The 45,387-nt window shown below is 43.4% G+C and carries 47 protein-coding genes and 3 pseudogenes; 42 read left to right on the top strand and 8 right to left on the bottom strand.

Annotation, left to right across the window (positions count from 1 at the left end; all coding sequences use genetic code 11):
- The 11 genes from AB5Z12_RS14005 to AB5Z12_RS14055 all read left to right on the top strand — a co-directional run.
- Positions 1–895: PASTA domain-containing protein (locus AB5Z12_RS14005; RefSeq protein WP_368368687.1), on the top strand; the 895-nt coding region annotated here is incomplete at its 5' end.
- Between the two features lie 3 nt (positions 896–898).
- Positions 899–1,777 (top strand): ribosome small subunit-dependent GTPase A, encoded by an 879-nt coding sequence (gene rsgA / locus AB5Z12_RS14010; protein WP_173770971.1) that lies wholly within the window; start codon positions 899–901, stop codon positions 1,775–1,777.
- Between the two features lie 4 nt (positions 1,778–1,781).
- Positions 1,782–2,453, top strand: coding sequence for a ribulose-phosphate 3-epimerase (rpe, locus tag AB5Z12_RS14015; RefSeq protein ID WP_118578194.1), 672 nt, complete (start codon positions 1,782–1,784; stop codon positions 2,451–2,453).
- Complete coding sequence (locus AB5Z12_RS14020; RefSeq protein WP_368368688.1) at positions 2,450–3,139, top strand: thiamine diphosphokinase; 690 nt, start codon at positions 2,450–2,452, stop codon at positions 3,137–3,139. The genes rpe and AB5Z12_RS14020 overlap by 4 nt, the downstream gene beginning before the upstream one ends.
- 247 nt (positions 3,140–3,386) lie before the next feature.
- The gene (gene ychF, locus AB5Z12_RS14025; protein ID WP_021926448.1) at positions 3,387–4,484 is read left to right on the top strand and encodes a redox-regulated ATPase YchF; all 1,098 of its coding nucleotides are present in this window, start codon (positions 3,387–3,389) and stop codon (positions 4,482–4,484) included.
- Between the two features lie 29 nt (positions 4,485–4,513).
- Entirely contained in the window at positions 4,514–5,872 is a 1,359-nt protein-coding gene (lgt, locus tag AB5Z12_RS14030; protein ID WP_173770970.1) for a prolipoprotein diacylglyceryl transferase, read from the top strand.
- A gap of 392 nt (positions 5,873–6,264) precedes the next feature.
- Entirely contained in the window at positions 6,265–6,696 is a 432-nt protein-coding gene (mraZ, locus tag AB5Z12_RS14035; RefSeq protein WP_118578197.1) for a division/cell wall cluster transcriptional repressor MraZ, read from the top strand.
- Between the two features lie 36 nt (positions 6,697–6,732).
- A complete protein-coding gene (gene rsmH / locus AB5Z12_RS14040; protein WP_148461134.1) occupies positions 6,733–7,668 on the top strand; it encodes a 16S rRNA (cytosine(1402)-N(4))-methyltransferase RsmH in 936 nt (311 codons plus the stop codon).
- A gap of 14 nt (positions 7,669–7,682) precedes the next feature.
- Positions 7,683–8,243 (top strand): septum formation initiator family protein, encoded by a 561-nt coding sequence (locus AB5Z12_RS14045; RefSeq protein ID WP_118578198.1) that lies wholly within the window; start codon positions 7,683–7,685, stop codon positions 8,241–8,243.
- Positions 8,244–8,359: 116 nt separating this feature from the next.
- Positions 8,360–10,516: a peptidoglycan D,D-transpeptidase FtsI family protein gene (locus tag AB5Z12_RS14050; RefSeq protein WP_368368689.1), complete on the top strand. Its 2,157-nt coding sequence runs from the start codon at positions 8,360–8,362 to the stop codon at positions 10,514–10,516.
- Positions 10,517–10,644: 128 nt separating this feature from the next.
- Complete coding sequence (locus AB5Z12_RS14055) at positions 10,645–12,357, top strand: peptidoglycan D,D-transpeptidase FtsI family protein (protein ID WP_368356763.1); 1,713 nt, start codon at positions 10,645–10,647, stop codon at positions 12,355–12,357.
- Here AB5Z12_RS14055 and AB5Z12_RS14060 read toward each other — a convergent pair.
- Positions 12,291–12,476 (bottom strand): DUF6783 domain-containing protein, encoded by a 186-nt coding sequence (locus AB5Z12_RS14060; protein WP_313719214.1) that lies wholly within the window; start codon positions 12,474–12,476, stop codon positions 12,291–12,293. The two genes, AB5Z12_RS14055 and AB5Z12_RS14060, sit on opposite strands and share 67 nt — an antisense overlap.
- Here AB5Z12_RS14060 and AB5Z12_RS14065 point away from each other — a divergent pair.
- The 3 genes and pseudogenes from AB5Z12_RS14065 to murD all read left to right on the top strand — a co-directional run.
- A pseudogene (locus AB5Z12_RS14065) lies at positions 12,414–12,593 on the top strand (DUF6783 domain-containing protein); the annotation flags it as partial. The gene AB5Z12_RS14060 and the pseudogene AB5Z12_RS14065 sit on opposite strands and share 63 nt — an antisense overlap.
- Before the next feature lie 208 nt (positions 12,594–12,801).
- Positions 12,802–13,758, top strand: a complete 957-nt coding sequence (gene mraY / locus AB5Z12_RS14070; RefSeq protein WP_148461137.1) for a phospho-N-acetylmuramoyl-pentapeptide-transferase — start codon at positions 12,802–12,804, stop codon at positions 13,756–13,758.
- A 63-nt stretch (positions 13,759–13,821) separates the two neighbouring features.
- Positions 13,822–15,177 (top strand): UDP-N-acetylmuramoyl-L-alanine--D-glutamate ligase, encoded by a 1,356-nt coding sequence (murD, locus tag AB5Z12_RS14075; RefSeq protein WP_148461138.1) that lies wholly within the window; start codon positions 13,822–13,824, stop codon positions 15,175–15,177.
- Here the strand turns inward: murD and AB5Z12_RS14080 are convergent.
- Positions 15,091–15,324 (bottom strand): DUF6783 domain-containing protein, encoded by a 234-nt coding sequence (locus AB5Z12_RS14080; RefSeq protein WP_347708922.1) that lies wholly within the window; start codon positions 15,322–15,324, stop codon positions 15,091–15,093. The genes murD and AB5Z12_RS14080 overlap by 87 nt on opposite strands.
- Here AB5Z12_RS14080 and AB5Z12_RS14085 point away from each other — a divergent pair.
- The 6 genes from AB5Z12_RS14085 to ftsZ all read left to right on the top strand — a co-directional run bounded on the left by AB5Z12_RS14085 (position 15,241) and on the right by ftsZ (position 20,335).
- Positions 15,241–15,423 carry a DUF6783 domain-containing protein gene (locus AB5Z12_RS14085; protein WP_368356764.1) on the top strand — a complete coding sequence of 61 codons (183 nt, stop codon included), beginning with the start codon at positions 15,241–15,243 and terminating at the stop codon, positions 15,421–15,423. The two genes, AB5Z12_RS14080 and AB5Z12_RS14085, sit on opposite strands and share 84 nt — an antisense overlap.
- Positions 15,420–16,502 carry an FtsW/RodA/SpoVE family cell cycle protein gene (locus AB5Z12_RS14090; protein ID WP_118578202.1) on the top strand — a complete coding sequence of 361 codons (1,083 nt, stop codon included), beginning with the start codon at positions 15,420–15,422 and terminating at the stop codon, positions 16,500–16,502. Before AB5Z12_RS14085 ends, AB5Z12_RS14090 begins: the two co-directional genes overlap by 4 nt.
- Before the next feature lie 58 nt (positions 16,503–16,560).
- Positions 16,561–17,829, top strand: coding sequence for a UDP-N-acetylglucosamine 1-carboxyvinyltransferase (gene murA, locus AB5Z12_RS14095; protein WP_148461139.1), 1,269 nt, complete (start codon positions 16,561–16,563; stop codon positions 17,827–17,829).
- Between the two features lie 6 nt (positions 17,830–17,835).
- On the top strand, positions 17,836–18,942 hold the full coding sequence (locus AB5Z12_RS14100) for a cell division protein FtsQ/DivIB (RefSeq protein WP_226836529.1): 1,107 nt from the start codon (positions 17,836–17,838) through the stop codon (positions 18,940–18,942).
- Positions 18,929–19,045, top strand: a complete 117-nt coding sequence (locus AB5Z12_RS14105) for a DUF6783 domain-containing protein (RefSeq protein ID WP_368356765.1) — start codon at positions 18,929–18,931, stop codon at positions 19,043–19,045. The genes AB5Z12_RS14100 and AB5Z12_RS14105 overlap by 14 nt, the downstream gene beginning before the upstream one ends.
- A gap of 126 nt (positions 19,046–19,171) precedes the next feature.
- The gene (gene ftsZ / locus AB5Z12_RS14110; RefSeq protein WP_330382736.1) at positions 19,172–20,335 is read left to right on the top strand and encodes a cell division protein FtsZ; all 1,164 of its coding nucleotides are present in this window, start codon (positions 19,172–19,174) and stop codon (positions 20,333–20,335) included.
- A gap of 137 nt (positions 20,336–20,472) precedes the next feature.
- On the opposite strand, the gene AB5Z12_RS14115 is transcribed toward ftsZ, so the two are convergent.
- Positions 20,473–20,793 (bottom strand): DUF1540 domain-containing protein, encoded by a 321-nt coding sequence (locus AB5Z12_RS14115; RefSeq protein ID WP_148461140.1) that lies wholly within the window; start codon positions 20,791–20,793, stop codon positions 20,473–20,475.
- A gap of 474 nt (positions 20,794–21,267) precedes the next feature.
- Here AB5Z12_RS14115 and infC point away from each other — a divergent pair, with 474 nt between their 5' ends.
- From infC to AB5Z12_RS14175, 12 genes are all read left to right on the top strand, one after another.
- Complete coding sequence (infC, locus tag AB5Z12_RS14120) at positions 21,268–21,762, top strand: translation initiation factor IF-3 (protein WP_118578206.1); 495 nt, start codon at positions 21,268–21,270, stop codon at positions 21,760–21,762.
- A gap of 88 nt (positions 21,763–21,850) precedes the next feature.
- A complete protein-coding gene (rpmI, locus tag AB5Z12_RS14125) occupies positions 21,851–22,048 on the top strand; it encodes a 50S ribosomal protein L35 (RefSeq protein ID WP_117850817.1) in 198 nt (65 codons plus the stop codon).
- A gap of 40 nt (positions 22,049–22,088) precedes the next feature.
- Positions 22,089–22,445 (top strand): 50S ribosomal protein L20, encoded by a 357-nt coding sequence (rplT, locus tag AB5Z12_RS14130; RefSeq protein WP_117850812.1) that lies wholly within the window; start codon positions 22,089–22,091, stop codon positions 22,443–22,445.
- 351 nt (positions 22,446–22,796) lie between these two features.
- The gene (locus tag AB5Z12_RS14135; RefSeq protein WP_255610517.1) at positions 22,797–22,925 is read left to right on the top strand and encodes a hypothetical protein; all 129 of its coding nucleotides are present in this window, start codon (positions 22,797–22,799) and stop codon (positions 22,923–22,925) included.
- A gap of 48 nt (positions 22,926–22,973) precedes the next feature.
- Positions 22,974–24,134, top strand: coding sequence for an ABC transporter substrate-binding protein (locus AB5Z12_RS14140; protein WP_118578207.1), 1,161 nt, complete (start codon positions 22,974–22,976; stop codon positions 24,132–24,134).
- Positions 24,135–24,525: 391 nt separating this feature from the next.
- Positions 24,526–25,410: a branched-chain amino acid ABC transporter permease gene (locus tag AB5Z12_RS14145; RefSeq protein WP_118578208.1), complete on the top strand. Its 885-nt coding sequence runs from the start codon at positions 24,526–24,528 to the stop codon at positions 25,408–25,410.
- 10 nt (positions 25,411–25,420) lie between these two features.
- Positions 25,421–26,494: a branched-chain amino acid ABC transporter permease gene (locus AB5Z12_RS14150; RefSeq protein ID WP_173716612.1), complete on the top strand. Its 1,074-nt coding sequence runs from the start codon at positions 25,421–25,423 to the stop codon at positions 26,492–26,494.
- Positions 26,495–26,496: 2 nt separating this feature from the next.
- Positions 26,497–27,255: an ABC transporter ATP-binding protein gene (locus AB5Z12_RS14155; RefSeq protein ID WP_118578209.1), complete on the top strand. Its 759-nt coding sequence runs from the start codon at positions 26,497–26,499 to the stop codon at positions 27,253–27,255.
- Between the two features lie 13 nt (positions 27,256–27,268).
- Entirely contained in the window at positions 27,269–27,979 is a 711-nt protein-coding gene (locus tag AB5Z12_RS14160) for an ABC transporter ATP-binding protein (protein WP_118578210.1), read from the top strand.
- Between the two features lie 218 nt (positions 27,980–28,197).
- Positions 28,198–28,815: an AAA family ATPase gene (locus tag AB5Z12_RS14165; protein WP_118578211.1), complete on the top strand. Its 618-nt coding sequence runs from the start codon at positions 28,198–28,200 to the stop codon at positions 28,813–28,815.
- A 275-nt stretch (positions 28,816–29,090) separates the two neighbouring features.
- Entirely contained in the window at positions 29,091–29,903 is an 813-nt protein-coding gene (locus AB5Z12_RS14170; RefSeq protein ID WP_368356766.1) for a polysaccharide deacetylase family protein, read from the top strand.
- Positions 29,904–30,190: 287 nt separating this feature from the next.
- Complete coding sequence (locus AB5Z12_RS14175) at positions 30,191–31,513, top strand: replication-associated recombination protein A (RefSeq protein ID WP_173734854.1); 1,323 nt, start codon at positions 30,191–30,193, stop codon at positions 31,511–31,513.
- 127 nt (positions 31,514–31,640) lie between these two features.
- Here AB5Z12_RS14175 and AB5Z12_RS14180 read toward each other — a convergent pair whose 3' ends face one another.
- Both AB5Z12_RS14180 and AB5Z12_RS14185 read right to left on the bottom strand, forming a co-directional pair.
- The gene (locus AB5Z12_RS14180) at positions 31,641–32,153 is read right to left on the bottom strand and encodes a DUF4364 family protein (protein ID WP_148461144.1); all 513 of its coding nucleotides are present in this window, start codon (positions 32,151–32,153) and stop codon (positions 31,641–31,643) included.
- 168 nt (positions 32,154–32,321) lie between these two features.
- A pseudogene (locus AB5Z12_RS14185) lies at positions 32,322–32,372 on the bottom strand (hypothetical protein); the annotation flags it as partial.
- Here AB5Z12_RS14185 and AB5Z12_RS14190 point away from each other — a divergent pair.
- Positions 32,349–32,456 (top strand): annotated as a pseudogene (locus AB5Z12_RS14190) (DUF6783 domain-containing protein); the annotation flags it as partial. The pseudogenes AB5Z12_RS14185 and AB5Z12_RS14190 overlap by 24 nt on opposite strands.
- Here AB5Z12_RS14190 and AB5Z12_RS14195 read toward each other — a convergent pair.
- Positions 32,429–33,361, bottom strand: a complete 933-nt coding sequence (locus AB5Z12_RS14195) for a TIGR01212 family radical SAM protein (protein WP_179988325.1) — start codon at positions 33,359–33,361, stop codon at positions 32,429–32,431. The pseudogene AB5Z12_RS14190 and the gene AB5Z12_RS14195 overlap by 28 nt on opposite strands.
- Positions 33,358–34,053, bottom strand: coding sequence for a YesL family protein (locus tag AB5Z12_RS14200; RefSeq protein ID WP_118578213.1), 696 nt, complete (start codon positions 34,051–34,053; stop codon positions 33,358–33,360). Before AB5Z12_RS14200 ends, AB5Z12_RS14195 begins: the two co-directional genes overlap by 4 nt.
- A 227-nt stretch (positions 34,054–34,280) precedes the next feature.
- Between AB5Z12_RS14200 and AB5Z12_RS14205 the strand changes: the two genes are divergently transcribed.
- Positions 34,281–34,607 (top strand): YerC/YecD family TrpR-related protein, encoded by a 327-nt coding sequence (locus AB5Z12_RS14205; protein ID WP_118578214.1) that lies wholly within the window; start codon positions 34,281–34,283, stop codon positions 34,605–34,607.
- Positions 34,608–34,699: 92 nt separating this feature from the next.
- Here the strand turns inward: AB5Z12_RS14205 and AB5Z12_RS14210 are convergent, their stop codons facing one another.
- Positions 34,700–35,326 (bottom strand): DUF1836 domain-containing protein, encoded by a 627-nt coding sequence (locus tag AB5Z12_RS14210; RefSeq protein ID WP_118578215.1) that lies wholly within the window; start codon positions 35,324–35,326, stop codon positions 34,700–34,702.
- A 204-nt stretch (positions 35,327–35,530) separates the two neighbouring features.
- Here AB5Z12_RS14210 and AB5Z12_RS14215 point away from each other — a divergent pair, with 204 nt between their 5' ends.
- From AB5Z12_RS14215 to AB5Z12_RS14250, 8 genes are all read left to right on the top strand, one after another.
- Positions 35,531–35,719: a DUF6783 domain-containing protein gene (locus tag AB5Z12_RS14215; RefSeq protein WP_118578216.1), complete on the top strand. Its 189-nt coding sequence runs from the start codon at positions 35,531–35,533 to the stop codon at positions 35,717–35,719.
- Positions 35,720–37,951: a DNA helicase PcrA gene (gene pcrA, locus AB5Z12_RS14220; RefSeq protein WP_118578217.1), complete on the top strand. Its 2,232-nt coding sequence runs from the start codon at positions 35,720–35,722 to the stop codon at positions 37,949–37,951.
- A 115-nt stretch (positions 37,952–38,066) separates the two neighbouring features.
- Positions 38,067–38,297 carry a hypothetical protein gene (locus tag AB5Z12_RS14225; protein ID WP_173716615.1) on the top strand — a complete coding sequence of 77 codons (231 nt, stop codon included), beginning with the start codon at positions 38,067–38,069 and terminating at the stop codon, positions 38,295–38,297.
- A gap of 389 nt (positions 38,298–38,686) precedes the next feature.
- On the top strand, positions 38,687–40,051 hold the full coding sequence (gene rlmD / locus AB5Z12_RS14230) for a 23S rRNA (uracil(1939)-C(5))-methyltransferase RlmD (protein ID WP_368356767.1): 1,365 nt from the start codon (positions 38,687–38,689) through the stop codon (positions 40,049–40,051).
- A 256-nt stretch (positions 40,052–40,307) separates the two neighbouring features.
- Positions 40,308–41,078 (top strand): hypothetical protein, encoded by a 771-nt coding sequence (locus tag AB5Z12_RS14235; RefSeq protein WP_148461148.1) that lies wholly within the window; start codon positions 40,308–40,310, stop codon positions 41,076–41,078.
- A 14-nt stretch (positions 41,079–41,092) separates the two neighbouring features.
- Positions 41,093–42,886 (top strand): DUF262 domain-containing protein, encoded by a 1,794-nt coding sequence (locus AB5Z12_RS14240; RefSeq protein ID WP_368356768.1) that lies wholly within the window; start codon positions 41,093–41,095, stop codon positions 42,884–42,886.
- A 26-nt stretch (positions 42,887–42,912) separates the two neighbouring features.
- Positions 42,913–43,956, top strand: a complete 1,044-nt coding sequence (locus AB5Z12_RS14245; RefSeq protein ID WP_148461150.1) for a virulence RhuM family protein — start codon at positions 42,913–42,915, stop codon at positions 43,954–43,956.
- Between the two features lie 669 nt (positions 43,957–44,625).
- On the top strand, positions 44,626–45,066 hold the full coding sequence (locus AB5Z12_RS14250; RefSeq protein ID WP_148461151.1) for a GNAT family N-acetyltransferase: 441 nt from the start codon (positions 44,626–44,628) through the stop codon (positions 45,064–45,066).
- Positions 45,067–45,387 lie beyond the last annotated feature (321 nt).

The raw sequence follows: 45,387 nt of genomic DNA on the forward strand, positions 1-45,387 counted from the left end.
GACCTACAAAGGTGAAGAGGCTTCCACACAGGAAAAAGGCAAGATTTCTTCACAGGATCCTGTACAGGGAACAAAGGTAGCTAAAAATTCAACTGTTAACTATTATTTAAGTAAAGGTTCTGAGTCCGTTACCCTTACAGATATGTTCGGTCAGAATGGCGCTTTGGCGCAGGAAACTCTGGAAAGCCAGGGCTTAACGGTTCAGATCAATAAGATTTACCCGGATGAAAGTCAGTCTTCTATGGTAGACATTGGATGTGTCCTTGATACTGAGCCTGCAGCAGGAACTACTGTCAAGGCAGGCGATACAGTTACTCTTACCATCAGCCGTGGTATTAATTATGGTGACAGTGTACAGGTGCCAGATGTAACCGGAATGGAGAAGAATGATGCAATTGCCAAGCTTGGCAAATTCATTAATATTAATGTGGAAATGCAGATGAGCACAGACGTTGCAGAGGGAACTGTTATCTCTCAGGATCCTATAGGATATACAGATGACAACCCGGTATATGCAGATCCGGATAACGATACGATCACTCTTATTGTAAGCAGTGGAAGTCAGGATACTTCTTCACAGAATACTGAGGATCAGAGTTCCTCTGATACTACTGCAGCAGTAGCAAATGGCGAAGTATGGAAATGTACACAGAAACTGAAGACGCCTATCGGATATAATGGAGGTCTGATCAGACTGGAGCTTGTTCAGAATGTAGGCGGCGCTCCAAAAGCAAGCTCTGTGGTAGAAGGACAGCAGCTTACTTTCCCATATCAGCTGGATATTACAGGTGCACCAGGAGTTGCTGAGGGTACTTTATATCTGTCTGAGCAGCAATCTGATGGAAGCTATCAGGAACTTGGCCATTATCCTCTTACTTTTGAGAAGGTTGAGTAATCCATGCAGGGAAAGATCATTAAAGGAATTGCAGGCTTCTATTATATCTATGCGGAAGACGGCAATGTTTACGAATGTAAAGCAAAAGGAATTTTTCGAAAGGATAATTTCAAGCCTCTGGTAGGTGATAATGTGGAGATTACCGTTTTGGATGAGGAGGAGAAGGAAGGCAGTGTAACTTCCATTCTTCCCCGCCGCAATTCACTTATCCGTCCTGCTGTTGCCAACGTAGATCAGGCATTTTTGATTTTTGCCATGGAGAATCCAAAGCCTAACTTTCTTCTTCTGGACCGCTTTCTGATTATGATGAAGCAGCAGGAAATTCCTGCAGTTATCTGCTTCAATAAGAAAGATGTGGGAGAGAAGGAAGAAATGGAAAAGCTTTACGAAATCTACACTGGATGTGGATATCGTGTAGTGCTTTCCAGTACCTATGAGGGAGAGGGAATGGACGAGATCCATGAGATACTGAAGGGAAAAACAACAGTAGTTGCAGGACCTTCCGGTGTGGGGAAATCTTCCATTACCAACTGTATGCAGGGTGAAGTGCAGATGGAGACTGGTGAGATCAGCAAAAAACTGAAGCGCGGCAAGCATACCACCAGACATTCCCAGGTAATCCCGGTGGAAAAGAATACTTTCCTGGTGGATACTCCGGGATTTTCTTCTTTGTATCTTACCGATATGAAGGAAGAGGAGCTTCGGGATTACTTCCCGGAATTTGTAATGTATGAGCCGCAATGCCGGTTTCAGGGGTGTATGCACATTCATGAACCGGGCTGTGCAGTGAAGAAAGCTCTGTCTGAAGGTAAAATTAGTCAGCAGCGGTATGACAACTATCTGGCTTTATATGAGGAATTAAAAGAGAAAAGGAGATACTAAAACTATGTATCAGCTATGCCCTTCCATTTTATCAGCGGATTTTAACCGTCTGGGCGAACAGATTAAAATTCTTGAAAACGAAGGAGTTGAATGGCTCCATATTGATGTTATGGATGGAGATTTTGTACCGAGCATTTCCTTTGGTATGCCGGTGATCAAATCCATCCGTAAAGAATCCAAGATGTTTTTTGATGTTCATCTTATGGTGACAGAGCCGGAAAGATACATTCAGGATTTTGTAAATTGTGGTGCGGATTCCATCACCGTTCATGCTGAGGCATGTGAGGATCTGGAACGTACTATAGAGCGTATCAAGGATGCAGGAGTGAAAGTTGGTGTTTCCATCAAGCCTGCAACTCCGGTAAATGATATCAGCCATATGCTTGAGGATGTGGATATGGTTTTGGTAATGACTGTTCAGCCTGGCTTTGGCGGACAGAAATATATGGACGAGTGTACAGAGAAGATTCAGGAACTGAGAGAACTGATCGACAAAGAGAATCTGAATGTGGATATTGAGGTTGACGGTGGAATCAATGAAGGTACCATAGAGACTGTTATGAAAGCTGGTGCCAATATCTTTGTTGCCGGATCCTGGGTATTCGGCGGTGATATTGCCCAGAATGTCCGCCATATTCAGAAACAGATCGAAGAGATTGGTGACAGGATTGAGTGAGAGATAGAATGATAGATACAGTAATCGTAAGCGGGGGCATGATCCAGAAAGATTTTGCCCTCGATTTTATAAGAAAAATAGAAGAAGAGCGAAAAGGCAAGAAGCTGCTTTTGCTGGCGGCTGACAGAGGACTGGATTTCTTTCTGGAAACAGGTCTTGTCCCGGATATTGTGGACGGTGATTTTGACAGTTTATCAGGTGCTGGAAAGGCATATCTGGAGAGTCTTGACCATACAGAAATTGTCAGACTGAATCCTGAAAAGGATGATACAGATACCCAGTCTACTTTAAATCTGGCAATAAGAAGAGGGGCAAAGAATATTCTTATTCTTGGCGCAACTGGTGGAAGACTAGATCATTTTATTGGAAACATGGGACTTTTGGGATATGGCAGACAAAAGGGTGTCAATGTGATCCTGGCAGATGCTCAGAATTACATCTGTCTTGTGGAAAATGGCTATATTATTCGAAAAGACAGTCAGTTCGGAAAATATATTTCTTTTTTCGCAGCCGGTGAAACGGTTGAAGGTCTTACTTTGAAGGGGTTTAAATACCCATTGGATCATTACCGCCTTACTACAGATAACTGTGGCCGCACCGTTAGCAACGAGATCCAGGAAGAAAAGGCCAAGGTACTCTACGAAAAAGGCAGTCTTCTTATGATCATGTCCAGAGATTTGAAATAAATGATGTATTACAAAAGAGAAACACTTCATATTCAATTGGAAATATGAGGTGTTTTTTCAAATTTATCAGATTGTCCAGAGCTTTTGTCTTGATGGAAAGAGTTGGGTATGCTAAAATAAAAAGATGTATAGAGAAGACAATATGGGGCCGGAAATATATCATATTTTTATTGTTTGTGGTATAATAGCAAAAGAATGGCGTAAAGAAATGTCAAACGCCTCTAAAAATAAGGAGAAATAGGATAAAATGAAATTAGGTATCGTTGGACTTCCAAATGTAGGAAAAAGTACACTTTTTAATTCCCTGACAAAGGCTGGTGCAGAATCTGCGAACTATCCCTTCTGTACCATTGACCCGAATGTGGGAGTTGTTACTGTGCCGGATGAAAGACTTGCACTGCTTGGTGATTTTTATCATTCCAAGAAAGTGACACCGGCCGTTATAGAATTTGTTGACATTGCAGGACTTGTAAAGGGCGCTTCTAAGGGAGAAGGTCTTGGAAACCAGTTCCTTGCAAACATCCGTGAAGTTGATGCAATCGTTCATGTAGTACGCTGTTTTGAGGATACCAATGTAATTCACGTAGATGGAAGCATTGACCCGATCCGTGATATTGAGACTATCAACCTGGAGCTTATTTTCTCTGATCTTGAGATCCTGGAGAGAAGAATTGCAAAGGTTACCAAGACTGCCCGTATGGACAAAGAAGCTGCTAAAGAGCTTGATTTCCTTCAGAAGATCAAGAAATGGCTGGAAGACGGCAAAATGGCCATCACTATGGAACTGGAGAATGAGGATGAGGAAGCATGGATGGGAACATACAATCTGCTCACTCAGAAACCGGTTATTTACGCTGCAAATGTTGCAGAAGACGATCTTGCAAATGATGGTGCTGACAATGCGCATGTACAGGCTGTAAGAAAATATGCTGCAGAGCAGAACAGTGAGATTTTCGTAATCTGTGCTCAGATCGAGGAAGAGATTTCCGAACTGGATGAGGATGAGAGAAAAATGTTCCTGGAGGATCTTGGACTCAAGGAATCAGGACTTGAGAAGCTGGTTAAGGCAAGTTATCATCTCCTTGGACTTATGAGCTTCCTGACCTCCGGAGAAGATGAGACCAGAGCATGGACCATCAAGATTGGAACCAAGGCTCCGCAGGCAGCAGGTAAGATTCATTCTGATTTTGAGCGTGGATTCATTAAGGCTGAGGTGGTAAACTATCAGGATCTTCTTGACTGTGGCTCCTATGCAGGCGCAAGAGAAAAAGGTCTTGTAAGAATGGAAGGTAAGGATTACGTAGTACAGGATGGCGATGTGATCTTATTCCGTTTCAATGTCTGATAAGTAATAGAAACAGAGGGATAGCATAAATGTCAATTCAGTTTCCGAATCTGGGAATAAACCTGGGTTATGTGGGGAAATCCATTCAAATATTTGGATTTGAGATTACATTTTTTGGCCTTGTAATAGCTCTGGGAATGCTTCTGGGAATGGGATTTGTGATTCTGGAAGCGAAGCGCTGCGGCGAGAATAAAGACGATTATCTGGAAATGATGATCATATCCCTGCTTCTGGGGGTGGTCGGATCCAGAATGCTTTATGTTTTATGTTCCTGGAATCTTTATAAGGGCAATATTATTGAGATCTTTAATGTGAGAAATGGCGGACTTACATTCTACGGCGGTCTGTTTGGAGGAATGCTGGGAGCAGCCATTTACTGCGGCGCGCGCAGAAAATCTTTTATGCAGATGGCAGATACTGCCAGCATGGGAATCGTTATTGCGCAGATAATAGGAAGGTGGGGAGATTTCTTTAACAGGGAATCTTTCGGTGAGTATACCAACAGCATATTTGCAATGCAGCTCCCTTTATCTGCTGTGCGTTCCAGCGAAGTGACATCTGCAATGAGGGAAAACCTGGAGACAATAGGTGGAACTTCTTATATTCAAGTACATCCGGTTTTCTTATACGAGAGTCTTTGGTGTCTGCTTTTGTTTCTCCTGATGCTTGTGTGGAAGCGCAAAAAACATTTCCACGGAGAAGTATTTCTGAAATATCTGGCAGGATATGGTCTCGGACGATTTTGCATAGAACTTCTTCGAACAGACAAGCTTATGATTCCGGGAACTTCTGTTGGAATTTCCCAGCTGATCTCAGCAGCAATGTTTGTAATCTGTGCTATGATCGCAGTTGTGGAAGAAACCATGGCGAAAAAGAGGGCGGCAAGGCGCAGACGCAGGAGAGAACAGGACTATGAAGCGCAGGAAAGAGCAGCCAGAGAAGCTGAAGCAGAAGAATACAGAGACCGGCTCAGACTGGAGAGAGCTTTTGCAGATGGAGATGCCGCAGGTGTTCGGGAAGTCTATAACGGAACAGCATCTGCTTATGAACATGATTCCGAAGAATCAGAAGAAACTTCGTCTGTGGAGAAAGAGCATCCGGAAGAAAATCTTCAGGATGAAGAGAACACAGAGAAAATCGTGGAAGAGGAAAATTCAGCTGCTGAGGATTTCTATGAGGAGGACTCAGAGAAAGATACAGAAGAAGTTTCTGAGGAGGAAGCCTTTCCAGAAGCTTCCGGTACAGAAAATCATGTGGAAGAAAATGCCAGGATTTCTGAAGAAGAAACTGTTGCTGCGAAGGGTCCGACAGCTTCAGAAGAAGATGAATGGTTGTATAGCCAGCCGCGCAGATTTGCGAAAAAACCTGCCCATGAGCAGGAAGATTGATCATATGATTGTCAGATACCTGAATCTGGACTAAACAAAACGTTATTTTGGTGGGAGCGAATCCCACTGAAGTGGCGTTTTTTTGTGTGTAATAGGTAATTTCGCTGGAATTTCCGGCAATATAAAAAGTCCTGCAGGGCAGGATTTATTTGTATAAAAAAATTTTTTGACTGCATTTTCACTGTTTGTAAGGACTTTGTAACAGAATTATGTAATAGATTTCATAATTTCCCACTTGTAATTTAGGGGCAAATGGGTTAGAATGGGTTCATAAGTGGTAGGAAGTGGAGAAAAGTGGTGACAAATGGGGACGAAGTGGCAGAACTTCCATTTGTTTCCCGTCATGAGATACGAGGGGGAGACTCGTATTTCACGAGAGTAGGTGAGTTTTTATGTTCATGGGCGAGTACAATCACACAATCGACGCGAAGGGGCGTTTGATCATCCCGGCGAAATTTCGGGAACCTTTAGGTGAGGAATTTGTTCTTACCAGAGGACTTGATGGTTGTCTTTATATTTATCCTATGGATGAATGGGAAGCCTTTGAAGAGAAACTCCGTGCATTACCACTTACAAATAAAGACGCTAGAGCCTTTTCGCGCTTCTTTGTTGCAGGTGCAACAACATGTGAACTGGACAAGCAGGGGAGAATTCTCGTACCACAGACGTTACGTGAGTTCGCTGGTCTGGAGAAAGATGTTATTCTGGCTGGAAACTTAAGCAGAGTAGAAGTCTGGAGCAAGGAGAAATGGAGCGAGAATTGCAATTATGACGATATGGACAGCATTGCTGCCGACATGGAGAACATGGGAATCGTCATCTGAGCATAAAATAAGCGAGAAATCCAACAGGAGACGGAAATGGAATTTAAACACAAATCTGTATTACTGGACGAGACCGTTGGCGGGCTGAATATTAAGCCGGATGGAATCTATGTGGATGGCACTTTGGGCGGCGCAGGACATGCCATTGAGGTATGCAGGAAACTTTCTGCCAAGGGGAGATTTATTGGTATAGATCAAGACCAGGATGCGATAATTGCTGCGAGTGAACGGCTTGCCGCCTTTGACCAGGTGACAATCATTCGCAGCAATTATTGTTACATGGTACAGGAGCTTGCCGCAAGGGGAATTCACAAGGTTGATGGTATTGTTCTGGATTTGGGAGTATCCTCCTATCAGCTGGACAATGAGGAACGTGGATTTACCTATCGGGTAGATGCACCTCTTGACATGCGCATGGATCAGAGACAGACACAGACTGCCAGTGACATTGTTAACGGTTATGAAGAAAGAGAACTGTATCGCATTATCCGCGATTACGGTGAAGATAAATTTGCGAAAAATATCGCGAAACATATAGTAGCAGCAAGACAGCAGAGCCCCATTATGACAACGGGTCAGCTTACACAGATCATCCGGGAATCCATACCTATGAAGATACAGGCAGCAGGAGGTCATCCGGCTAAGCGTACGTTCCAGGCAATCAGAATTGAGCTGAATAAGGAACTGGATGTTCTTCGTGATTCACTTGATGGGATGATTGATCTTCTGGATGATGGCGGAAGGCTTTGCATTATTACGTTCCATTCACTGGAAGACAGAATTGTAAAAACAATTTTTCGAAAAAATGAGAACCCGTGTACCTGTCCACCGGATTTTCCGGTATGTGTGTGCGGAAAGAAATCCAAGGGGAGAGTTATCACAAGGAAGCCAATTCTTCCAAGTGATGAAGAAATGGAAGAAAACCCGCGTTCTAAGAGTGCTAAGCTTAGAATTTTTGAAAAAAAAGTTTAAAAGAAGGGTAAAAAATGGCGGAGACAGGCAGACATACGAATACTGTGTCAGGTAAAAGACGTCCACAAAATGTGTATGTTGATGGCAACACTGTCCGAAAAGTCCAGGAAGTTCCTGAGCGGAGAGAGTACCGTCAGCCAGAGCATTCTGTTCGTAAAAATAAGGCAAAACCAGAGCTGACCACACCAGAGCAGCAGGTCCGGGGGAACAAGCCGCTTAGTAAGGCAGCCAGGAGAAACCGTGCGAAAGCCAATAATATGAACCGTAATTTTGCCATATTTCTGGCTGCACTTGGTATCCTTATTGTGTTTTGCAGTATTAATTATCTGAAACTGAAAACAGAATGCACCAGTAAAAGAAGCCAGCTGGCCACTCTTGAATCCCAACTGGCCGAGCTGAAAGAAGACAACGATGCATATGAGAGCCAGGTGACTTCAAGTGTTGACCTTGAAAGAATCCGGAAAATCGCCATCGGACGTCTGGGCATGAAATATCCAAGCAACCAGCAGACAGAAACCTATGCGACTGAAGGCGGCAGCTACGTAAGACAGTATCAGGACGTGACCGGGAAGTAATGGGAATGAAGGCAGGTGTTTGATTGACTACTCTGAGAAGAAAAACAAAAAGAAAACCTATAAAAAAAATAAATCACAGTATGAAAAAAAAGCTGTCAATACTGCTCTTTTGCGTATTGGGAGCTTTAATCGTTTTATTGGGAGTTATCACTTATATTAATTTTCAAAGTGGTGACAAGTATAAGAAACAGGTGCTGAGTCAGGCTCAGCAAAAATACCAGAATCGTACAATGCCAGCGAAACGAGGGACAATCTATGATCGAAATGGCAACATTCTGGCAACGAGCAACAAGGTGTATAATGTTGTACTGGACTGTAAAGCTGTGAATTCAGATGAGGATTATCTGGATCCTACCGTGAATGCTCTGGTTACCATATTTGGTCTTGATGAAGGCGAACTCCGTACCAGGCTTACTTCTGATAAGACCAAGGAGAGTCAGTATCAGATCGTGAAAAAGCAGGTATCCATGGATGATAAGAAAGCATTCGAGGATTACTGCAGCATACCAGATGATACGGAAATGACCAGGGAAGAAATTCAGGAGAAAAACAATATCCAGGGTGTATGGTTTGAAGAAGATTATCTGAGAGTCTATCCATATAATGAGCTGGCCTGTGATACGCTGGGATTTACTTTTTCCCGAGATACTGCGGACTATGGAATTGAGGGCTACTACAATAGCAGCCTGACAGGAATTGATGGCCGACAGTACGGATATTTCAGTGATGATTCTAACGTGGAGCAAACCATTATCGAAGCTTCTGACGGAAACAGTCTGGAGCTTAGCCTTGATCTTGGAACACAGCAGATTGTGGAAAAATGGGTAAATGCCTTTAAGGAATCTACTGGCGCCAAAAATATAGGAGTGATCGTGGAAGACCCTTCAAGTGGTGAAATCCTTGCCATGGATGGGGGCGACCGATATGATCTTAATGATCCACGTAATCTGTCTTCCTTATATTCAGCAGATGAGATTGCTGCTATGAACGACAGTGAGACCATGGATGCTCTAAGCGCCATGTGGAATAACTTTTGTGTAACCGACATTTACGAACCTGGTTCCGTTGTGAAGCCCATTGTTATGGCAGCTGCTCTGGAACAGGGAAAAATATCCACCAGTGATACCTTCTATTGTGATGGTTACCAGAATTTTGGTGTGCCAGGAAATATGACCACCATCAAATGTGCAAATATTTACGGACACGGAATGGAAACCCTTGCGGAAGTAATCGCAAACTCCTGTAACGATGCCATGATGCAGATTGGTGCAAAGATGGGAGTTGAAAATTTTCTGAAAGCACAGAGTACTTTCAATTTCGGAAGCCGGACAGGAATCGATCTTCCAAATGAGGGATATGGTATTATGCATACTGTTGATACCATGCATGAGACAGAGCTTGCGTGTTCTGCATTTGGTCAGGGATTCAGCTGCACTATGATTCAGGAAATCAATGCAATGTGTTCGGTCATCAATGGCGGCTACTATTATCAGCCACATCTTGTGACAAAAGTTAAAGACGCCAGCGGTGCAACTGTGAAGACAATCAGTCCGCTTCTTCAGAAGCAGACCATTTCTTCCAGCATTTCCGCTGATATCAGAAGCTATATGCAGGCCAGTGTAGAGCAGGGTACCAGTATGACGTCAAAGGTACAGGGTTACAGCTCAGGCGGTAAAACAGGAACTGCGGAGAAATTCCCCCGTGGAAATGGTAAATACGTGGTTTCCTTTATAGGATTTGCCCCGGTTGATGACCCGCAGGTTCTGATCTATGTGGTAATTGACGAGCCAAATGTAGAGGATCAGGCCAGCAGTATTTATCCACAGTATGTGGCACAGGCAATTCTTTCCGAGCTTCTGCCATATATGAATATTCAGCCCGATCAGTCTACAGACGGAACTGTTCCGGAGACAGAGCTTTGGGAGAAATTTAATGGTCATGTAAATACTATATCTGACAGTCAGATTGATGAAAATGGAAATCTGGTGGATGAAGAGGGCAACCTCATTGACTGGGATGGCAATCGGATTGACGAAAATGGTTACCTGCTGAATAGTGACGGAAGTTATCAGATCAATGCAAACGGAGAGTATATAAAATCTGCTAACCTTGATGGAATCAGCGATTCCTACACTGGTTCAGCCGGGGAAACTCTGCCGGAGGCTGTTTCTGATACCAATGTTCCGGGACCTCCGGAAGATAACACGGATCCCATTGAGGATAACAATATGGAGAGTGAAGGCCTGACTAACGAGGAAGCCGGACTGGATTAGAAATACTGTCCATAGGTGGCATAGTATTGGCAGGAAATAAAAAACAGACTGTTCACCATAATACAACACATACCTCCATCTGAAATTATCATATATTAGTTATGATGATTTCAGATGGGGATTTTTTTATGAAAAAAACTATGACCTTTCACAGGAAAAAAATATGGATGGTTTTTCTTGTATGTGCACTTATGCTTCTGGGACTTGTGGGAAGGCTTGTTTACCTGATTGGGGTTCGGTCGGATTACTATTACCAGAAAGCAGAAGAACTTCATGAAAGAGAACGAGTCATTAAGGCTGCAAGAGGACAGATACTGGATGCAAAAGGGAGGATTCTGGCAGATAATAAAACTGTATGTACTATTTCCGTTATTCACAGTCAGATTAAGGAACCACAGAAGGTTATTGAGGTCTTGTCAAAAGAGTTGGAAATAGATACTGACACAGTGCGTAAAAAAGTTGAAAAAATATCTTCAATTGAACGAATTAAGACAAATGTGGAAAAATCTGTGGGAGATGTGATACGTGGGTATGAACTGGATGGTGTGAAAGTGGATGAGGATTATAAGCGGTATTATCCTTACGGATCTCTGGCTTCCAAGGTTCTGGGATTTACAGGCGGTGACAATCAGGGGATAATTGGCCTGGAAGTGAAATATGAGGAAGTTTTAAAGGGACAGGCGGGAAAAATCCTGACCACAACAGATGCCAGAGGCGTGGAAATCGACCAGATCGGAGAAAGCAGGGAAGATCCGGTGGCAGGGGAAAATCTGAAAATCAGTCTGGATGTGGATCTGCAGCAGTATGCGCAGCAGGCGGCCCTGAAAGTAATGGAAGAAAAACAGGCTGCGCGTGTTTCCATACTTCTTATGAATCCGCAGAACGGAGAAATTTATGTATGTGTTAATGTGCCGGAATTTGATCTGAACGATCCTTTTACATTGAATACGGACGTGGACACTTCAGGACTGAATGAACAGGAAAAACAGGATCTTCTGAACCAGATGTGGAGAAATCCCTGCCTGAACGATACATATGAGCCCGGTTCTACCTTTAAGATCATTACCATGTCTGCAGGTCTGGAGGCTGGCGTGGTTTCCGTAAATGACAGATTTTTCTGTCCGGGGTATAAGCTGGTGGATGACAGGCGGATTCACTGTGCAAGGAGAACAGGACACGGTTCCCAGAGCTTTGTGGAAGGTGCCCAGAATTCCTGCAATCCGGTTTTTATTGAAGTGGGTCTGAGACTTGGGGTGGAAAACTATTATCATTATTTCAAGGAGTTTGGACTTTTGAAGAAGACAGGTGTAGATCTGCCGGGAGAGGCTGGAACGATCATGCATAAAATGGAAAATATGGGGAATGTGGAGCTGGCAACAGTTGCTTTTGGCCAGTCTTTTCAGATTACGCCAATTCAGCTGGCGACCACAGTCAGTTCTCTGATCAATGGGGGGAGGCGGATCACACCTCATTTTGGGGTATCCGTTCTGAGCTCAGATGGTACCAGTGGAAGAAAGCTGGAATATCCGGTGGAAACGGGGATTATTTCGGAAAAAACATCAGAGACAGTAAGAGGAATTCTGGAGAAAGTAGTGTCAGAAGGTTCCGGAAGAAATGCCCGGATCGAGGGATGCACAGTAGGGGGCAAGACGGCTACTTCCCAGACTTTGCCAAGAAGTGCAAACCGGTATATTTCTTCCTTTCTTGGTTTTATGCCTGCGGAAGATCCACAGATCCTGGGGCTTTGCATTATACATGACCCGCAGGGCGTGTATTACGGAGGAACCATTGCGGCACCTGTGATAAAGAATATTTTTGAGGCGGTGCTAGAGCGTGTTTGAAAAATCATTCCCGCAATCTGCACGCCCCACTTTGTGGGAGATTTCACCCGAATTCGGTTGCCGTAGCCCGCTACGGCGCCCTCATCCGGGCAAAATCTCCCACAAATTGTGACGCACATCTTGCAGAAAGCCTTTTTCAAACACGCTCTAAATCAGAAAAAAGAAAGATAAGCTTCGGTGATCGGTCAGGCTGTGAGCAAGGAGAAGTATGTTACCGGTCACGAAGTAAGCAGTAAACAATGTGGGGATATTATCTTGCAAAAACCAAGCTATGGGTTGATAAATAAGGGGAAAAGCTTTATACTATAAGATGCTTTAAAAAGTTTAGAGCGTGTTTGAAAATGGTTTCTGCAAGATGTGTGTCACAATTTGAGGAAGATTGCGGAATGCTTTTTTAAACAGACTCTGGAACGAAAAAAACGAAAGAATTAAAGAGGTGTGAGGATGGAATTTCATATTGTGATCCCGGTACTGATTTCCTTCGCAATCAGTGCAGTATTAGGACCTGTTATTATTCCTTTTCTGCGTAAGCTGAAAATGGGACAGACAGAGAGAACAGAGGGCGTACAGTCGCATCTGAAAAAGGCCGGAACCCCGACTATGGGCGGCGTGATCTTTCTGATATCCACGATTATTACTTCATTGTTTTATGTAAAAGATTATCCCAAGATTATCCCGGTTCTGTTCCTGACTCTGGGATTCGGACTGATCGGTTTTCTGGATGATTATCTGAAGGTAGTCCTTAGAAGATCTGACGGACTTCTTCCATGGCAGAAATTTCTGCTTCAGGTAGTGGTAACAGGTATTTTTACTTTCTACCTGCTGCGGTATACAGATGTGTCTCTGACCATGCGTATTCCATTCTGGGGGGGACATTATCTGAATCTTGGCTGGCTGGCTGTACCGGTGCTGTTCTTTGCAGTGATCGGAACTGTAAATGGCGTAAACTTTACTGACGGTGTAGATGGTCTTGCTACCAGCGTTACCCTGATCGTAGCCGTATTTTTCACGGTTGTATCCATTGGAACCCAGTCAGGTATCGAGCCTGTCACCTGTGCTGTTATCGGCGGACTGATGGGATTTTTACTTTATAATGTATACCCGGCAAGTGTGTTCATGGGAGATACAGGATCTCTGGCGCTTGGTGGATTTGTGGCAGGTGTGGCTTATATGCTGCAGATGCCTCTGTTTATACTGATCGTGGGACTGATCTATCTGGTTGAGGTATTGTCCGTTATGATCCAGGTAACCTATTTCAAAGCAACACATGGCAAACGTATTTTCAAAATGGCGCCTATCCATCATCATTTTGAGCTTTGCGGATGGTCAGAAGCCAGAGTAGTTGCAGTGTTTACTATTGTGACTGCAATTATGTGCCTGATCGGACTTTTAGCCCTGTAAGAGCTGCCTGAAAAGGGAGAATTCCGGGGCATCCATTGCAAGGCATTAAGGAGGAAATAAATCATGGAATTAAAAGGAAAAAAAGTTCTGGTTTTCGGAGCCGGAAAAAGCGGTATCGGCGCAGCTGATCTTCTGAATGCAGTTGGTGCCTGCCCGGTTCTCTACGATGGAAAAGCAGATCTGGATAAAGAAAGCGTATTACATAAAATCAGTGGAAATTATGAACTTCCCATCTATGCAGGAGAGCTGCCGAAAGAAGTTCAGGAAAGCCTGGACCTTGTGGTATTAAGTCCTGGAGTTCCCACAGATCTTCCAATTGTAAAAGGTTTTTATGATCAGGGACTTCCTGTGTGGGGCGAGGTTGAACTGGCTTATCAGACTGGAAAGGGTGAAGTTCTTGCAATTACCGGAACAAACGGAAAAACTACAACAACAGCCCTTCTTGGGAAAATCATGTCAGATGCACGCCCATCTGTATTTGTTGTTGGAAATATTGGAACTCCGTATACTTCCAAGTCACTGGAGATGACAGATGAGACGGTCACGGTTGCAGAGATCAGCAGCTTCCAGCTTGAGACTATCTGGAAATTTGCTCCAAGGGTAAGCGCCATTTTGAATATCACAGAGGATCATCTGAACCGTCATCATACAATGGCTGAGTATATCCGCGTGAAAGAGCTGATCACAAGCAACCAGGGTCCGGAGGATGTATGTGTGCTGAATTATGAGGATGAAATCCTTCGTGAATTTGGCAAAAGCATTGTGCCAAAGGCTGTATATTTTTCCAGTGCAAGAGAACTTGAACAGGGTATTTTCCTGAGAGGAGACCAGATTATTCTTCGTACAGAGAAAGAGGAGATTCCGGTTGTGAGAACAGGGGAACTGAAGCTTCTTGGTACGCACAATTTTGAGAATGTAATGGCAGCAGTGGCCATGGCTTACTACGCAGGTGTTGATATGGATAGCATCCGTAGGAGTATCTGTGAGTTTACAGCCGTGGAGCACAGAATTGAGTATGTAACTGAGAAAAACGGTGTGGCATATTATAACGATTCAAAGGGAACCAACCCGGATGCGGCTATTAAGGGAATCCAGGCAATGAACCGTCCGACTCTTCTGATCGGCGGCGGATATGATAAGGAATCCAGCTATGATGAGTGGATCCAGGCATTTGACGGCAAAGTAAGGTATCTGGTACTTATTGGTCAGACGAAAGAGAAAATTAAGGCTGCGGCTGAGAAGAATGGCTTTCATGATGTTATTCTCTGTGAGGATCTGAAAGAAGCTGTGCAGGTGTGTGCGGATAAGGCAAACGCCGGGGACGCGGTCCTTTTATCTCCTGCATGCGCAAGCTGGGGTCAGTTTGACAATTATGAGCAGAGAGGCCAGATGTTTAAGGAGTATGTGAGAGCACTGTAATATACCGCAAATTGCAGCGTACATCTTGAAGAAAGCCTTTTGGAGGCATGCTCTGGAGCTTGTTTGAAAAATCATTCCTGTAATCTGCACGTTCCGTTTTGCAGTATATTTCACTCGAACTCGGTTGTCGTAGCCATAGAATGTGATTGGCGGCAGGTACAGAAACTTATGATTTATTTCATAGAATACCCGGATCTGGCATATGCTTTAACCAAGGCATGGGACGTCAGGAGCAGATCTCTATGATCCGGGAGCGAAAGAAAGAAACGAAAACAGACACGGTCTTACTGATCCTTGTGCTGCTTCTGGCAGTATTCGGACTGGTCATGCTGTTTTCCATCAGTGAATATAATGGCAGAGTACGTTTCGGCGACTCTGCCTATTATTTTAAAAAGCAGCTTTTTGCAACAGCTCTGGGCCTTATGACCATGTACATAGTAGCAGAGACAGATTACAGATTCTTTGTTCGGCTGGCACCGGCTGCTTATCTCTTATCTATGGGACTTTCTACAGCAGTTTTATTTGTAGGACAGGAAATCAATGGCTCCAGAAGGTGGCTGAATTTTGGACCGTTGTCTTTTCAGCCTTCGGAATTTGCAAAAGCAGCAGTGATCCTTTTTCTCACCTGGCAGATCCAGGGAAGCAAAAAGACTACAGCTGGCTTCTGGTTTATGTGCAGGACAATGCTGACACTTCTTCCAATTGTAGGACTGGTAGGCTCCAATAACCTAAGTACGGCAATCATAATCCTTGGAATCGGTGTAATCCTGATTTTTATATCAGATCCGGGATATGCCAGATTTGTTGGAATGGGAGTGACTGGTGCAGCAGTGATCGCAGTGTTTCTGGCAGCAGAGAGCTACCGTCTGGAAAGGCTTGCCATATGGCGGAATCCGGAGAAGTATGAAAAGGGTTTTCAGACCATTCAGGGACTTTATGCTATTGGAAGCGGCGGGCTTTTCGGAAGAGGATTTGGCAGCAGCCTGCAGAAACTGGGATTTGTGCCGGAAGCCCAGAATGATATGATCTTTTCCATTATCTGCGAAGAACTGGGACTGACCGGAGCTTTTTTTCTCATTGGCATATTTGGGCTTCTTATGTGGAGACTGATGGTGATTGCCCTTCACTGCCGGGAACTGCAGGGAACACTTTTATGCGTTGGCATTATGAGCCATATGGCCATTCAGGTGATCCTGAATATTGCGGTGGTGACAAACACCATTCCAAATACAGGAATCACGCTTCCCTTTATCAGCTATGGCGGAACCTCAGTGGTGTTTCTTCTGGGCGAGATGGGGCTGGCTTTGAGCGTAAGCAGAAAATGAAATTTTATCACCAGTCAGAAATATTCGCATACAATAAAAGGTAAGAGGCCCTTTAGGAGTGAATGGCTTGAATGACCGGATTTACATTGAGGGAGGACACCAGCTGAAGGGAAGTATTCGGATACAGGGCTCAAAAAATGCAGCGCTTCCTATGATGGCGGCGTCTCTTTTACATCGGGGAGTCAGTGTGCTCAAAGGCTGTCCGCGGATCGCGGATGTTTTTTGTATGGAGGAAATTCTTCAGAAGCTTGGGGCAGTGACCTGGTGGGAAGACCATGATCTGTATATGGACTGCGAAAATGCCGGTAAATGGTCAGTTCCTTTTGAATTTACAGGGAGGATGAGGTCTTCCGTGATTCTTCTTGGAGCGCTTCTCGCAAGAAATGGGAAAGGAAGCCTTGGCTATCCAGGTGGGTGCGTGATCGGGAAAAGACCTATTGATATGCATCTTTTTGTGCTTCGGAAGCTTGGCGCAGTGGTCACAGAGGAACAGGGAGTTTTGATGGCAGAAGCACCTCATCTGCAAGGGGCATTGGTTTCTTTTTCAAAAAGAAGTGTGGGAGCTACCCAGCAGGGCATTTTAGGAGCCGTGCTTGCAGAGGGAGAGACTGTATTGGAAAATTGTGCCTGTGAGCCGGAAATACAGTGGCTTTGCAGGTATATGCGTTCCATGGGAGCAAAAATACAGGGGGATGGAACTTCTGAAATAAGAATCCAGGGAGTTAAAAGCCTAAGTGCCGGGTGCATTCAGGTGCCGCCAGACCGCATTGTGTCAGGAACCTATATCTGTGCGGCAGCTATAACCAGAAGCCAGATCGTTCTGGAAAACCCTCCGGAAGGAGAACTGAAGGCCTTTCTGGAAGTATATAGGAAAATGGGTGGACAATATAAAGGTAACAGTGGTAAACTATTAGTCAATGGAAAAAATGTTCAAAGCCCTGTTAAACTGCTGGAAACGGGTGTTTATCCAGGATTTCCAACAGATCTGCAGTCTCCCGTAATGGCAGTTCTTTCCACCATAGAGGGGGAAAGCTGCATTCGTGAAATGGTTTTCGAAGACCGTTATAAAGCAGCTGACCAGTTGCGGAAAATGGGAGCCAGGATCCGCGTACAGGGAAATGAGGCTGTAATCTGCGGTGTAAAGACTTTACATGGAGCAGCTGTGCAGGCACAGGAATTAAGAGGCGGTGCAGCCCTGATCCTGGCAGCACTTGGGGCCAAGGGAGTTACCGCACTGGAAGGATATTCTTTTGTACAGCGTGGGTATGAGCATATTTGCCAGGATCTTAATGCGTTGGGAGCAGCAGTAAAAAGGATACAGGAATAACAATATATGAAATCACTGAAAATGAAGCTGATCTATAGAAAACATAAGAAAGCGATTCTGGGTACCCTGGGGGCAGTTCTGCTGGCAGGACTTGTCTTTTTCTTTTCCTATTTTCATGTGACAAAGGTGGAGGTAATGGGAACCTCCCGTTACACGGATGAACAGGTGAAGGAGATGGCTTTGCAGGGGGCTTTTACGGATAATTCCGTTCTTGCAGTTTTGCTCCATTCCAGGGTGGACGTAGAGGGTGTGCCTTTTGTGGAAGGCTTTCATATTACCAGGCTTTCTCATAACAGTATCTGCATCAGTGTCCGGGAAAAGAAGGCGGTAGGCTGCATTCCTTATCTGGACAGTTATATTTATTTTGACAGAAACGGTATTTTTATTGAAAGTTCTCATACAAGGGATGAACTGGTGCCTTTTTTTGACGGCATTGAAGTAAGCCATGTGATCGAAGGGGAGAAGCTTCCAATTAAAGGAAACTCGGTGCTTACCACTGCGGTGGCGCTGTCAACTATTTTCCAGAAGAACGATGCCATACCGGATCATATTGAATTTGACACCAGTTATCAGATTACCTTGACTTATGGAGATATCCGGGTGATGCTGGGAAAGGACGAGTATCTTGAGGACAAGATGACACGTGTCAACGCAATTTTGCCCAAGCTTTCTGGCAAAAAGGGAATCCTTCATCTGGAAAATGTAAATGACAATTCCAAGACGATTACCTTCGAGCAGGATCTGGGCGAGGATGGCGTGATTGAGGATGTGGATACTGCGGCTGCTTACGAGAATGCAGTGGCTAACTGGCATGGAGGGTATGACCTGGAGGGTGACTATACCGGTGAAGGGGAATATGACCAGAACGGAAACTATGTAGGCTCCAGACCTACTGAGGAGAGTATTGCTGCAAATGGCAGCTGGCTTGGCGGATATATGGAAGATGGAAGCTATACCGGTTATGGGCAGCTGGATAAAGATGGAAATTATGTAGGTCCCAATCCCAATGAAACCAGTGAAGATGGAAGCGAAGAGGAGCTTGAAGATTACAGTGAGGACTACAGCGAAGACTATAATAACAGCGGTTATGACGGGTACGATGAGGAATATTAGAGAGTGTCTGAAAATCTCCTGTAAATGTGATGCACATTTTGCAGAAAGCCTTTTTCAAACACACTCTGAGGAAAATATCGCGTATTTCGCGAAAAAAGTATAAAAAAACAAAATTAGTGGTTGATAAATTCACAAAAAAAATATATGATATAGCTATATGCAGCTTGGTATATATATTTGCTGAAATTAAAGATAAAGGATATAAGGTAGAAATAAAGGAGGAAGTACATTGTTAGAGATAATGTCAAATGAGGCGGAATCCTCTGCTAAGATTATTGTAATCGGAGTAGGCGGCGCCGGAAATAACGCAGTTAACAGAATGGTTGAAGAAGCCATCGGCGGGGTAGAGTTTGTAGGAGTGAATACAGATAAGCAGGCTCTGACTCTGTGTAAAGCTCCAACTGTACTTCAGATCGGTGAGAAAATTACCAAAGGTCTTGGTGCAGGAGCACAGCCTGAGGTTGGACAGAAAGCAGCAGAAGAGAGCATTGAGGAAGTAAAACAGATCATCGAAGGTGCTGACATGGTATTCGTTACCTGCGGTATGGGCGGTGGAACTGGTACAGGTGCTGCACCGGTTATCGCAGCAGCAGCTAAGGAAATGGGGATCCTCACTGTAGGTGTTGTGACCAAACCTTTCCGTTTTGAAGCTAAGACACGTATGAACAACGCACTTGCAGGTATTGAGAACCTGAAGAAGGCTGTTGATACATTAATTGTAATTCCTAATGACAAATTACTGGAGATTGTAGATCGCCGCACAACTATGCCGGAAGCACTTCGTAAAGCAGACGAGGTTCTGCAGCAGGCAGTTCAGGGCATCACAGATCTGATCAATCTGCCGGCTCTTATCAACCTTGACTTTGCTGATGTTCAGACGGTTATGACAGATAAAGGTATTGCACACATTGGTATCGGTGAGGCAAGAGGCGATGACAAGGCTATGGAGGCTGTACAGCAGGCTGTATCCTCTCCGCTTCTTGAGACTACCATCAAGGGTGCTACACACGTTATCATCAACATTTCCGGTGATATTTCCCTTATGGACGCAAATGATGCTGCAAGCTATGTACAGGAGCTTACAGGTGAAGATGCAAATATCATCTTTGGTGCTATGTATGATGACTCTGTTGCTGATTATGCGAGAATCACTGTTATTGCTACAGGCCTTTCTGATAATGCACAGGCATCCAATCCATTTGGAAATAAGGCAAGCAACTCTGTATTTGCCAATAAGAGACCTGCTTCCACTACAGCGTCTGCTGGTGTGAATCTGAACATGCCGTCTTTCAGCATGCCGACTATGAATGCTACACCATTCACAGCGAAGACACCATCCAGCACTGTTCAGAAGAAAGATATCCAGATCCCGGATTTCTTAAGAAACAGATAATGAATGGAAATTAAAAGGCCCTCGCACATTTGTGCGGGGGCTGTTTTTAAATTTGCGGTTATTTTCTGGAATCTGTTTGAAAAATTTTTGCAGAAAGCCTTTTTCAGACACGTTCTAGAGCCTGTTTCAAACACGCTCTAGCACTGGCATTCAAAGGTATCGCATTTTGTTTCGGAACATACTTTTGCACCGCTTCCGGCTACATCAATAGCAGCTGCGGTACATTTGCAGTTTTCGTTATAGGTACAGTTGTGGGCTTTGCAGTCAATCTGGATGGTCTCACATCCACAGCCGTTTTTGGCACTGTTCATGGCACCCTGGCTCTTTTCCCGGAAGCTTCCGCAGGATGTTTCTTCAGAACTTTTTGCACTGTCACCCATGACGTTGATTTCCCCTCTGGAACAAAGCATATCTTCATTGTAAGCACAGGTTGTTGCGGAACATTTTAAAATTGTCATGTTTTTTACCTCCTGATTTTGTATGCTTGATTTTGCAAACATTTGCAGTTGTTCAGCAGACCGTATTTCATGAGGGCACTAAACCGCTGCAGCAGTCTTAGTTTTTCCTGTGCCTGCAAAAAATATGCACAAATTTATAAGAAAAAAATTATTAGAAAAAATAAAAAAACATCTTGACTTTCACAATAAGGCATGATATTATACGACAGTACGTGATGAAAAGAAAGCAGAGTTCACTCTCACCTCAGCGCATACTTAGATGCGGCTCGGGTTCATATTGCACAGCAGCGCGTGACTTAGTTCGCGAGTGTAATAGGAGAAGTGTGGATTCTGTCCGCACTTTTTTTATATTTGCGGCGTCAGGTATCAGGCAGGAATTTCTTCCTGCGAAGGGGAATGAGAGTCCAGAAGTTAAAAACTGGATCAGAACAGATCATCTATCAGGTATGGAGGTGCACGACAATTAGCAATTTAATGATTAACGAACAAATCAGAGACAAAGAGGTACGCTTAATCGGACCGGACGGAGAGCAGCTCGGAATTATGTCCGCAAGAGAAGCAATGGCCAAAGCTCAGGAGGCAGAGCTTGATTTAGTAAAGATTGCCCCACAGGCAAAGCCGCCGGTATGTAAGATCATTGATTATGGTAAATATCGCTACGAACTTGCCAGAAAAGAGAAAGAAGCCAAGAAAAAGCAGAAGACCATCGATGTCAAAGAAGTGCGTCTTTCACCAAATATTGATACCAATGACCTGAATACAAAGGCTGGGGCAGCGCGCAAATTCCTTACCAAGGGCGACAGAGTGAAGGTTACTCTTCGTTTCCGCGGAAGAGAGATGGCACACATGTCAAGCAGCAAGCACGTTCTGGATGATTTTGCCGATATGCTGAAGGACATTGCTGTAGTTGAGAAGGCACCTAAGGTAGAAGGCAGAAGCATGACAATGTTTTTAGCACAGAAACACTAGGATGTTGCATTCATTTGGAGAGACACCCTGAGGGTGTCAGGCTGGATGAGGGACATTAAATAGATACGATATTAAGGAGGAAATTACAATGCCAAAAATTAAAACTTGTAGAGCAGCAGCAAAGCGCTTCAAAAAAACAGGAACAGGAAAATTAGTAAGAAATAAAGCTTACAAGAGCCATATCTTAACAAAGAAATCTCAGAAGAGAAAGAGAAATCTCAGAAAAGCTACTGTTGTTGATTCTACTAATGTTAAGAGCATGAAGAAAGCATTACCGTATTTATAAGATATAGCATAGAAGAAGACGAACAGGAGGAAAATAAGAAATGGCAAGAATTAAAGGCGGATTAAACGCAAAGAAGAAACATAATCGTGTATTAAAACTGGCAAAGGGCTACAGAGGAGCTCGTTCCAAACAGTATAGAGTAGCAAAACAGTCTGTTATGCGTGCACTTACCAGCTCCTACGCTGGAAGAAAGCAGAAGAAACGTCAGTTCAGACAGCTCTGGATCGCACGTATCAACGCTGCTGCAAGAATGAACGGATTATCCTACAGCAAAATGATGCACGGCCTTAAAGTTGCAAACATCGACATCAACAGAAAGATGCTTGCTGAGATGGCTGTAAATGATGCTCAGGGATTCGCAGCACTTGCTGAGATCGCTAAGAAAGCAATTGCTTAATTGAAATAAATAGGATATTTGAATGGGAGATGGGTGACCATCTCCTTTTTTTATCCCGGAGTCTGCAAAAAAATCATTCCTGCAATCTGAAGGTCTCACCTTGTGGTTAATTTTGTCCGAATTGATTTTTTAAACACATTCCAATATGAGCATAATACAAAATATGAAATCAGCATGAAAGTATGTCCTGCAACGTACGTTTGTACGTCACAGAAACAACATAAACAGAAAAAATTGGTCATTGTAACGGAAATTTCTTTTGCAATTCTAAAAAAACTATAAAATTTTCTATTGCAATCAAAAAAACAGAATGCTATAATCATAACATTAAAGTAGTAAAGAGAAGAAGTTATGGAAGCCAAAGCCGGCTGGGAAACCACCAGTGGGCTTTTATACTATCTCAGTGTTGCAGAACCTGTTCCCAAAATCATTCCTGCAATCTGCATGCCATGTTTTTCGGATATGCCTTGGGCACCATGAGAGGCGAGATGACAGACGCTCTTACATAAATTAAGGAGGAGATTTATTATGAGAAATCTGAAAAAAGTACTCAGCATTACTGCAGCCGCAGCAATGGCAGTATCCACAGTAACACCTGTATCTGTATTTGCAGAGAGCGAGGAAACCTTCAAGATTGGTGTCATCGGACCTATGACAGGAGATTATGCACAGTATGGTAATGGTGTATATAATGCAGCTAAGATCGCAGCAGATGAGATCAATGCAAACGGCGGATTCAATGGATATCAGGTAGAAATCCTTGACGCTGGCGACGATCAGGGAGATCCGGAGAAAGCAGTTAACGCTTACAATGACCTTCTTGACAAAGGAATGCAGATGCTTTGCGGTACCGTTACCTCCGGTGCTTGTATCGCAGTAGGTGCAGAGGCAGCTGATAGTACATTCCTCTTCACACCGTCTGCAACAGCAGTAGATAGCATTACCGCTGGTGACAATGAGTTCCGTATGTGCTTTACAGACCCAATGCAGGGAACGAAATCTGCTGAGTATATTTCTGAGAAAGGTCTTGCTACGAAGGTAGCTACCCTCTACGATTCCATGGCTGATTACAACTCAGGTGTACATGATGCATTCGTTGCAGCCTGCGCTGATTACGGCCTTGAGGTTGTAGCTGATGAAGCATACACAACTGATAACAACACAGACTTTTCCGTACAGCTTGGAAAGATCAAAGACAGTGGCGCTGAGCTCCTGTTCCTTCCGAACTACTATTCTGACAACGCTCTGATTCTTCAGCAGGCTCATGACCTTGGTCTTGACATGAAGATTTTTGGTGTTGATGGTATGGATGGAATCCTGAATGTTGAGAACTTTGATAAATCTCTTGCAGAAGGCGTTATGCTTCTAACACCATTTTCTGCTACAGGCGATGATGAGGCAACTGTAAAATTTGTTAAAGCATATGGCGATGCAAACAATGGTGAGACACCAAATCAGTTTGCAGCAGATACATATGATGTACTTTACGCTATGCAGGCAGCAGCAAATGATGCTGGCATCACACCAGATATGTCAAATGAAGACATCAGTGCAGCAATGTCTGCTTCCATGCTGAATATTACTCTTGATGGTCTTACAGGAGAAGCTAAATGGACAGAAGACGGTGAGTGCGATAAAGCACCTAAGGCTTATGTGATCAAAGATGGCGTTTACGCTTCTATGGAGTAATTATAAGAATAGAGCCATTGTGCCGGTCATACGGCAGAGGCTTTAACCATTTCCCTGATTGCGCAGGGGATGGCCGTTAGCAAGGGGGAGACGGTTACCTGTGGGTCCGTCTCCTTCTTTGCAATTACAGAAATGATTGTTGTTTCAGTCTGAGACAACAAACGGACAGGTGGCCTGTCGGCGACATCATGATATAGGAAAGTCAGCTGCCGTCCGGGACATTCATAGTAAATAACTGGAGCGTGTCTGAAAATTTACTTCCGCTTTTTCGTGTCAGAAAGTGACAGGAAGCTTTACAGTGGGAAAAGCCGGGAATGAATTTTCAAACACGCTCGTGAAAAAGAAAAATCAGTTACTATCTACAGTAATAAATCCAGTTAAGAGGTGCATTATGAGTTTTATATCCTATTTAAAAGATGGTATCAGCCTGGGCAGTATCTATGCGATCATCGCTCTCGGCTATACAATGGTATATGGTATTGCAAAAATGCTGAACTTTGCACATGGTGATGTTATCATGGTTGGAGCATTTGTAATTCTTACCGCAGTTACCAAAGCCAGTATGTCACCAATCCTGGCAATCATTCTTTCTGTTGTGATCTGTACTGTTGCCGGTGTTGTCATTGAGGCAGTTGCATACAGACCTCTTCGTAAGGCTTCATCGAATCTGGCAGTTCTGATCACTGCAATCGGTGTCAGCTATCTGCTTCAGAACCTGGCGCTTTTAATTTTTGGCGCAGATGCAAAGAGCTTTGTTCCGGTTATCAATGTTCCGTCTCTGGAGCTGTTTGGCGGACAGCTTACGATTAAAGGTGTTACGATCGTAACAATCCTTGCCTGTATTGTGATTATGGTTGGTCTTCAGCTTTTTGTAAAGAAAACAAAACCGGGGCGTGCCATGCAGGCTGTTTCCGAGGACCGTGACGCCGCACAGCTGATGGGTGTCAACGTAAATGCAACCATTTCCCTTACCTTTGCAATCGGTTCCGGACTTGCTGCAATTGCAGGACTTCTCCTTTGCTCCGCATATCCTACACTGACTCCTTATACAGGCGCAATGCCTGGTATCAAGGCTTTCGTAGCGGCAGTATTCGGTGGAATCGGTTCTATCCCAGGAGCAATGGTTGGAGGAATTCTCCTTGGTGTTATTGAGATTTTCAGTAAGGCCTATATTTCCTCTCAGGTTGCAGATGCAATTGTATTTGCAGTTTTGATCATCGTGCTGCTTGTAAAACCATCTGGTCTGTTCGGCAAGAACATCCAGGAGAAAGTATGAGGTGGCCGATATGAAAAAAAATATGAACAAAACAACAAAAAACAATTTTATTACATATGGTATGGTAATCGCAATCTTCGTTGTGGTACAGATCCTTTCCTCTACAGGAAACCTGTCCAGACTGCTTACCGGCCTTCTGGTACCCATCTGTGTGTACATTATCGCATCTCTTTCCCTGAATCTGGTAGTCGGTTATTCCGGAGAGCTGAGTCTTGGACACGCAGGATTTATGTGCGTTGGAGCCTATTCCAGTGCTCTGTTTTCCCATGTTACCAGTGATGTGCTTCCGTCTGTTCCAAGATTGATTCTTGCATTGCTGGTAGGTGCTGCCGTGGCTGCTGTCTTCGGTGTGCTGATCGGTATCCCGGTACTGAGACTTCGGGGAGACTATCTGGCAATCGTAACCCTGGCATTTGGTGAGATTATTAAGAACCTGATCAATATTCTGTATGTTGGTGTGGATGATAAAGGGCTTCACGTTGCAACAAGCGCAGCCAACCTGAAGCTGGATCCAGGCGGAAAACAGATCATCAAGGGTGCTCTCGGTGTTTCCGGTACTGCAACCTTATATAAAGATATTAAGGATTATTTCTTCCTGATCGGTGTGATTCTGGTTCTGGTCGTTCTGTTTATTATCCAGAATCTGGTAAACTCCAGAAGCGGACGTGCCATTACATCTACCCGTGATAACCGTATTGCAGCTGAGTCCATCGGTATCAACGTAACAAAGAATAAGCTGCTTGCATTTACTATTTCCGCTGCAATTGCCGGTGTAGCAGGTGTACTTTATGCCCACAACCTTTCCATGCTGAAGGTTTCTATTTTTGACTACAACATGTCCATCACCATTCTGGTATATGTAATTCTTGGTGGTATGGGAAATCTTCGCGGAAGTATTCTGGCAACGATTGTGCTTTATGCACTTCCCGAGCTGCTTCGTGGATTCTCCACCTACCGTATGCTGATTTATGCAATCGTAATGATCACAATGATGCTTTTCAACTGGGCTCCTGCAGCTAGAGATTTCAGAAGCCGTATTGTTGAAAAAATCAAAGGTCACGTGAAAGAAAAGGAGGCAGCTTAATTATGGCAATGTTAGAGGTAAATAATCTTTCCATACAGTTTGGCGGCCTTCATGCTGTAGATAATTTTCAACTGAAAATCGAAAAAGGCGAGCTTTATGGTCTGATCGGACCAAACGGTGCCGGAAAAACAACCGTATTTAATCTTCTTACAGGTGTTTATAAGCCAACAGAGGGAATTATCAAGCTGGATGGTCAGGATATCACCGGAAAAAGTATTATCGATATTAATAAAGCAGGAATCGCACGAACATTCCAGAATATTCGACTCTTTAAAGATATGACCGTACTGGACAATGTAAAGGCTGGTCTGCATAATCATTATAAATATTCTACTTTAACCGGAATCTTAAGACTTCCCAAGTATTTTAAAGTAGAAAAAGAGATGAACGCGCGTGCTATGGAGATCCTGAAGGTGTTTAATCTGGATCAGGAGGCTGGTCTTCTTGCGGGAAACCTTCCTTATGGTAAACAGCGTAAGCTGGAAATTGCCAGAGCGCTTGCCACAGATCCCAAGCTTCTTCTTCTGGATGAGCCGGCCGCCGGTATGAACCCAAATGAGACACAGGAGCTGATGGATACCATTCGGTTTGTAAGAGATCATTTTAATATGACGATCCTTCTGATTGAGCACGATATGAAGCTGGTTGGCGGTATCTGTGAGGAACTGACTGTATTAAACTTCGGACAGGTTCTTTGTCAGGGTGAGACAGCAAAGGTTCTGAAAGATCCTGCTGTTGTTACTGCATATCTGGGCGAATAAGGAGGAAAAAGAAATGGCAATGTTGGAAGTAAAAGATTTACACGTATATTATGGTGTAATCCAGGCATTAAAAGGAATCTCCTTTGAGGTAAACCAGGGCGAGGTCATTGCTTTGATCGGTGCCAATGGTGCAGGAAAAACCACTACACTGCAGACACTTACAGGTCTTCTTTCAGCAAAAGAAGGTTCCGTTGTTTTTGAAGGAAAAGATATTACCAGGGTTCCGGCCCATAAGATTGTTGAAATGGGAATTGCACATGTTCCGGAGGGACGTCGTGTTTTTTCAGATTTAAGTGTATATGAGAACCTGATCATGGGTGCTTATACGAGAAAAGATAAAGCTGAGATCCAGGAAAGCCTTGCAGGAGTCTATAAAAGGTTTCCGCGTCTGGAAGAGCGTAAAGGACAGCGTGCCGGTACACTTTCTGGTGGTGAGCAGCAGATGCTTGCCATGGGTCGTGCCCTTATGAGTAAACCCAGACTGATCGTAATGGATGAGCCATCCATGGGACTTTCCCCAATCTTTGTAAATGAGATCTTCGATATTATCCGTGTGGTAAGTGAAAGTGGTACCACGGTACTTCTTGTAGAGCAGAATGCGAAGAAAGCCCTCTCTATCGCAGATCGTGCATACGTTCTTGAGACTGGTAAGATCACAATGAGTGGAAATGCAAGCGACCTGCTGAACGATGAAGCGGTACAGAAGGCTTATCTGGGTGAATAAAATTTGTAGATCTGACAGCTGATAGGCGACATGTCCGTTTTGTGAACAAAGTTCACAGAACTTTCGGGAATCTGGTGCATCACGAAGCGGTTACTGGACAGGTCGTGAACAGTAAGGTCTTTGGGAAAATAATCTGGTCAGGTGATTTTTGTTGTTGTCGGAAAGAATGGAAAAAACAACGCTTTAGGAAGCTGGCCAGTGTAATAAGGAGGAGAGAAATGGACAATTTCGTAATTACAATTGCAAGACAGTACGGAAGCGGTGGACGTACCGTTGGTGAAATGCTTGCGAAGAAATTAGGGATTGGATATTACGACAAGGATATTATCCGCATGGCATCTGAGGACAGTGGAATTCATGAAACTCTTTTTGGAAGAGTAGATGAGTATTCCAGCGCAAAAAAACCGCTTTTCGGGAAGAATGGAATTTACAGCGGTGAGCTGATCTCGCCTCAGAGTAAGGATTTCACCTCTGATGAGAACCTGTTTAATTATCAGGCAAAGATCATCCGTGAACTGGCTGGGAAGGAATCCTGCGTGATCATCGGAAGATGCTCCAACTATATTTTGAAGGATTATCCAAATGTGCTTCGTGTATTTATCCACGCTGATTGGGATTTCCGAATGGAAAAGGCTGCTGAGAAGCTGAGCATGAGCCAGAAAGAGATCGAAAAATTCCTTCAGAAGGATGACAAACGTAAGGATGAGTATTACCGCAGATTTACAGGTGAGGAATGGAAGGATGCCACTCAGTATGACCTGTGTCTGGATAGCAGCAAGCTTGGATATGAGAAATGTATCGAAGAAATTGAAAATCAGCTGAAGCTGCTGAAATAATAACAGGCTGTGTCACATAGCGGCATATGATGTGAAAACAAAAGGAAGAGCACTGGTGATTTTGAAAGAGATTGCCAGTGCTTTTTAATGTAACAGGAAATTCCGTTTGGATTTCCTGTTACATTAAAAGCCCTACCGGGCAGGATCGCACTGCGGCGGAAAGGTAGTTGTCGCTCGAGGTGACCAGCCGCAGGCGGAGAATCCTGCAAGCAGGATTCTTTTTTACATTTCATAAACATATATTATCAGGAAAGACAGATGTCAGGCGGCGGGATATGAAGGAAAAAAGACATCTGGTGATGTGGGTAGAAGTTATAGCGTTGGCGGTGCTGCTGGCAAGGCTGGAAACTGTGAGAATCCGGGAGAATGCAAAAGAAGTGCAGGAATATACCTGTGCCGGGCGGGAACAGGAAGGTGCGCAGAAGGGGAACGGAAAAAGAGAGGAAAAAACTGTCAGTGACAAAGTGATAGGGGCTAGGAATAGAAGGTCAGAAAAGAAGCTGGAAGATACTTTGGAAAAGAATGTGACGGAAAAGAAAAAAGCAGCTCTGACTTTTGATGACGGTCCTAACAGTAAATATACGCCGCTGCTTCTGAAAGGGCTGAAGGAGAGAGGGGTTCATGCTACTTTTTTTCTCATGGGGAAGAATATTAAGGGAAAAGAGGCCTTGGTGAAGCAAATACAGGAGGAAGGTCATCTGATCGGGAATCATACATACAATCATGTACAGCTGGATAAGATTTCAAAGGAGGCAGCAAAAGAAGAAATTGAGACGACCAACCAGAAAATCTTTGAAATCACAGGTGTGTACCCGGCATGGTTAAGACCGCCCTATGGGGAGTGGCGAAAAAATCTGGATTTTTATGTGGAGATGTTTCCTGTACTCTGGGATGTGGATACTTTGGACTGGAAGAGTAAAAATGTAGATTCGATTATGAAAATTGTGCGGTCGGAAGTGTCAGACGGGGCAGTGATCTTGATGCATGATGCTTACCAAAGCTCAGTAGATGCAGCGCTTCAGATTGTGGATCTTCTGATGGCAGAAGAATATGAATTCGTGACTGTAGAGGAGCTGATATTGCCGTAAAAGATCGTTAAAGATGTTCATTGGTAATGTGTTACTGTTCACTCCGTTCACAGTAACGCGCTTCGCGATGCACAGAAATCATGCATTCGCATGATTTCGCGCCGCAATTCTCGGATTTTCTGTGAACTTTGTTCACAAAAAACGCCTCGCGGAACGTTACCAGTGAACAGTAATGTAATGCTCCGCGAACAGTTAAAAAATAGCTTTATAAACTTGCCTAAATGAGAAATATAGATTATAATTAGAACAAATGTACGGAAAATTACTTTTGAATTGGAGAGAAATACATGGATTTATTTGAATATGCGAAATCCAGGACAATGGAGAATGAATCCCCACTTGCCTCACGTCTTCGCCCTACGAAACTGGAGGAAGTAGTGGGACAGCAGCACATTGTGGGAAAAGATAAATTACTTTACAGAGCCATCAAGGCAGATAAGCTGACTTCCGTTATTTTTTACGGTCCTCCAGGAACCGGAAAGACCACCTTGGCTAAAGTCATCGCCAATACTACTAGCGCAGACTTTACCCAGATCAATGCCACCGTAGCAGGCAAGAAAGATATGGAAGAAGTGGTAAAACAGGCTCAGAATGCCCTTGGAATGTATGGGCGAAAGACGATTTTGTTTATTGATGAGATTCATCGCTTTAATAAAGGACAGCAGGATTATCTTTTGCCTTTTGTGGAGGACGGAACCATTATCCTTATTGGGGCCACCACAGAGAATCCCTATTTTGAGGTAAACGGTGCGCTCCTTTCACGTTCTATTGTATTTGAGTTGAAGGCGCTGGAGATTCCGGAGATTAAAGAACTGCTCCTACGGGCAGTGAACGATAAGGAAAAGGGCATGGGAAGCTATAATGCGGTTCTGGATGAAGATGCCCTGGAGTTTCTGGCAGATATGGCAGGGGGAGATGCCAGAAGCGCTCTGAATGCCATAGAGCTTGGCATTCTTACTACGCCAAGAGCTTCAGACGGTAAGATTCATATTACTCTGGATGTGGCTTCTGAGTGTATCCAGAAGCGCGTGGTGCGCTATGATAAAGATGGAGATAACCATTATGATATTATTTCTGCATTTATCAAGAGTATGCGCGGCTCCGATCCGGATGCTGCAGTTTATTATCTGGCGAAGATGCTGTATGCAGGTGAAGATGTGAAATTCATTGCAAGACGTATGATGATCCTTGCTTCTGAAGATATTGGAAATGCAGATCCCCAGGCCCTGGTAGTGGCAACAGCAGCAGCCCAGGCAGTTGAGCGGGTGGGAATGCCGGAATCCCAGATCATTCTTTCCCAGGCTGCCGCATATATGGCGTGTGCACCTAAGAGCAATGCTGCGGTGAATGCTATTTTTGCAGCAATGGACAGTGTGAAGCGTACTAGGACGACTGTGCCGGTTCATCTTCAGGATGCCCATTATGGAGGGCATGAGAAGCTTGGACATGGAATGGGCTACAAGTATGCCCACGATTATCCAAATCATTATGTAAAGCAGCAGTATCTGCCAGATGAGATTCGTGGAGAGAAATTCTATGAGCTGTCAGATATGGGATATGAGAAGAAACTAAAGGAACACATGAAATTTATAAAAGACCATGCAGATTGAAGGAATGATTTTTCGAACACGGTTTGGAATAAATATTGAGTAATTATCAGCAAGTGCTGTTTTGCGAAGCGTGCAGCTGTGAAGGTACTGAACAATTACAATATCTGAAATAAAAAGTGGAGGAGCTTTATAAAAGCCCCTCCATTATTTTTGCATAAATTTCTTCATATTTCTTGGGCCACTGCCTGCACATGGCCTTTGCAGCGGAAAGAGATGGCGCTGCAAGAGAAAGATCGATCACAGAAGCACCCTTCTGCAAAAGCTGAAGGTGAACCACATATTCTCCCTGATTATTAATGTAATAATCGGCTTGAGCTTTCACCTGATTCTTTGTAGAGGCACCTCTGGCTGCAAGGTACTGGAGCACTTCAGTACGGATGTCCTGGGAAATATCATTCTCGAAATAGGTGAGCGTGTTTTTTCCATCTTCAGTAAGATAATAGTAGGAAGTATTGGAAATGGTACGCTTCTCAATCAGCTCTGTTTCCTCAAGCTCGGAAAGGGCCTGTTGCAAATGGAAATAATTTGTGTACTCGTGGTCCAGAATAAATTCTGAAATTTCTGAATTAGTGATGGGGGACGAAGAATTCCGAAGCATATATAGGATGATCAGTTTGTAAACAGTAAATGGTGTAGCCATTTTCCAGCCTCCCTTCTGGTGAAATATTGCATAAGTTCTAAATTCGAGTGTGTTTGAAAAAGCTTTCTGCAAGATGTGTATTACACTTTGCGGGAGATTGCGGGAATAATATTTCAAACAGACTCTGGAGCGTGTTTGAAAAATCATTCCCGCAATCTGCACGCCCCACTTTGCGGGAGATTTTGCCCTCTTTCAGTCGGCGTAGCCCGCTACGCCTCCCTCAATCGGACAAAATCTCCCACAAATTGTGACGCACATCTTGCAGAAAGCCTTTTTCAAACACGCTCTAATGCTTTGCCCTGAAAACTCTGACGCTCTTTCAAACGGTGGTGGAGCAGATTCAGCACTTCTCTTTTTCTGCTGGCCCATAGAGGGGCGATCAGCAGATCTTTCGGCCCATCGCCGGTAACCCGGTGGATCACAATGGATGGATCCAGATGTTCCAGGCAGTCTGCTACAAGGTCAATATATTCGGTGCGTTCCAGCACTTTAAATTTCCCGGCAAGATAATCATATGCAAGGTCAGTGCCTTTCAGAACGTGGAGCAGCTGAAGCTTGATTCCCTGAATATCCCGGGCATTTAAATAATCCATAGTAGCCAGCATATCTTCCCTGGATTCGCCGGGAAGCCCGAGAATGGTATGAACTACTACTTCCAGACCAGCTGTGCGGAGTCTCTTAAGGGAGTCTTCAAAGCAGGATAGAGGGTAACCTCGCCTGATATAAGCTGCGGTAGATTCATGAATGGTTTGAAGTCCCAGTTCTACCCAGACTGGTTTAACCATGTTTAGCCGGGAAAGAAGTTCTACTACATCGTCCTCCAGGCAATCCGGCCTTGTACCAATAGAAAGTGCCACAATCCCCGGATGGGAAATAGCTTCCTGAAAAATTTTTTCCAGATAAGGCACAGGAGCATAAGTATTGGTGTAAGCCTGAAAATAGGCGATGTATTCGTGAATAGGTCTTTTGGCGGAAAGCATGGCAATTTGGCTGTCTATCTGTTCATGGATAGAGAGGGCTGCACTGGCGGCAAAATCACCGCTGCCACCTTCGCTGCAGAAGATGCAGCCGCCGTGTCCTATTGTACCATCGCGGTTGGGACAGCTCATGCCGCCGTTTAAGGTGACTTTATAAACCTTTTCCCCGAAGCGCTCCTTTAGCATATAGTCAAGGGAGTGATAGGGCTTTCCATTCCAGCTGGTGATCATAAATTCTTATTGTCGGAATCAAGACTGTGGTCTACTACACTGTCAGGATTCGGCTCAGAGGTTTCTTCCGGAATATATTTGTCAAAAATTTTCACAAAGAAATGGGAATTGATGTATGCAATTCCGGAAAATCCAATGAGCACCAGCAGCAGGATGACCATGGACTGTACCTGGGCACTTGGAATAAAAAATACAAGAACCGGGGCAGCAGTGACAAGGATCATAAGTGCTGTATATGGAAGATGGCGGATGGACATCAAAAATGCGTTGGTAAAAGTATTCTTGATGGTATTGTAAAATTTCGCAAGAACCGGGTAGATGTACAGGAAGATCATCAGGTAAACGACCAGGATCATCATAAATAATACCATAAGAACCTTACCGATGGTGCCAGGTGTGCTGCGGCAGATGCTAATGTCAAAGTACAGCAAAAGGGCAGCCGCAAGCATGATCAGATTGATCACAATACCCTGTTTCAGATTCTGTTTAAAGGATTTAAAAAATCCGCGGACGATATAAGACTCTTCATTACGAACCATTTTCAAAGTGACGTAGAACATGGCGGCAATGGAAGGTCCAATGGTCACCACCGGAATGCAGCAGACAATGCAAAGCAGATTCAGAATGATAAGATCTGCCACCCTGCTCATGAAGGTGAAAAATTTGTTATCCATGTTGAAAAAACGATCCATTCAAAAATTCCTCTTTTCTATTTTGTATATAGCATTAATGAGCTTATCACATAGTATAACGAATCTGTGAAAAAAAAGCAATTTGAAAATAAAAAAGAACATAAAAACTATATAATCTTCACAAAAATATTTATAGAAAGTCCTTGCTTATCACACGTCAGAGTGTTAAAATAGTAATCATTGAAAAGAGAATAATAAACATTAAATATAGAAAAAGGAGTAGCGAAATGAGTAAAAATATCAGAACTGAGGCAGTTGACCATCTTTTTGAGGCCATACTTTGTCTGAAGGATAAGGAAGAGTGCTACACTTTCTTTGAGGATGTGTGTACCATTAACGAACTTCTTTCTTTATCTCAGAGATTTGAAGTGGCCAAGATGTTGATGGATAAGAGAACTTACCTTGACATTTCTGAGAAGACCGGTGCTTCCACAGCCACGATCAGCCGTGTAAACCGTTCTCTGAATTATGGCAATGACGGTTATGATATGGTATTTAAGAGAATGGAAGAGAAAAAAGAGCAGAACCGTTCTCTGGATCAGAAGGACGAATAAGCGTCAGAGGATCTGAATCCGAAATAGAATAAAATATACGAAAGAAAACCCGCGAAATTGTGCTATGAGATAATTTCGCGGGTTTTGTACTGTTATTTGTCTTTATTCTTCTTATGTTTGTCCCTGGGCTCAGATGGGGAAATGTCATCGATCATTTTCTCAATGATCATCTTCTTAATGTAGACATCAAAGCTCATGAGACAGATAAAACTGAATCGCTTCAGAAATTCCTGATCTTCCTCATCTGCATCCTGGAAAGTGGCGCTGGAGAAACGGTAATCCTTCAGAAGATTCTTGATCAACTGGTCAATCTTGCGGTTCTCCATTCCAAAAACTTCATTATATACATAGGTCATGTCCTTGCCTGGCTCACCTTTAAAGTATTTCGCTGTGATGGGACCGAGAAGCTTCTGGATGTCTGTGATGGACAGAATATTCTTAAAATAATAAATGAAGATCAGCATGAGCAGATGATCTTTGGAATAGCGCTTCTTCTCAGGGGAAGGGAGCAGGTTATTCTTGGCGTAGTTATTGATCATGGTCTTTGTCAGGATCTTGTCATCATCGTGACGCTTTGTGGACGCAAGCTGATCCTCCATAAACGTGGTGACCTGATCCATGTACAGGTCGATGTTTGGAAGATCTTCTGGTTTTATATAATCCATTCCGGAAATGTGCTCCAGAATGCTCTTTAATATGGATTTATCATCAGCTGTCATTTTTATCACCTCTGCTCCTTATTATATAGTTTTTAAAACTACTTGTAAACTGTTTTTTTCAGATCTTGTGAAAAACAGAAAAAAACCAGAACTTTGTTTACAAAAAACACCTCACGGAATGTTACTGGTAAACAGTAAAAACCCGAATCTATGTTTGGATTTTCTGCACGTTCGGGGTTGTGGGAGATAAGGATTTCATGTATAATGAGATTTAACTATTTGAAAAATCATTCCCGCAATCTGCATGCCCCATTTGACGGTATATTTCGTCCGAATTCAGTTGTCGCAGTCCGCTGTGACGCCCTCATCAGGGCGGAAGCTCCTACAAATTGTGGCGCACATCCTGCAGAAAGCTTTTTTCAAACATGCGTTAGCGAAAAAAGGAGAACATAAATGAGCATATATGATACATTAAATCCCCCTCAGCGCGAGGCGGTAGCACAGACAGAGGGACCAGTCCTGATCCTGGCGGGAGCTGGTTCCGGCAAGACAAGAGTGCTGACACACAGGATTGCCTATCTGATGGATGAAAAGGGAGTAAATCCGTGGAATATTCTGGCTATTACTTTTACCAATAAGGCTGCTCAGGAGATGAGAGAGCGTGTGGATAAGCTGGTGGGCTTTGGTTCTGAGAGTATCTGGGTGTCTACTTTCCACTCAGCCTGCGTAAGAATCCTTCGGAGACATATTGATAATCTGGGATATGACACGAATTTTACAATCTATGATACAGATGACCAGAAGTCTCTTATGAAAGATGTGTGCAGGAAGATGAACATTGACACCAAGATTTATAAAGAGCGTTCCCTTCTTGCCCAGATTTCCCATGCCAAGGACGAGCTGCTTACACCAGATGATATGGAGATGAAAGCTGCCGGAGATTACAATATGAAGAAAGTGGCTTCTGTTTACCGTGAATACCAGGCTGCTCTTCGCAAGAATAATGCACTGGACTTTGATGATCTGATCGTAAAGACGGTGGAGCTTTTTGAAAAATGCGGTGCAGTGCTAGAGTACTATCAGGAGCGGTTTAAATACATTATGGTGGATGAGTATCAGGATACCAATACTGCACAGTTTAAGTTTATCAGTCTTCTGGCCCAGCGGTATCAGAATCTTTGTGTGGTAGGTGATGATGACCAGTCCATTTATAAATTCCGTGGGGCTAATATTGGAAATATTCTTGGATTTGAGCATGTTTTTCCAGATGCCAGGGTAATCCGTCTGGAGCAGAACTACCGCTCTACAAGGAATATCCTGAATGCAGCGAACCAGGTGATCGCGAATAATACAGAACGTAAGGCAAAAACCCTGTGGACAGAGAACGAAGAAGGCAGCAAGGTGCATTTTCGCCAGTTTTTGAATGCTTATGAGGAAGCAGAGTATGTGGCAGGGGAAATCGGCAAGTTAAAAAGAAACGGTCTTGGGAACTACCGTGATTGCGCTATTCTTTATCGTACCAATGCCCAGTCCCGTATTTTCGAGGAGAAATTTATTGCAGCCAATATTCCATATAAACTGGTAGGAGGCGTTAATTTCTATGCACGTAAGGAAATCAAGGATCTTCTCTGTTATCTGAAAACGATTAATAATGCCAGAGATGATCTTGCTGTGCAGAGAATCATAAATGTGCCAAAGCGTGGAATCGGTGCAACGACACTTGGACGTGTTCAGGATTATGCGGACAATATGGGAATCAGTCTGTATGAGGCATTGCGCGTGGCTGAAGAGGTTCCTTCTATTGGAAGAAGCTTGTCAAAGATCGATGGCTTTGTAACTTTTATACAGATGCTGAAAAGCAAGGCAGATGTGATGACTGTGGAGGAAATCCTGCAGGAGGTAATTGATTCCACAGGTTATGTGGCAGAGCTGGAAGCTGAGGATACAGAAGAATCGAGAGCAAGAATTGAGAATATTGATGAGTTGATTTCCAAGACTGTAGCTTATCAGGAGGCTATGGAGGAGCAGAATCAGTCGGCTACGCTTTCAGGCTTTCTGGAAGAGGTGGCTCTGGTAGCAGATATTGATACTGTAGATCCGGATCAGGATTATGTGCTCCTTATGACTTTACATAGTGCCAAGGGTCTGGAGTTTCCGAAGGTGTTTATGGTAGGAATGGAAGACGGCATTTTCCCTAGTCATATGACCATCAGCTATGGCGATGACGGGGAGATGGAAGAAGAGAGAAGACTTTGTTACGTGGGAATTACCCGTGCAATGAAAGACCTTACTTTGACTTGCGCCCAGCAGAGGATGATCCGTGGAGAGACTCAGTATAACAGGGTTTCCAGGTTTGTGAGAGAGATTCCAAGAGAACTGGTAGATCTGGGACACACTATTCAGGAGAAGAAGCCGAAAGTGGAGGAACTAATCCCAACACCGGCGAAATACTCCAAGATGAAAGAGATTCTCCAGGGCAGAAATTATAAGCCAAGAGAATTTAAAGTAACAAAAGCTAATTCGCTGGATTATGAGGTGGGAGATACGGTACGCCATATTAAATTTGGCGTTGGAATTGTGAAGGAAATCGTGGAAGGCGGCCGTGATTATGAGGTTACAGTAGAGTTTGATAAGGTTGGTGTGAAGAAGATGTTCGCAAGCTTTGCCAAGCTGAAGAAAATTTGATTGGAAATTGGGTTTGGAAAAATTTAAAATTAATATATTAACTATGGTAAAATAATTGCAAAAGTGGTATAATAAATAAACCTAATGAGTACTTTGAAAGAGAGGATGGTATCACATGAACATTAAAATGGATAAGCTCGAGGAATTATTATCATTACTTAAGAAAAAAGAAGATGAGAAGCAGAAGAATACAGTCCTCTGGGTACTGGCTATCATTGGCGCTGTAGCTGCTGTTGCAGGAATTGCATTTGCAGTATATCGCTTCTTCGCACCGGATTATCTTGAAGACTTCGAGGAAGATTTTGATGATGATTATGACGATTATTTCGAGGATGAGGAGAAATAAGTAAGGCGTTTAGCGGATATCCACGGTCGTCCACAATTTTTGGAATACAAATCTGGTTTGGATGTGGATAATTTCGGGGATTTTTTATAAGTGAGTGCATATTAAATGAAAAGGTATACGGGCATATAGCAGTTATGCTCCCCCGTATACCTTATTTTTGATTTAAGGTAACTGTTCAGTATCTTCATAGTAATACGCTTCGCGCTGCACAGAAATCATGCATTCGCATGATTTCGCGCCGCAATTTTCGGGTTTTCTGTGAACTTTGTTCACAAAAAACACCTCGCGGAACGTTACCAGTGAACAGTAATCTATTGGCGACAGTATTATATATAAAAGACAGCTGCGGAATAGTTACGATCTATATACAATTATTTTATGGAGGATTTATGAAAAAAGGAGAGATTTACGAAGGAATTATCGAGAAAGTTGATTTCCCTAACAAGGGATATGTGAACATAGATGGAGAAAAAGTAATTGTAAAAAATGGAATTCCAGGTCAGAAAGTTCGCTTTATGATCAATAAGAAGCGTTCGGGCAGGGCAGAAGGCAGGCTTTTGGAGATTCTGGAGAATTCTACCCTTGAGGTAAGAGAGCCTGTATGTAAGATTTTTCCAGCATGCGGTGGCTGCATGTACCAGACAATGTCCTACGAAGAACAGTTAAAAATGAAGGAAACTCAGGTGAAAGGACTTCTCCAGGAGGCAGTAGGTATTGGTACAGACCTTCACTGGGAAGGAATCCACGGAAGTCCTATTGAATTTGGTTACCGTAATAAGATGGAATTTTCCTTTGGAGATGAATATAAAGATGGTCCTCTTTCTCTTGGTTTGCACAAGAAAGGCAGCACTTACGACGTACTGACAGCGTCTGACTGCAAGCTGGTGCATCCGGATATGACGGCGATCCTTTCCAGTGTGCTGGACTTTTTTACAGAGCTTGGGGCTGTGCATTATAAGAAAATGCAGCATACTGGTTATCTGCGCCACTTGCTTCTGCGCCGTGGTGTGACCTCTGGTGAAATTCTGGTACATGTGATCACCACAAACCAGGCAGAGTACGACTATGCGCCGCTGGTATCAAGGCTTCTGGCTCTTCCGCTGGAGGGAAAAATCGTGGGAATTATGCACATTATCAATGATTCTCTGTCTGATGTGGTGCAGAGCGATGAAACCAGATTACTTTATGGACAGGATTACTTCTATGAAACGTTGCTGGGTCTGCGGTTTAAGATTAGTACATTTTCCTTCTTCCAGCCAAACTCACTGGCAGCCGAAGTATTGTACTCCATTGTGCGTGATTACATTGGTGACACCAAGGATAAAGAAGTATTTGACCTCTACAGCGGTACTGGAACTATTGCCCAGCTTCTTGCTTCTGTTGCGAAAGAGGTTATCGGCGTGGAAATTGTTGAGGAAGCTGTGGAAGCCGCAAAAGTAAATGCCGCCTTAAATGGTCTCACCAATTGCCGTTTCATCGCAGGTGACGTCCTGAAAGTCCTGGACGATCTTACTGAAAAACCAGATATGATCATTCTGGATCCCCCTCGCGATGGAATCCACCCCAAAGCGCTGCCGAAGATCCTGGCATATGGAGTAGAAAACATCGTCTATATCTCCTGCAAACCAACAAGTCTTGCAAGAGATTTACCAGCATTTCTGGCAGCTGGTTATGAGGTTCAGCGCAGCTGTAGCGTGGATCAGTTTTGCGAGACGGTGCACGTGGAGACGGTAGTCTTGATGTCAAGAAAATAAAATCAAGTGCCAGAAAGCGGCGTATTTCCGGGCTTTTTCGGAAGTTGGGAATAGAAGCCTAACTCCTGAAAAAGCTCGGTTGTTTTATATGGAAACATATCTACCGCGAAATCTGTGTCAGGTTGTAACCTCGGATTAGATGTCAGGCATTTGGGGATGATTTTGGGAAAATGAAAACGGATGACAACCAATCCGGCAATTCGACCATTTGGGGTGTTTGTAGGCAGTGGATTAGATGGCAAGGAGGAATGAATGAGTGGCAGATATTAAATACCTGTTGAAATTTGGAAAGAGAGAACATTTGGAAAGTCTAGTAAGTGGAAATATATATTGTTCAAATGCAATTACTTTCTGGGGGATTGAAGATAAACTGAAAATCAAAGGACAAGGAGATATTCTTGAAGCTGGTACTAGAATGTTTGCTCAAAAAATGATAATGCAGCATCCAGATACCAAAGAGGTAATTGCAAAATGTGGAAAAGCAAATGGCTTGGTGAGAATAGAACCAGCAGAGAAAATGCCAGTTTTTTGTATGTTTGCTGTTTATGAAGACGATTGCAAAGTCGATATTACTGGAGCTTCAATCATCAATCTTTCAGATGATAAAAAACAGACTATTAGGGAACACTTCCCTAATGCTGATGCTGTTGCAGTAATTCCGAATCCTGAGGAATTTATTGAAGATGTTAAAAGAAGTATCGGTACTGAGATTAAGGCTGAAAAAGTCAATTATTTTCATATAGATAAAGGTTACGAAACCACCGATGGTGAAATAGCTATGGACATGGAGTATATGAAATATTTGATGCAAGATGCATCTCCAGAAAAAGTAGACGGAGGAATAAGATATACTTTTTATGCGGATTATGCATTTAGAGTTTTATTCTGCAAAGATGTATTTTTTGAGCAAGAACAGGAGTATAGAATAGTTCTCCCAAATGAGACTATAGAGGCTGGAAAGAGTTATCCCGTGCGGCTTTCAAAAGATTACGAAATAATTGATTTACATACTTTCTTTGATAATTAGAGGAGGGCGTAAACATGCCAACAACGATAGAAGTAAATAAACAAAGCGTGGAAGCGCTCCTGGGTAGCGGAAAATCAAAACCGTTTGTCATTCCTGAGTACCAGCGACCATATGCTTGGACGGATGAACAGGTAGAAACACTTTTTGAGGATTTATGGGATTTTACTGCTACAAGTGGCGGTACAGAAAGAGAGAGTTCCTACTTCCTCGGAAGTGTGGTTTCCTACGAAAATGAAGATGGTGAGCAGGAAATAATTGATGGACAGCAGCGTATTACGTCTTTGTTTCTGCTGCTACGTGCAATTTATACGAAGCTTGTTGCTACGCCTGCATCAGAGAGAACGGCAGAGGCCAATAACTTTATTGGAAAGATTGAGCCTACTATCTGGAGAACCAATAAACTTACTGGAACGGTGGATTTCAAAAATATCCTTTTGACCTCACGTGTTGTGAATAACGAAGGAAATGAAATTCTGCGATCAATCTTGGAAACCGGAAAAGCGGATGAGGATGCGAAAGATAACTATTCAAAGAATTATCGCCATTTTCAAGAGTTGTTTGATAAGCATTCCACAGAGAATCCATTGATGGTATATCAGTTTATCTATGCGCTCTTGAACCAGGCTATTCTGCTTCCTATCACAGCAGACACCCAGGATACTGCGTTGACTATTTTCTCAACGTTAAATGATAGAGGTCTTCCTCTGTCGGACGCAGATATTTTTAAGGCAAAGATTTACAACCAGCTTGCGCCGGATGATAAGAAGGCATTTATCGACCGCTGGAAAGATTTAGATGAGCAGTCTACAGATGCTAATGAAAGCATCCAGCAGCTGTTCTACTACAATATGTTTTATTATCGAGCACTGGATAAGGATACGAAGACGACTACTCCTGGTGTCAGGAAGTATTATGCGGCTAATAAGTTTGAACGCTTGTATAAGCCTGAATTGTTGGATACTCTTTTTGTTATCCTGAATCTGTGGAAGGTTGTAAACAAAGGAGAGGAACTTGAAGATGAAGCCTGGTCCAAGAATATTAAAATTAGGCAGACACTGGATATTCTGACTTCATATCCGAACGAGTACTGGAAATACCCGGTTGTTATTTACTATGTTTGCTACAGGAATGAAGAAAATTTTGAAACACGATTTGCTCGGTTCTTGAATAAGCTGCTCATGGAGCTGATGACAAAATACTTGATGATACCGACAATCAATGCTGTAAAGCCGGATATTCTGAAGCTGAATTCTGCAATTGTAGCATCGGATATGCCTACGTTTGAATTTAAGACTATCGATATGACACAGCTGGAGCCATATATCCAGAATCCGAATCGTAATGTAGTGCGTATGCTTCTGAAGACGCTTGCGTATGAACATCAGGATGATTTGCTTCCGGCTAAGTGGGAGATAGAGCATATCTTTCCACAGAAGTGGCAGACGAATTATTTTCCGGATGAGCCAGACGCAACCATCAAAGAGAAAATTGAGCATATAGGCAATAAGCTCCCATTCGAAAAGAAGCTGAACATTGTCGCTGGTAATGGATATTTTGGCAAGAAGAAAAAAGAGTACATAGCTTCCAAAATTGTAATTACTAAGGCAATGGGAACCTCTGATGTAATGGATTGGAACCTGGAATCCATCACGAAACGTGATATTCGTGTATCTGATGAGGTTGTCAAAATCATGAACAGATGGAATAACGAATATTTAAACACTCCGGTCAGCGAGGGTAAGGCGGGCGAACCATCTGAGGAAGAATTAGCTCAAATTGAGAAATTTAAAAAGAATGGCTGGATCTAGTGATATGTAGAAGGGAGGCATTCTATTTGGCAAAGAAAAAAGATGAAATAACCATCCGTTCCAGCGCAGCAGAGTACCTGACCTATGTTGCCTCTGTAGGTGATCAACAGGACAGCATAGAGATGCGCTATGAGGATGAGAATATATGGCTGACACAGAAGATGATGGCCACATTGTATGATGTTGGTTCACCAACGATAAATGAACATATTAAAAAAATATATGCGGATAGTGAATTGGAAGAGGCCGCAACTATTCGGAATTTCCGAATAGTTCAAACCGAAGGTTCTCGCCAGGTCACACGCGATACCAAGCACTATAGCCTTCAAATGATCATTGCCGTAGGCTTCAAGGTCAATTCCGAGCGTGCGGTACAGTTCCGAAAATGGGTAAACCAGATCGCAAAGGACTACACCATCAAAGGCTGGGTCATGGATGATGAGCGGCTGAAGCGCGGAACGTATCTGACAGAAAAGTATTTCGATGAGCAGCTAGAGCGCATCCGAGAGATCCGTGCCAGCGAAAGAAAATTCTATCAGAAGATCACTGACCTGTATGCGACAGCCATTGACTATGATAAAAATGCTGCAACAACGAGAAGATTCTATGCGACTGTTCAGAATAAAATGCATTATGCCGTTCATGGACATACGGCGGCGGAGATGATCGTGGAAAGAGCGGATCACACAAAAGAGCACATGGGATTAACCACCTGGGCAGATGCTCCTGACGGAAAGATTAAGAAAAGCGATGTCACGGTTGCTAAAAATTATCTGAGTCAGGATGAAATGAAGCAGCTGAATCGTATGGTGACGGCATACCTGGATTTTGCGGAAAACATGACCTTACGACATATTCCGCTTACGATGCAGGACTGGGAAAAGAGGCTCAACAGCTTCATTGAAATGTTTGATTATGGCATTTTACAGGATGCGGGTAAGGTGTCCGCAGAAATTGCAAAGCTTCATGCTGAGACAGAATTTGAAAAATATCGCGTGATCCAGGACAGTTTATTCATGTCCGACTTTGATAGGTATATGCTGGAGTTGGAAGAAAGCGCAAAGAAATAAGGATCAGATATCAGGTCGAGACGGTGAAATCAGGCAACTCAACTCCCTGCGAGTGTATGGCAAATCCGTGGTTTGAACGGATGGATTGTGTAGAAGTTAAGCGGCCTTCACTGTCTCAACGGTCGAGACAGTGGCAGGTGGCAGCAGTGTAAACTTGCCTTGCATTGTATAGGTAGAAAAGGCCTTATACCGACTTGTTCCCATAGACTTCAATGGTTAAGACCGAGCATAAGGTGCTGTGGGAGCTTGCTCACAAAGGCACCATTATGCGATGGGCTGTATGCGGCGAATGCCGCGGATAAGCGTAGGAAGCTTTGCTTCCGTAGCGCATCCGGCGTGGCGTAGACAAATTAAAAAACATAGATTCCGAGCTTTTTCGGAGGTTTGGATTTGAAGCCAGACTTTTGAAAAAGCTCGGTTTTCTTATATGGAAACATATCCGCTGCAAAATGTGTGTCAGGTTGTAACCCCGGATTAGATGTCACGATTTGAGACAGTGGATTAGATATGTGGAGAATTGTTTAAATCGGAAGTTGATGGAATGGCCTGGTAGAGATGGTTTCAGCGATGGGGGACGTATCTAACCGAGGCGAAATAATCCCTGCGGAATAAAAGAGGAAGGCAGAGATGCTGATGAATTTCAGTTTATTACAAAAAGGAGAATTAGTCATGATAAGACGAGCAATAGATAGAGATGCATCGAGAATTGCTGAGATATCAGTATTCTCCAAGCGGATGAACTATAGAGAAATTTTTCACGATGATATGGTTTCATTTGGTGAAATACAAGTTTATCCGTTGGCAAAAGAATACATCGAGCACCCAGAGATACTTAAGGAATTTTATGTATATGAAGATGATTTTGTTAAGGGGTTCATTCATATTCAGGGAACGCAAGTCTTGGAATTGTATGTAGATACGTTTTTCGTGGATCAGGGAATCGGAGGTAAATTATTAGATTTTGCCGTAAGTAGGAATTGTAATTCACTATGGGTTCTTGAGAAGAATACAAAAGCGCAGCACTTTTATTTGCGACACGGTTTTACTCCAAGTGGAGTAAGGCAATTGGAAGAGGGAACAGAACAATTTATCATTGAAATGATACGTTGAAGTAAGTAGGTTATTCTAGAAGTTAACTGTACCAAAAACATACAATGGAGAAGCTGTAATCCATTGATATGTTTCCACAAACTGATGAGACGTTGGACATATTTTCGCAAACCAACGAGTAAAAAAGAGAGCAGTTCAGACGTCTCAACGCATGTTGAGACGGTAGTCTTGATGTCAAGAAAATAAAATCAAGTGCCAGAAAGCGGCGTATTTCCGGGCTTTTTCGGAAGTTGGGAATAGAAGCTGATATGATACCTCTAAAGTAGACAGATTAAATATAAAAATCTGTTACTTTGGAGGTATTTTTCATGCCAAAATCAA

This window comes from Ruminococcus sp. RTP21358st1_G6_RTP21358_211008, assembly GCF_040908885.1.
GTDB lineage: Bacteria > Bacillota > Clostridia > Lachnospirales > Lachnospiraceae > Blautia_A > Blautia_A faecis.

Bases quoted from the DNA above. Each gene is read 5' to 3' on its own strand.
- rsgA (WP_173770971.1), top strand. From the start codon at position 899: ATGCAGGGAAAGATCATTAAAGGAATTGCAGGCTTCTATTATATCTAT.
- rpe (WP_118578194.1), top strand. From the start codon at position 1,782: ATGTATCAGCTATGCCCTTCCATTTTATCAGCGGATTTTAACCGTCTG.
- ychF (WP_021926448.1), top strand. From the start codon at position 3,387: ATGAAATTAGGTATCGTTGGACTTCCAAATGTAGGAAAAAGTACACTT.
- lgt (WP_173770970.1), top strand. From the start codon at position 4,514: ATGTCAATTCAGTTTCCGAATCTGGGAATAAACCTGGGTTATGTGGGG.
- mraZ (WP_118578197.1), top strand. From the start codon at position 6,265: ATGTTCATGGGCGAGTACAATCACACAATCGACGCGAAGGGGCGTTTG.
- rsmH (WP_148461134.1), top strand. From the start codon at position 6,733: ATGGAATTTAAACACAAATCTGTATTACTGGACGAGACCGTTGGCGGG.
- AB5Z12_RS14045 (WP_118578198.1), top strand. From the start codon at position 7,683: ATGGCGGAGACAGGCAGACATACGAATACTGTGTCAGGTAAAAGACGT.
- AB5Z12_RS14055 (WP_368356763.1), top strand. From the start codon at position 10,645: ATGAAAAAAACTATGACCTTTCACAGGAAAAAAATATGGATGGTTTTT.
- AB5Z12_RS14060 (WP_313719214.1), bottom strand. From the start codon at position 12,476: ATGTGCGTCACAATTTGTGGGAGATTTTGCCCGGATGAGGGCGCCGTA.
- mraY (WP_148461137.1), top strand. From the start codon at position 12,802: ATGGAATTTCATATTGTGATCCCGGTACTGATTTCCTTCGCAATCAGT.
- murD (WP_148461138.1), top strand. From the start codon at position 13,822: ATGGAATTAAAAGGAAAAAAAGTTCTGGTTTTCGGAGCCGGAAAAAGC.
- AB5Z12_RS14090 (WP_118578202.1), top strand. From the start codon at position 15,420: ATGATCCGGGAGCGAAAGAAAGAAACGAAAACAGACACGGTCTTACTG.
- AB5Z12_RS14100 (WP_226836529.1), top strand. From the start codon at position 17,836: ATGAAATCACTGAAAATGAAGCTGATCTATAGAAAACATAAGAAAGCG.
- AB5Z12_RS14105 (WP_368356765.1), top strand. From the start codon at position 18,929: ATGAGGAATATTAGAGAGTGTCTGAAAATCTCCTGTAAATGTGATGCA.
- AB5Z12_RS14115 (WP_148461140.1), bottom strand. From the start codon at position 20,793: ATGACAATTTTAAAATGTTCCGCAACAACCTGTGCTTACAATGAAGAT.
- infC (WP_118578206.1), top strand. From the start codon at position 21,268: ATGATTAACGAACAAATCAGAGACAAAGAGGTACGCTTAATCGGACCG.
- rpmI (WP_117850817.1), top strand. From the start codon at position 21,851: ATGCCAAAAATTAAAACTTGTAGAGCAGCAGCAAAGCGCTTCAAAAAA.
- rplT (WP_117850812.1), top strand. From the start codon at position 22,089: ATGGCAAGAATTAAAGGCGGATTAAACGCAAAGAAGAAACATAATCGT.
- AB5Z12_RS14135 (WP_255610517.1), top strand. From the start codon at position 22,797: ATGGAAGCCAAAGCCGGCTGGGAAACCACCAGTGGGCTTTTATACTAT.
- AB5Z12_RS14140 (WP_118578207.1), top strand. From the start codon at position 22,974: ATGAGAAATCTGAAAAAAGTACTCAGCATTACTGCAGCCGCAGCAATG.
- AB5Z12_RS14145 (WP_118578208.1), top strand. From the start codon at position 24,526: ATGAGTTTTATATCCTATTTAAAAGATGGTATCAGCCTGGGCAGTATC.
- AB5Z12_RS14150 (WP_173716612.1), top strand. From the start codon at position 25,421: ATGAAAAAAAATATGAACAAAACAACAAAAAACAATTTTATTACATAT.
- AB5Z12_RS14155 (WP_118578209.1), top strand. From the start codon at position 26,497: ATGGCAATGTTAGAGGTAAATAATCTTTCCATACAGTTTGGCGGCCTT.
- AB5Z12_RS14160 (WP_118578210.1), top strand. From the start codon at position 27,269: ATGGCAATGTTGGAAGTAAAAGATTTACACGTATATTATGGTGTAATC.
- AB5Z12_RS14165 (WP_118578211.1), top strand. From the start codon at position 28,198: ATGGACAATTTCGTAATTACAATTGCAAGACAGTACGGAAGCGGTGGA.
- AB5Z12_RS14170 (WP_368356766.1), top strand. From the start codon at position 29,091: ATGAAGGAAAAAAGACATCTGGTGATGTGGGTAGAAGTTATAGCGTTG.
- AB5Z12_RS14175 (WP_173734854.1), top strand. From the start codon at position 30,191: ATGGATTTATTTGAATATGCGAAATCCAGGACAATGGAGAATGAATCC.
- AB5Z12_RS14180 (WP_148461144.1), bottom strand. From the start codon at position 32,153: ATGGCTACACCATTTACTGTTTACAAACTGATCATCCTATATATGCTT.
- AB5Z12_RS14195 (WP_179988325.1), bottom strand. From the start codon at position 33,361: ATGATCACCAGCTGGAATGGAAAGCCCTATCACTCCCTTGACTATATG.
- AB5Z12_RS14200 (WP_118578213.1), bottom strand. From the start codon at position 34,053: ATGGATCGTTTTTTCAACATGGATAACAAATTTTTCACCTTCATGAGC.
- AB5Z12_RS14205 (WP_118578214.1), top strand. From the start codon at position 34,281: ATGAGTAAAAATATCAGAACTGAGGCAGTTGACCATCTTTTTGAGGCC.
- AB5Z12_RS14210 (WP_118578215.1), bottom strand. From the start codon at position 35,326: ATGACAGCTGATGATAAATCCATATTAAAGAGCATTCTGGAGCACATT.
- AB5Z12_RS14215 (WP_118578216.1), top strand. From the start codon at position 35,531: ATGAGATTTAACTATTTGAAAAATCATTCCCGCAATCTGCATGCCCCA.
- pcrA (WP_118578217.1), top strand. From the start codon at position 35,720: ATGAGCATATATGATACATTAAATCCCCCTCAGCGCGAGGCGGTAGCA.
- AB5Z12_RS14225 (WP_173716615.1), top strand. From the start codon at position 38,067: ATGAACATTAAAATGGATAAGCTCGAGGAATTATTATCATTACTTAAG.
- rlmD (WP_368356767.1), top strand. From the start codon at position 38,687: ATGAAAAAAGGAGAGATTTACGAAGGAATTATCGAGAAAGTTGATTTC.
- AB5Z12_RS14240 (WP_368356768.1), top strand. From the start codon at position 41,093: ATGCCAACAACGATAGAAGTAAATAAACAAAGCGTGGAAGCGCTCCTG.
- AB5Z12_RS14250 (WP_148461151.1), top strand. From the start codon at position 44,626: ATGATAAGACGAGCAATAGATAGAGATGCATCGAGAATTGCTGAGATA.